Source organism: Streptomyces sp. NPDC058289 (assembly GCF_042880975.1).
Lineage (GTDB): Bacteria > Actinomycetota > Actinomycetes > Streptomycetales > Streptomycetaceae > Streptomyces > Streptomyces stoeckheimensis.
On sequence record NZ_JBHVYI010000009.1, the window covers coordinates 1 to 57,096 of the forward strand.

Sequence of the window (57,096 nt, forward strand, 5' to 3'; positions counted from 1 at the left end):
CCACCTCGCAGCCGAGGACGGCGGCGGTGCGCCCGCCACTGTGCCGGGCCGCTGCCCGTAGCGCCCGGTCGGCGGCGCGGGCGACGTCGGCAACGTCCTGCGGCTGCGCGGTGTCGGCCGCCGTGTCGGGGGCTCTCATCGGCGGATGCCTCCAGGGGTGTGGTGCGGGCCCGGGCGGCGAACCGCCCGGGCCCGAGGTGACCTGTTAGTTACAGGTCGTGATGCTCAGGCTGCTGTCGCCGCAGAGCAGCAGGCTGGCCCGGCTGCCGCCGCCACCGCCGCCGGTCAGCTCGGTGGCCTCTTCCTTCGGGGTCTCCATCGACTGCAGGTCAAGAAGCGTCATGTCAGGTCCTCTTCTTCTGTCGAGTGGTGCCATGGGTCACGGCCCCGGTCGGGGCCGGCTCTGGGGCCGCCGCGCGCTCGCGCAGCGGCGGGAGGAACGGCAGGTGCGCGCGCCCGCCGGGCGCTGCGCTGCCGAGGGCGAGGAGAGCGCCGGCCGTGCCCGTGGAGAGGTCCATGGACAGCCGCATCATCTGCTCGCCGGGGAAGGCCAGATGCCCCTGGTACGGCACGGCGTGCCGAGCCAGTGCGTCGATCTGGCGGGCTACGGCCTCGGGGCCGGTGCCCGGGCCCGGCGTCGTGGTCCGGGCCAGGTGGAGGATCATTCCGGCGGCGCCGCGCATCAGCCCGGGCTGGGCGTAGAAGGTCGCCTGCGCCGCCCGTACGATCTCGCGCCGAGCCTGTTCGAAGCGCTCGTCCGGGCCGTGCTCCAGCCAGTCGTCGATCACCATGCCGATGCCGACGCTGCCCTCGCCGAGGTACGGCATCGTGCGCCAGCCCTCGTTCACTTGGAGGGTGCCGAACGCACTGGTGACGCAGCGGTCGAGGTCACGGTGGAGCGCCCGGGCGGCCTGGGTCAGGAGCTCCTTGTCGCCGGTGCGTTCGTAGAGCCGCAGGAAGAGCAGGGCGGGGCCGGAGTGGCCGTACAGCAGTCCCGCGCGGGCGGGGCGGCGCTCGGGGCGGGCGAGCAGCTCGGCGCAGCGCAGGGCCGCCGTGTGCAGCTCGCCCTCGCCGCCGGCGGTGCCGAGCGCGTCCAGGGCCAGGCCGATGCCGGCGAGTCCGCCGTGCAGGTCGGGGCCGGAGCTCTCCCAGGGCTGGTGGAGCAGCTGTTCGGCGAGGTCGAGGGCCCGGCCCGGGTGTCCGAGCCGGTGCAGGGTCCAGGCCGTGCCGGCCAGGCCGTCGTAGAAGCCGAGCGGGGTGCCGGACAGCGGTTGCCCGGTCCGGGCGAGCAGCCATTGCTCCGCCTCGGGCCAGGGCCCGGCGCCGGTCTCGGCGAGGGCGTGGAGCACTCCGGCGATCCCGTAGCCGAAGCCGATTCCTCCACCGGCGGTCGCGAACTGGGCGATGTCGCCCGGGACGAACCGGTCCTCGCGCTCCGGGGTGGCGCTCGCGTGCAGCGCGGCGGTCATCGACGTACGGGCGGCGGGCCAGTCCTGCGGTTCGACGGGCAGGTACGGTGCGGGCGGGTGGCCGGCCGGTGCGCGCTGCGGGACTCCGGCCGTGATCTCCTCGACGGCTTCGTCGAGGAACTGCCGCGGTACGGGGAACTGTTCGGCGATGACCGCGGCCAGGTGGGCGGCCTTGGCCCGGTCGAGGACGAGCAGGCTGGTCAACGGGAGGAAGAGGGCGAGCCGCAGGCAGGCGAGGGCGTAGCGGTCGCCGGAGAAGCCGCGCCGATCGGCCGGGGCGACGAAGGCGGGGTTGGCGACGGTCTGCCGCAGCCCCTCGTCGACGTGGGCGGCGGCTTCGAAGTCCAGCAGCGAGACGGAGGGGTCGCCGGTCTCGTCGTCGGCCACCATGATGTTGAACAGGTGGAGGTCGTTGAAGACCACGCCGCGGGCGTGCACGGCGTCGAGGGCCTCGGTGACCTTCCGGTGGATGGTGAGGGCCCACTCGGTGTACGAGGCGAGCTCCGCCGGGTCCGGGTCCGCTTCGATCAGCGGGTGGCGGCGGGCGAAGTAGGTGTTGAGCGGTTGGCCCGCGAGGTGTTCCAGCACCAGGAAGTGGTGGTCGCCGACCGTGAATTTGCCGCGCACCGCGGGGACGCAGTCCAGCCCCGTCAGCCTGTCCAGCGCGTCGTGCTCGCGGTGCAGCCGGGTCACGGCGTCGGCTCCGTCCGCGGCGAGGCCCGCGTACGGCCGCGCCTCCTTCAGGACGACCGACTCGCCGGAACGGGTGTCCTTGGCCACGTAGACGCCCCCGCCGTTGGAGAAGTGCAGCGCCCTCTCCACCGTGAAGGGGAGGCCGGCCAAGGTGAGCGCGGAGCGCGCTTCGAGGTGCGGCTTCAGGAACCCGGGCAGTTCGAGCCACTCGGGCGGCTGGAAGACCGGTCCCCGGCGGTCCGGTACGAGCCGCCCGTCGGGGGCCTCGATCGCCGGGACCAGTTCGCCGCGCTCGTCGTAGCAGTGCCGCAGGGTGAAGCTGCCGTAGCGGAGGTGGACCGGTCCGGCGCCCCAGCGCAGGTCGCTGAGGACGTACGGGCCGGCCGCGCCGGCCAGGGCGGCGTCGAGGTCCTCCGCGATCCGCCGGCACTGCTGTTCGTCGGCCGGGTAGACGGTGATGAACTTCCCGCTCGCCGCGCGGTCGGCGTACTTGGCGTTGCGCAGGTGTAGCAGGTACCGGCTCGGGACGAACTTGAAGGCGATGCGTCGGGCGGTGCAGTACTCGTACACCGTCGTCAGCAGCGATTCGGCGTTGTCCAGCGTGGCCGAGACGTGGATCTTCCAGCCCTGTGAGGGCAGTTCGGCGTCTTCGGGACGCAGCGCGAGCCAGTCGCCGCTCCGGTGGGAGCGCCATCCCGGCGGGACGGGGGCGAGTGCGGTCGGGTAGTCCTCACCGGCCCGCCGGTACGGCGCGTCGTAGAACCACCGGTCGGCGTCGCAGAAGGCGGCGTACCCCTTGTTCACACCTGCTCCCTCGGTCGGTTGCAGTCCCGACCGTGTCACGCCCGGCGGATGCGGCGACAGTCACCGTTGTCACCGACGGGGTGTGCAGTACGCACGAGTCACTTGTCACCACGCTCCGCTGTCCGCCACGGCCGGCCCGGCTTCGGCCTCGTCCCGCCCGGGCCCGTCCCGTCGGACGCACGACACCGGAACCGGGCCGGTTGCCTTCCCTCCTGCCGTGGCATGCGGACCCTCCGGACACCCGCGGCATCCGCGCGGCACCCGCTTGGCCTGCTTGTCGCAGAGGGGACGGCTTGGCCGTTCGGCGTACGGCCGGCTACCCGTCGGTGACGGCAACCCGCGTCAGCTCGGCGAGGTCTTCGACCAGCGAGATGCCGGCCTTCTGCGAGGCCTGGCCGTCGCAGAGCACGGCGAGCAGCAGGGTACGGCCGTCCACCTCCACCCGGCCGATGCTGTTGACCACCCACAGGCCGGTCTCGCTGCGCGCCAGCCAGCCGTTCTTCAGGTACACGGATTCGGACTCGTCCAGGCCCGCCGATATCCCCCAGTTCTGGTCGGGGGCGACCGAGCCCATGAGTCCGCGCAGGTACGCCCGGGCATCGGCGGAGAGTGCCGACTCCTCGCCGAACACTGCTTGGAGCAGACGAAGTTGATCGGCGGCCGTGGTCTGCGTCAATCCCCAGTACGCGCCGTGGCCCGGCGTGGTCTCGGTGAGGCCGAGCCGCAGATTGGCCTTGGCCATCCCCTCCGTGCCACCGATGGCATCCCACAGTGCGCTTGCCGCCGCGTTGTCACTGTTCTCGATCATCACGGTGGCCCAGCGCTGCTCCTGGGCGGTCAGCAAGCGGCCGGCGTCCGATGCTTGCAGGAGCAAGGCGGCAAGAATGTCCACCTTGACGATGCTGGCGGTGACGAAATCACGTTCGACACCGACCCGGACGCTCTCACCGGTGGACAGGTCCAGGACCGCGACGGCGGCGTTCCCCTCCGCGCCCGCCAACACCTCACGGACGGCCGTCTCGACTCTCACCTGCACAGATGCAGTGGGTGATGCGGTCGGCGCCGGAGTGGCCGCGGTCGAGACCGCCGTGGCCAACGTGCCGTCCCGGGGCTCCGAGCGCGCATGCGCGAAGGTGACTCCGCCGGCCAGCGCGGCCAGGGTTGCGAACGCCGCGAGCCGACTGCGCGTTCGCGAAGGGGATCTGTGCAATGCCATGAGGCCGAAGCTAGAAGGGCGGCATGGGGATCACATGGGAGCCACCTCTCGATCTCCTGTGAGAATCCGGGCCGGGCCTCACGGGGCGTTGTCTTTCGCCGTAGACCATGTCGGCGGCCAGCTTGGTGGGGGTGCCCGTGTGCTGCGCGTACGGGGACCACGGCTGTGGACTCACCCGGCCGCTACCGCGAACCTGAGTACGCCCACTGATGCCGATCCGCACCGGCGCCTCCTTCGGCCGGCTCCGACGGCGCCTGGGCACCCTCCTGAGGGACGTCACGTACCCGCGGGACGACGTCGTCGAACTGCACAAGCGGCTGAATCGCGGGCCCTGGAGGAGAAAGCGGAGGCTTGCGTGACGGTACCGGCCGGGAGCGTCAGCTCCCGGTTGCGGGGTGCGGGCACCCCTGCAGCGTCGGGCGGTCCTTCGTGCGGACGGCGGGGAGCCACGCCGTGGGGGGTGTGGAGCCGGGTGGGAGGCGGACGTGGTACCAGCGGGTGGACTGCAGGTCCGCCTCGTCGATGATGGCCCGGCCTTCGGGCAACTGGCAGTCGACGGCGAGGACGTCGCCGTGCCACACCCGGGTCGGTACGACGTTGTCCGCGGCGTACGGGCGCATCGGGTCGATCGCCAGGCCCAGACTGCACTGCGGGTCCCGGTCGGACCGCTCCTGGCAGCCCTTCTCCGCGTTGAACACCCGGATCGTGCCGGCCGCCGCGCCCTCCGGGCCGTCCTGTGCGGAGGAGCTCGACCGTGCCGCGTCCGACCACAGGGTCGTACCGGCGAGCCCGCAGAGCGCGGTGGTGAGGATCGCGGCGCGGGCCCGGCCCCACAGCCGTCCCGCGCCCCTCCCGCGCGTCTCCTGTGCGGCGGTGATGCGGGCGAGCAGGCTCTCGGCGGTGTGCGGGGCACGCGCCGCGTGGGTCGGGGCGAGGCAGTCGGCGGCGAGCTCGCGCCAGAACGGCGGCACGGCCTGGTCCATGCGCAGCGGCGCGCGCCCTTCGCCGTACTCCTGGACGGCGGCGCCGCGCGCCATGGGCGTGGCGCCGGAGAACGGGGAGGCGCCGGAGCCGAACACCTCGTGGATGATGATGCCCAGGGCCCAGATGTCGGCACTCGGCCGGACCTTCACGCCCAGCTCCCCGAGGGGCGCCCGCCAGCGCTCGGGCGGAAGGTAGTCCAAGGTGCCCATGGGGGGCGCGTACCCGTACGTTCCCGTCATCTGGGTGGCGAGCCCGAAGTCCGAGAGCTTCACACAACGGCTGCCGTCCAGCAGGACGTTCTCCGGCTTGAGGTCGGCGTGGACCCAACCCGACCGGTGGAGGTGGGCGAGTCCCTCGCAGATCCCCGCGATCAGCCGGGCGCGGTCGGCCTCGGCCACCCCGGCGTCGAGGAGTTCCCGCAGGCTGCCCGCGGCCCGCTCCATGACCAGCACGATCGCGCCGTCCAGGGCGGGGCGGTCCGGTGCCTCGAGGACGAAGGAGTCCAGGAGGCGGATCAGCCGGGCGTGCCCGGCCCTGCGTCCCAGTTCGACCTCCCGGCGGGCGGACTCCACGATCCTGCGCGTCTGGCGCGGGGCGTACCCGGCGGTCGGCATGATTTTGAGAGCGATGTCGGCGGGTGCCGCGGAGGGGTGCGCAGGAGCCCGGCCGGTCCGGTCCGGATAGCTGTCGGCGGGCCGTGCGGCGTAGACCGTGGACCAGCCTCCGGCCCCGATCAGGTCGGTGATCGTCCAGCCCCGCACCCGGTGGCCGGGCGGGAGCAGGTCCGTTCCGTCGCATTCCGTGATGTCGCGCAGGGTGTGGGGCGTCGTCATCGCGCGGCCTGCCGCTCCCGCCCGCCGGCTCCCGTAAGCGGTGGCAGCAGCGTCAGGTGCTCCTCGCGCACGAGCCCGAACCGCAGGGCGAGCCCGACGATCTCCTCCCGCTTGCCGTTGCGGCGGTCGCCCTTGCCCGGTTCGCGCGGGTCCGAGGCGCCGAGGCGCAGCTTCTCCTCGGCGAGGTAGTCGATGTGCGAGCTGACCGCTCGCGCGGTCAGGGTGGCGCAGGCGACGTGACCCCTGAGCCGTTCGACGATCTGGGGCGTGGTGGGTACCGCGACGCGGGACTGGTCGCGCAGGCGCGGTTCGCAGAGCGCGAGGAGGACGAGGAAGTAGGTGGCCGTCTCGTCCAGCGAGTAGGCGGTGATCGTGAGGCGGCCCCAGGGGGCGCCCATGGCCTCCGGGTCCAGGTAGACGTGATCGGGAGCGAACACCTGGAAGGAGACGGGGACGTCGCTGCGGGTGGGCAGCACGACGCGCGAGAACTCGAACGGGACGGGTGCCCCGACCCGGCGGGGCGGGACCCGCAGGTACTCACCGGCGCCTTCCGGGTTCTCCACGAGGTAGCTGTGGGTGGTGCTGTGGTTCGTCAACTGCCAGTGGTCGTCGGTCACGCGGATCTCCCCGGCGAGCCGGGAGATCGCCGCGTCGGCGAGGCGGAGCTCCACGGGGATCTTCGCGGATCCGCGTCCGAAGCGGGCCACTTCGCCCGGTCCGAGCCGTAACGTCACCGCATCGCCGTACGGTTCGCCGCCGTCGGCGCCACTGCACCCCTGCGGCAGATGGACGACTACCCCGCTCACCGCTCCCCCCGTTCCACGCGTCGTGCCGGACCGACGAGTGGAACAATACTCATCTCTCAAGGGAGTTCATCGGCGCAGTTCAGCCACTTCGGCCGGGACCACCCGTCGGGTCGGACAGCCCGCAACAGCTGCCCCGGGAGGCTCGCCGAGCCCCTTGCCGGGAGGCTCGCCGGCCCTCTCCTCGCGGGCGGCTATCCCTGTGTCCCCGGTCACTCCGGCCCTCTTGCGGCGATGGCGGTTTGGGGTCGTTTTCGACTCTCTGGCGAGCGGTTCGGGGGAAGTTGTCGTGCCGCGGCGAGCGAGCGCGGCATACCGCGACCGCGGGCGGCCGTGCGGGATCGGCCCCTGGCGCCCCCGGTCGCGGACGTCGCGTACGAGACCTGCCGGGGTGGGGAAGGTCACCGTGCCCGGGGGATCACGGCCCCGCGGAACCGCCGTTTCGTCCCTTTCACTTGGCGCGATCCGCACTCCGCGTTCAGAGTGCGGGACGGCCCGATACGACGGGTGCGACCGTCCGGTCGCCGAAAGCCGTCCACGGCCGCCACCCGCCGCTCGGCCGATCCTGGACGCGGGTGCGCATCCTGCCTTCGGTGGTGACGGCGAAGACGTGCGTGCGCCCGGTGGGATCGGACGCGACGGCGGGCGTGGCGGCGAGCCTGATACCGGGCTCCCCGAACTCCCCGCCGGAATCCCAGCTTCCACCGGGGGTGGTCTGCCAGCGGTGGCCGAGCCGGGCGCCACCGGGCGTGAGCGAGAACGCCTCGAGGCGGCCGTCGGCGTTGGCGGCGAACGCCGGGGCGGCGGCGCTCCAGCCGAACATGGGCAGCCATGCGTCCCAGCCTCCGTTCGGAACGGACTGCCGCCGGCTGAAGGTTCCCACGCCCGACGGTCCGATCGCGGCGACGGTGAGCCGGCCGCTGCCGTCCCGGGCCACCCGCGGCGCGGCGCCGGACGCGGTGCCGAAACGCTGCCACGCGGGGGTCCAGGCACCGCCCGGGGTCTCCTGCCACCGGTGGAAGATCCCGGCGCCGCCGGGAGCGAGGGCGAAGACCTCGAGCCGGCCGTCGGCGTTGGCCGCGACCACCGGTGGCGCGCCCGTGGCGCCGCCGAAGCCCGCCTCCCACGGGTCCCAGGCCCGGGATCCCGGTGCCGCTTGCCGCCGCCGGGCGACGGACGCCCCGCCGGGGCTCAGGGCGAACGCCTCCAGCCTGCCGTCGGCGTCGCGGGCGACGGCGGGGGCGGCGCCGGCCGGCCCGCCGAACTCCTCCCAGTCGTACCAGCCGCCGTCCGGCCGCTGGGCCCGGTGGTGCAGCTTGGCTCCCTCCGGGGCGAGCGAGAACACCTCGAGCGCGCCGCCGGCGTTGCGGCCGAGCGTGGGCACCGCACCGGCCGGCCCGCCGAACGTCTCCCACGGAGACCAGGTGTCGGTGTCCGGGTCTAGCTGGACGCGCCGGAGCATCGAGCGGTCCGAGGCGTCGAGCGCGAACACCGTGAGGCGGCCGGCGGCATCGAGCCCGGCCACCGGGTTGTCCGCGCTCTGCCACGGCGGTGGCGTGTCCCGCCACTGGAGGGGCGCCACGTGCAGCCCGTGGCGGAACCAGCCCGCGGCGCCGGCGTACCAGGCGTCCCCGTCGGCGATCACCTCCACGGCGTGACCGGCCACGTGGCCCGCGTACCCGGCGAGGTCGAAGTGGAAGGGATCCCGGGACGCCAGCACGTCCGTACCCTCGTAGCCGCCCCTCGGGCCGATGAACAGGTAGTACCAGCCGTCCCGTTCGACGACGTACGGCGACTCGGTGACCGAGACGGTCGCGTCCGTGGTCGCGTCGGCGAACGCGACGCCCGGCTCGCTCCAGTGCACCAGGTCGGCGGAGCGCCTGTGGGCCACGACGTGCCGGCCGCCCGGGCCGGAGAGTTCCGTGTAGTACATGACCCACTCGCCGCCGGCCCGCAGCACCATCGGGTCGCGGGCCGCGATCCCGCGGAACAGCGGCCCGGACGGCTCGCGCGTCCAGGTGAACAGGTCGTCCGACGTGGCGAGGCTGATCGCGGCGCCGCTCGCGCCGCCGCCCGCGTAGAACATCCAGAACCTGCCGCCGGCCTCGATGACGTGCGGGGCCCACAGGTGCTTCTCGCCGTGGTAGCCCGTGTCGACGGTCAGCGCGTCGGGGTGGGTGGTCCAGGGGCCGTACGGGGCGGGCGCCGAGGCGTGCGCGAAGGAGACCTCCGCGGCACTGTCCGGTGCCTCGCCGGGCGCCGCGCTGTTACCGACGATGCTGAACAGGTGCCACCGGCCGTTCGCCCGGATCAGGGTGTGGTCGTTGAGGTAGCGGCGCCGGCCTGGCGTGGAGGGGTCGTAGACGTGGGTGAAGGAACCGGCGCCCACCCACTGGGGCGCCGTAGCCGGAACGGAGGTCGCTGCTGCCGCACGGCCCGAGAGCGGGAGCACGAGGGCTCCCGCTCCGGCCGCGCGCAGCAGGTGGCGCCTGCTGAACGGATGCACGAGAAGGCTCCAGAGGAACGTTTGCCGTCAGTTGATCGCGGGTCCGGCGGTGTCCTTGAGCCAGCCCCACTGGGACCAGTCGGAGTGGCCGGTCTGCCAGCGGTGGTAGACCCCGGTGGGATTGGTCCCGAAGACCTCGATCCGACCGTCGGCGTTGGCCACGGCAGTGATCTCCGTGCCACCACCACCGAAGGACTCCCACGCGTGGTACGGGCTGTTCACCCCGGTCTGCCACATGTGCTGGGCATCGCTTCCGTTGATCGCGAACACCTCGACCCGGCCGTCCACCGTGCGCTGACTCGTCAACTGCGCGTTCGCAAGTCCACCGGTCTCCTCCCAGCCCGACCAACTCGTGGGACCGGTCTGGTACCGGTGGAAGACACCGACCGGCCCGGAAGCGAACACCTCGAGCCGACCGTCAAGGTTGTGGTCGACGGTCAGGTCATGACCACCGATACCGAAGTCCTCCCAGGGGGACCAACCACCGTTCACGGACGTCTGGTAGAGGTGCCGGAAGACCTCACCGTTGAGGGCGAACACCTCGAGCCGGCCATCCGCCGCCTTCGCCAGCTCGATACGGCTCGCCCCCGGACCGTCGCCAGTCCCCTCCCAGCCCGACCAGCCCCCGTTGGGCGCGGTCTGGAACCGGTGGAACACGTTCTGCGGACCGGAGGCGAAGACCTCGAGCCGTCCATCGCCATTGGAGCCCACGGCGATGTCACTGCCACCCTCGCCGAAGTTCTCCCAGCCCGACCAACCGCCGGAAGGCTGGTTCTGGTAACGGTGCTGAAGGATCTGGCCGTTGATCGCGAACACCTCGAGCCGACCATCGGCGTTCGGCCCGATCGCCAGCTCCGCCCCCTTGGGCCCCGCGATGAACTCCCACGCCGACCATGCGCCGTTGATGTTCTCCTGCCAGGCATGGTGCACACCATCAGCCCCGGCCGCGAACACCTCGAGACGCCCGTCCACCGACCGCGCCGACACCACACGACCCGACTCCGCCGGATACACCAACGGCCCAGGACCAGGCCCGGGGTGGCCAAGACGGTCCACCGCGGCGCGCGCCGTGTCCATGTGCCGCAGATGGTGGTTCTGGTTGTAGGTGGACCAAGGGTTCCAGTCCGTGCCCCCGGAGGATATCCGGAAGGTCTCGTTCGCATTGCACTGCGCGTCGTAGGCACAGGCATCGCTGACTTCGGCGTGCCAGTAGTCGTTGATCTGCCACAGACCACGGTCGGTGGACGGGGGCTTGTTGTTCGTGACGTTGTACGCCTGCGGATTGCAGCTGGACTCCGCCAGGGCGACGGCGACGGCGGTTACGAGGCCCTCGCCCCGGAAGCCCGCGTTGTACCCGACCTCCGCACACAGGTCACTCCCGGCGGCGGCGGAGGCCGGCTGTGCGACGCCGGCCATGATTCCCGCCGCCACGCACAGGAAGGCGAACGCGGCCAGAATGACGCGGTGGGGCGCTCTTCGAGCGCGCTGTGTGGCTCTCATCTGCCTTCTCCTCAGTTGATCGCCGGTCCGGCGGTGTCTTTGAGCCAGCTCCACTGGGACCAGGTGGAGTAGCCGGTCTGCCAGCGGTGGTAGACCCCGGTGGGATTGGTCCCGAAGACCTCGATCCGACCGTCGGCGTTGGCCACGGCAGTGATCTCCGTCCCACCACCACCGAAGGACTCCCACGCGTGGTACGGGCTGTTCACCCCGGTCTGCCACATGTGCTGGGCATCACTGCCGTTGATCGCGAACACCTCGACCCGGCCGTCCACAGCGCGCTGACTCGTCAACTGCGCGTTCGCAAGACCACCGGTCTCCTCCCAGCCCGACCAACCCGTCGGGCTGGTCTGGTACCGATGGAAGACACCGACCGGCCCCGAAGCGAACACCTCAAGCCGACCGTCAAGGTTGTGGTCGACGGTCAGGTCATGACCACCGATACCGAAGTCCTCCCAGGAGGACCAAGCACCATTCACGGACTCCTGGTAGAGATGCCGGAAGACCTCACTGTTCAGGGCGAACACCTCGAGCCGGCCGTCCGGCGCCTTCGCCATCTCGATACGGCTCTCCCCCGGGCCAACGCCAGTCCCCTCCCAGCCCGACCAGCCACCATTGGGGGCCGTCTGGAACCGGTGGAACACGTTTTCCGGGCCGGAAGCGAAAACCTCGAGCCGTCCATCGCCATTGGACCCAACAGCTACGTCACGGCCACCCTCACCGAAGTTCTCCCCACCCGACCAACCGCCCGACGGCTGGTTCTGGTAACGGTGCTGAAGGATCTGGCCGTTGATCGCGAACACCTCGAGCCGACCATCGGCGTTCGGCCCGATCGCCAGCTCCGCCCCCTTGGGCCCCGCGATGAACTCCCACGCCGACCATGCACCGTTGGCGCTCTCCTGCCAGGCATGGTGCACACCATCAGCCCCGGCCGCGAACACCTCGAGACGCCCGTCCACCGACCGCGCCGACACCACACGACCCGACTCCGCCGGATACACCAACGGCCCGGGACCAGGATGACTGCCGGGTACGCAGGGCATGTTGATGCCACGTTCCGCCAGGTAGGGAATCGGGTCGACACGCACGGACGCGCCGGCGTTCCCCCAGACCCGAAGGTGGAGATGAGGCCCGCTGGACTGGCCCTCGCTGCCCATCAGGGCGATCTGCTGCCCGGCGCTCACACGGTCGCCCTCCTGGACGTCCCGCTGGTACATGTGGCCGTACTCGGTGATGGTGCCGTCGGGGTGCAGAATGCGGATCCACTGCCCGTAGCCGGGTTCGTATCCCGAGATGGTCACCTCGCCGTCGCCGACCGCGTAGATCGGGGTGCCGCGGTCGTTGGCGATGTCGATGCCGTTGTGCTCCCAGCTGTAGTACTGGGTGATGTCGCCGGCGGCCGGGCAGGCGGCGGCGAAGCCGGCGGCCCTGGCCGGGACCGGGGAGGAAGCGGTCTGCGCCCCGGCCGGTGAGGCGACGGCGAGCCCCGGTGCAAGGATCACGGTCAGCGCGAGAAGAATCCCGAGCACCCGTCCGGGCAGCTGCCCGGACATGCCTCGGGAAGCGACGGACATCATGCGAGGTCTCCCCGTCACGCCTTGCGCAGGCGGTCGATGATGCCGTTGATGTCGTCCTGCAGCAGATTCCGGCGGACGTAGTGGCCGCCGCCCACCTCATGCTGCTCGTAGGGGATTCCCGCGCGGTCGAGGTTCCACTTGAACTCCCGCTGGGTGGCGAGCACCAGTGTCTCGTTGGCGTAACCCTGGATGTCCTCGGGGCTGGTGCCGGCGACCAGGAAGACCCGCTTGTGCCGGTAGCTCTCGATGCGCTCGCACGGGTTGTCCGCGCTGACCCGGGCCTGGTCCCAGAAGGGCACGCCGTAGATGCTGCCGCCGTTCAGTTCCACGGCGGCGGAGGAGGCGTTGGCCCAGTGGGTCACCAGGTCGCCATTGCCCCCGCGCAGGTTGGCCGGGCCGGAGTGGGCGCTGACCGAGGCGAAGTGGCCGTAGTACTTGGCCGCGTACTTCAGGGCGCCGAAGCCGCCCATGGAGAACCCGGAGACGGCACGGCCGTCGTACTCGGCGTAGGTGCGGAAGTTCGCGTCGATCCACGGAATCAGCTGCCCGATGTGGAAGTGCTCCCAGTTCCGGGCGCCGATGTTGGAGCTCACCGCGTTGGAGTACCAGCCGGCGCGCCCGCCGTCGGGCATCACGACGATGAGGTCCTTCCAGGCCGTCAGACCCCGGATGTCGTGGAACCGGTCGAAGGTGATGAAGTCCTCCAGGCCGCCGTGGAGCAGGTAGAGGACGGGGTAGCGGCGCCCGCTGGTGTGGTAGCCGTCGGGGAGCAGCACGTTGACGGCCGGGGTCCAGCCGCCGATGGCGGAGGTCTGGAACCGGTAGTACCACATCCGGTGATCCTGCTCGTTGCGTTCCGTGATGTGCAGGTCGGGACCGTCGCCGACCGCCGAGGCCGCCGACGCCGCCGCGAGAACGCCGCCGGCTCCCAGGGCCACCGCGGCGGTGAGCCCGCCGGCGGACTTGAGGATGCTCCTGCGGGTGGGTTCCTGCGTGGTCAAGGTGACCTCCTGTGGGCGAGCTGGCTGGGTATCCGGCTGCCGCCCCAGCGGCACCGGCGGTTTGGAAGCTAGCGATCCCCGCCCGGGAGGAGTATCCGGAACCTTACGGACTGACAGAACCGGCTCGCGTCCTCTAGGGCCCGCGTGATGCCGTGACGGCAACTCGCCTGCTGGAAGGCCGGATCACCGAGGGTGCCCGCACACGAAGAACGGGTCTGAGGGGCAGAACGTCGCGAGCCTTAGCTGGAGGGGTCGCGGGTGACCATCCGTAATTCTCCGGATCCCCCGGGCCGTGTCCCTCTCGGTAGTTTTCGGCGCCATCACACCGTGACCCGGCGCGACCGCGGCGGGTCCCCCTTTTCCGTAAGTGCCTCGTACCGCTACCGACCAGGAGCCCGTTGTGAGCGCACACCATCCCTCCCGCAGGGCGCTTCTCAGAGCCGCCGGTGGACTTTCGGCTGCGATGTCCCTCGCCGGCGCCGGCGTCCTCGCGTCGGGATCCGGGGCCAGTGCCGCCGGAAACGGCACCGGTCTCCGCTCCGCCCGGTCCATCCAGTCGGACGTGGGCGGCCCGATCACCCGCGACGAGATCCTTGTCCGTGCCCAGCACTGGGTGGATCTGAACGTCTACTACAACCAGGACGACTCCCACCCGGACCTGGACGGCAGGCGCTACCGCACCGACTGCTCGGGCTTCGTCTCCATGGCGCTGCACTTGCCCTCGTCTCCCAGTACGGTCACCCTGTCCGAGTTCCTGGACCCGATCGCCTGGGAGGATCTGAAGCCCGGTGACGCCGTCGGCACCCTCGGGCCGGGAACCGGCGGCGACGCGGGACACGTCGTGCTGTTCGCCGGCTGGGCCAACCAAGCGCACACCCGCTTCTTCACCATGGAGGAGATGGGCGGGGCGGGGTCCGTCAGATATGAGCGGCCGATCAACTACACCACGAGTGGCGGCCAGTTCACCGCCAAGCCGTACCGCTACAAGAGGGTTGTCGAGGCTCCTTCCCACCACGCCGTCAGCCCGGCCGAGACGGGCCGTGTGGTCTCGGCACGGTCGGCCGACGGACGGCTGGAAACCTTCGCGGCCGGAGCAGACGGGGTGTACCACGCCTGGCAGACCGAGGTGAACGGCGGCTGGTCGGCCTGGCGGCCGCTCGGCGGTCCGCGCAACGCGCAGATGGCGATCGTGCCCAACGCCGACGGCCGGCTGGAGTTGCTGGCGATCAACGGCGATGTGGCCGAGCACATCTATCAGACCGGCCCGTCCGGGGACTGGTCCGGCTGGCAGGGATTCGGCACCGGCGGTCGGTACATCGCCGCCGGAACGAACGCCGACGGCCGTATCGAGGTCTTCGCTTCCGGACCGAAGGGCATTTACCACAGATACCAGACCGCGCCGAACGCCGGCTGGTCGGGCTGGGAATTCACCGGTGGCGGTCCGGTCGACGCCCGTCTGGAAATGGGAAAGTCCCCCGACGGGCGCCTTGAGGCATTCGCTCTCAACGGCACGGTTTTCGAGCACCAGTACCAACTCGCCCCCAACGGTGGTTGGTCCGCATGGGAACATTTCGGAGGCGGCGGCCACGATCTGACGGTGGACCACAATGCCGACGGGCGCCTCGAGGTGTTCGCCTCCGGACCGGAGGCCATTTTCCACCGATACCAGGAAAGCCCGACCGCCTGGTCGGGCTGGGTAAGAACCGGCGGCCCGGGCAACTCGAAGCTCACCAGCGAGCGCACCGCCGACGGCCGGGTGGAGGTCTTCGCGATCAGCAATGAGATCGCCGTCCACGCCTGGCAGACCGGGATCAACGCCCCCTTCAGCGACTGGGTCACCATCGGCACCGGCGGTACGGACATCACCGCCGCCACCAACGCCGACGGCCGCATGGAGGTCTTCGGGACCAGCCATGCGGGCGTCTACCACACCTGGCAGACCGGCTTCACCGACTGGGCCCAGTGGGCGTGGCTCAACGGCTCCGGCCCCGCGATCAGCTGACGGTGGTGGGCGGCGGGGCCGGGGCAAGCCCCCGCTGTCACTCCGGATGGTTCCGGGTGCCCTGTCCCCTCCCCCGACTCCTAGCTTGTGGCCCAGCCAGTCCCACGGACACGAAGGAGACAACGGATCACATGCGCGTCACGAAAACGCTTCTGCTCGGCGGGGCCCTTGCCCTCACCTCCCTCACCCAGGCGGCCGGCGCCCTGGCCGCCACCTCCGGCTCTGCCGGCCGGGCGGGGACGTACGACGTCGTCCAGTCCTTCCAGAACCAGGCCACGGGCCAGTGCATGGACGACACCGGCAACGGCTTCCGCCCCTGGAGCTGCAACGGCTCGAACGCGCAGCGGTGGAGCGTGAAGGTCTGGGGTGACGGGACGCGCCAGTTGATGAACATCAACACCGGCCGCTGCATCGAGAACACCAACAGCACCTTCCACACCGCGAACTGCAACTCCAGCCCGGAGCAGAGCTGGTGGGTCCAGGCCTGGGCCGACGGCACCGTCCGCTTCCAGAACCAGAGCACCTCGCGCTGCATCGACGACAGCTCCCAGGGCTTCCGCACCTGGACGTGCAACGACCTTGCCTACCAGAGCTGGTCCTGAGCCCGTTGGTGAGGCACGGCGAAGCCACCCCCCTCCCGTCAATTCCGGCAGACGATTCCCTCCACGAGGAGCAGGTTCGATGAAGTTGAAGCTGACCGCGTTACGGCTCTCGCTCGTCCTCGGTGTGGCCGGTTCGCTCCTGGCGGTGCCCACGGCCGCACAGGCGCAGACCCAGGCGCAGACCCCGGCCCAGGCAGCCGCGGACCACTCCGCCACACTCGCGGCCCTGAACGAGCTGAAGGCGGGCGGCGGTCCCGGGGCGGGCGTGTACGCGGGAACACGCGACGCCTCGTGGAACCTCTCCACCGGCACGGCCACCATCAACACCAACGATCCGATCGGCCCGGACGAGTACTACCGCGTCGGGAGCCAGTCGAAGACCTTCACCGCCGTCGCCGTACTGAAGCTCGCGGAGGCCAACGGGATCGGCCTCGACGACCCCATCGAGCAGCACCTGCCCGGTGTGGTCTCCATGAACGGCCACGACGGGAACCGGATCACCATCCGGCACCTCCTCCAGCACACCAGCGGCATACCGGTGAACGGCCTCCCGCTCGCGCAGGCCCGCCCGGACGGCTCGTACACGCTCGCGGCCCTGGTGAAGGACGGGCTGCGCTTCGCCCCGGCCTCCCAGCCGGGCGCCGCCTTCCAGTACTCGAACACCAACTACGAGATCCTCGGCATGCTGATCGAGAAGATCACCGGTCTGCCGATACACCAAGCCGTCACGCAGCAGGTGATCCAGCCGCTCGGCCTGGCCCACACCCGCTTCCCCGCGCCCACGGACCGCGCCGTGCCGAGCCCGGCGATCCACGGCTACCGGGGTACCCGGATCGGCTCGTTCTTCTTCTGGTTGGACGGGACGGCGTTCGAACCGTCCACCTTCCACGCCTCCGGCGCCGTCATCTCCACGCTGCAGGACATGACCGCCTTCTACCAGGCCATCGTCGACGGCACGGCGCTCTCGCCCGCGAACCTCGCGGAGATGGAGAAGACCTTCGAGCTCGGGCAGCCCGGCTCGGGGAACGGCTACGGCCTCGGGATGCTGAAGATCGCCCTGCCCTGCGGCGGCACGGCCTGGGGACACGATGGAGCCGTCCCCGGCTACTACTCGCAGACTCTCGTGACCGAGGACGGGCGGCACGCCTCCGTCATGACCAACGCCCATCTCGCCACGAACATCCCGGGCGCGCAGATGTACAAGACCCTCACCAGCGCCCTGTGCGAGACGGCGTCCTGACCCTGCCCCTGCCCCTGCCCCGCCACAAGACCAGCCTCACAGAAGGGGAGAACCACCGTGCGATCCCTACGCACCGGCGCGGCCGGTTTCCGTGCCACCATACGGGCCACCGCGCTGACCGCCGCCGCCCTGGCGACGGTCGCGGCGACCGCCCTCACCGGCTCCGCGGCCCACGCCGCCGGTGTCGCCGACGCCCCCACGATCCCGGCCTTCACCGACGGGCAGGGTCTGACCCAGGTCGCCGGAGCCACCGAGGTGCGCTCCGAGACCGACTTCACCCTCACCGTCACCACGCCGCAGCTCTCCGGCCGGCACAAGGTGCGCGTCTTCCTGCCGAGCGGCTACTACGCCGAGCCGGGCAAGCGCTGGCCTGTGACGTACTTCCTGCACGGCGGTGGCGGCAACGTGAACGACGCCGCCGCGGCCCCGGCCCTGCGGGACGACCGGATGATCACCGTCGTACCGGACGGCGGCCTGAAGGGCTGGTACGCGAACTGGCACATGCAGAACACCGCCGAGGGCGCCGCCAATTGGGAGACCTTCCACCTCCTGCAGGTGGTCCCCTTCATCGACGCCAACCTGCGGACCCTGCCCGACCGCGGCCACCGCGCGGTCGTCGGCCTGTCCATGGGCGGCTTCGGGGCCCTGCACTACGCCCAGGCCCGCCCCGACCTGTTCGGGCGCGTCGCCTCCCTGTCCGGGGGCATCGACTTCGGCCTGTGGGAGGTCCGTGCCGCGGTGCTGGCCACGGAGCTCAACGTGACCGGCGCCTGGTGCGCCTCCACCACCTCGGGTACCGGCGACTGCACCGGCTACGGACCGGTGGTGGACAGCGACGCGATCTTCGGCTCGCCGTACGCGATCTTCAACGACCGGATCTGGAACGAGGTCAACCCCGCCTCGCTCGCCAATCTGGGCAAGCTCGCCAACACCGGGGTCACCCTCTACACCGGAAACCAGGGTCTGATCGACGGCAAGACGGCGGTCGCCTCCACCAACGTCGCGAACCGCCTGAACCAACTGGGCATCCCGAACCGCTTCGTCAACTACGGCAACGGCTCGGCCCTGTCGCCCACTTGCAAGGGCGACCACACCTACGGCTGCTGGGCCCCGGCCCTCGCCGACTACATCCCCCGCCTCGCGAACGAGTTCGCCCAGGCCGGCTGAAGCGCCCCGCTCAGCCAACCCGCTCATCCCCCACCCCACCGGGCCCGCACCAGCGGGTCCGGTGGGGTGCCATCGGACCGGAGCGCCAGTTGCTCTTGGTCGACAACCCGCCACCAGGGCTTTCTTCCTTCCTGACCCGGCGTCTACGCAAACTCGCAACAACGCCACTTTGGCTGCATATTGATCATTTCATTTACCAGCACCCATGCCCCTCATTGACAGCCCGCCGAAACCTGCTGAGACTGTCGTCATGGAAGAAATGAAGATCGAGATTGTCCAGGCGTCCAAATCTGCGAATGAAGCCGCTCTCCACGTCGAATCCGCGGAGACTTCCGGGGGCATCGACGCGCTCTTCGAAGAGGTCGACCTGTTCTCGACCGCTCTGATCCAAGGTGGCTGCACCGACGGAGTAACGCTCTGACCTCCCACTCCTCCTCAACAGACCACGCTGCTGCGCCAGTTGCAGCATGTCGGTTGGTGGCGCACCCACTCGTGCGCCTCGAACCGATAGGTCCGGGGCGCTGGCTGCTGAGCCGCGAAGATCGATTGCACGGGCACCGGGTCTCCGCGGTCGCGGCGGCCGCTCTGGTCAGCGCATTCGCAAAAACCGGCCGGAACGAGTTGACGTCCACTATTTCGACTTGGACATCATCAAAGGACTCCGCCGAGAAAATCCTCGATTGGCTCATATTCGAGGCATACCTCGTCGATTGCTCCGACAATGAGGCGGCAGACACCGCAGCCTCGCTCAACCAGTGGAATGCGAACGGATGGCGGGCGGCTGCCCGCTACCACGCCCGCACTTTCGGGTACCCCTTCGAGTTCTACGCATCGGATGGGAGCAGCGCGGAAGACTTCCGCCGGATGGTCGCGTACAACCAGCAGCAACCCGATACCGACCGGGCCCGAGGGCGAATCGTCGATGCGGACGTCAGCCATCCTCTGCCTGACCCGGCTGCCGAGTTGAACGAGGCCCGTTTCGGCACCGTCGTCGGAGGGGCGGCCCTCGGGCGGAAGTTGAACCGCGATGCCGTCCTGGACCTGCTGTCCCTGCTCTCGCGGCCGATCCGCGCCGATGGCATGCCGTACGCCCAAGCCGCGCCACTGCTTCGAAAGACCAGTCCGTCCGGCGGAAGCCGGCACCCCACGGAGTTGTCCCTCATCACCAGCGGGTTGCCCGATGTGCACGACGGTGTGTACCAGGTGGCGTCGGTCGACGGCGTGCTCGACTCGGTCGACAGCGTGTGGACGCCGCCTGCGGACTGGCTGAGCCTCTTGGGCCTGGCTGCCACGACCGGTCCCTGGGCGCTCGTTCTCTACAGCTCGTTCTTCGAACGCAACCGCTACCGGTACCGCGAACCGCGGACGTTCCGCACCGTACACATGGACGTCGGGCACTTGATGACCACGTGCGAGTTCCTCGGGCGTGCCAACGGCTGGCGGGTGCGGCAGGTCCAACACCTGAACGGTCCGGAGATCGCGGCGCACCTCGGGGTGGACCCATACGTCGAGTGCCCCATGTCGGCCACCCTGTTGACGAGCCTTGAGAGGCCGAATTGACCAAGCAGTGGTCCCCGATGCTGGTGATCCGTCCCGAATCCGGCTCGGCTCGCTTGGAAGACTCGGAATCCCGCCTGACCGAGACGGTGAACCCGGCGGCCCTGGCCGAACAGATGATCGGCGGGTCGGCCGCCATCGGGAGCATGGCTCCGAGCGAACCCCACCTGTCGGATCCCGTCCGTGCTGACTGGGTGGCCGGAGGCTGGCGGCCCAGCCTCGAATACTTCGACTGGTCGGAAGAGGGCCGGGTCGGGGCCATCCGCGAAGAACCCGTGGAGGAACCGGCGGAGGAAGCGGTGGAGGAACCGCTGGCCAACACCACGGCCGCGGACTGGCGGTGGGGGGAACTGGCCGGTCGCGCTCCTGCTTCCGAGCGCACCGTCGGGGAGGTGCTCGTTCACCGCCGTACGGCACGTTCATACGACCCGAAGGGGCTCGACCAATTGGCCTTCGCGGGCATTCTTCACGACTTCGCGGCCTTGTTGGACGGCACCGTCGACACGGGCGGATTTCGGCTCGGACTCCGGTTCACGGCCATCGTGTACGGCGTCGACGGCCTGACGCCGGGCGTGTGGAGCCTCGGCCTGAAGAACGAGGTGGCGACCCTGGTCCGCCCGGCGGAACTGCGCCGGGTCATGTCCGACCTGATGTGCGGGATGCAGGCGGCGGAAACAGCCGGCGCCACCGTGGTCCTGGTCGCGGACTTCCAGGAACGACAACAGCGGTTTCCATACGAGCGGGCTCTGCGCGAACTGTACGTCGAGGTCGGGCGGATCGCGCAGTGGTTGATACTCGCGAGCGAAGCGCGCGGTGCCGGCTGTTTGATCACCCCCGCAACCAACGACAAGGTGCTGTGCGACGTGCTCGGTCTACCACCTGGGCAAGCACCCGTCTACACCATCACCTTCGGGCCGCGGAAGCCCGTCCGGACCGTCGCGGGACAAGCATGAGCCTGTTCGAGAGTGCCCACCGGGAAGCCTGGGATTACCAACGCTTCTCCAGCCCGTTCCACGGGTTGTACGGCTCGGTGGTCATAGCCGATGACGACGTACTCGGGGTGGCCTGGGACGTCGATCCGCACTCGGCCGGGGTACGGGCACTGGGTGAAGCGGTCGAACGGTCCGCGCTGTACGAGACCCCCCTCGAGCAGATTCGCGGCCGAGCGGCCGGCCTCGGTCCTGCAGCGATCAGGCTTGACGACCGAGTGACGTTCAGCCCGCAACAGCGGGCCGAAAGCCCCCGGCTCACGGTCTTCGACTGGGACGAGGACACCGAAACCACCTGGACCCCGATGCGCGCGCCTCGTGGCGAGCGGCTGGTGCCGTACGACGTCGCGCGCCGACGGATCGGCGACGCCGACCCGCTGCGGCCCAAACCCATGACGTCGATCGGCACCGCCTGCGCTGCCGATGCAGAGACGGCGCTGGGGCGGGCGTTGCTCGAGGTGGTCGAGCGCCATGCCGTCGCCTCGGCCGTGTACCGAGGCACCCCGGCCTCCCTCGTGGATGCGGCACGGTACGGTGCGGGCGACATCGTCTCGGTCTTGGGCACCGACGCGCCTTTGCGCGTCGGCCTGATCGACTCGGGTGTGCCGGGAGTTCGCGTGGCCATCGCCGCGATCTCCGGTGTTCGGGGAGACCTCCCGCAAGCCGGATTCGGGTCCGGTGCGGGTCTGTGCGTCGAGGACGCGGTGCGGGCGGCCGCGCTCGAAGCCGTACACGTCTTCCACCTCGGCTGGCGGCTGATGCGGCGCGGCACGCCGGCGGATCCGGTCCCCACGTCGGTCAACCAGCGGACTTTGTGGTGGGCCCACTACGGTCTGCCGCACATTGACGACTACTTCACCGCCGAAGAAGTCGAGGTGCCCGCCGGAGCGGACGCTCGGCACGGGTCGCCGGTCGCGCGCGTGGGAGACTTCCTCGATGACCACGGGTACGACTGGGGCTACGCGGACATCACTCCGCCGTGGGCCTCCGGAGTAGTGGTTGCCCGCGCCGTCGTGCCGAGTTTTCTACACCTTCAAATCAACGAATTTCCATTCTTCGTGGCGCCGCGCTTCCAGACCGTGGTGAACGCGTTCATGGAGCGGACGTCCGCCGGCATGGTCGTCCCGCACCCGTTCGTCTGACACTGCGCATCAACCGCCCAGCGCTCTCCGGGTATTCGCCTCACGACTCGCCGCGTGGCCTGCCGACCACCGCCTCGCCCACCACGGCGGCCGAGCGGATGCCGTTCCCCAGTCCGGTGGTGGTACCGAACCCACCGCCCATCGGGCAGAACGAGAGTCCCCGATCGACACTCACCAATGCCATGGCTTCGAGCGCCGCGCCGACTTCCTTGAGCGCAGTCGCGTAGACGATCGAGTCGTAGGAATGGGCGGGGCGGTCGTAGTCCAGGGTGAAGAGGATCATCGCCTGGATCGTGTCGCCGGAGATTCCGGTCAACCGCTCGGCCAGTCCGAACCATCGGGCCAACGCCGGGGCGGGTCCATGGGCCGGGGCGAGGTCGTGGCCCAGGGCATCGTACTCATACGCGCCCCGGGCAAGGTCGCTGACCTCACCGGCGAGGACGACCGCCGAGAGTCCGGAGAGCGCCCCGCCGTTCGGGATCGCACGCCATGCCCGCTGGCTCGTGGCGGTGCATTCCAGCTTGCGGATCCGGAGCGACGAGTCGAGGAGGGCGCTCAGTTCGGCTCGCCCGATCGGGGCGCCGCCGTGGTCGCGCACCGTCGACCGGGCCGAGACCGCCTCGCGCAAGGTCAGGCCCTTCGAGGCGTGCACGTCGTGGTGGAGCCGCAGGCGGTGCTCCCCCGCGGGCCGCGGCACGGCGACACCGGGGTGGAACGGTCGGGGTTCCCTCTTGGCACCGTAGTCCCCGAAGCTGGTATCCATCCGTGTCGCCGTGTGAAAGACCGAGTCGTGGAACTCCCACGTGGCGGTGACATCGGCCGGCTCCGCGGTGACCAGGAGCCGAGCACGGCTCATCAAACCGAGCAGTTCGTTCTCCACCTCGCCGACGTCGCCGAGGTCCACCTGCGCGATCAGGCGGGCGGCGAATTCGGCGGCCCGTACCGAGGCGAGGACGATCCGATCACCGGAACCGTTGCCGCTCAGCTCGGGCCCGTCGGGGCCGAGCCGGAGATGTGTTGCCGGCCGGGGACGCACCGGATGCACCCAACCGCTTTCGGGTCCGCGGCGGACACTGCGGGCACCCGGCTCGTGCCGGGCCATCACCTGCTCGTCGTGGACGACCTCGGCGGCGAGGACGCCATGCTGATCGAGGTTGGTCAACACCGTACGGCCGACGGGAGACAGGGAGTCCGTGTCCCCGTTGATGTGTGCGAGTACCTCGCTCGCGGCGTCCCGGGGCACGCTGATCACCGCTTCGAACGTTCGGCGCGACAGCGCGAGCCCTCTGTCGTCGAGGACGATGCTCCACCCCGGAGCCGTGCTCCAGCGTCTCATCACGACCTCGGCGTGAGCACCGTGCCCGGGGCCGGGTGCATCTCAAGCCCCTGCGCACGCCATGGGGAGTCGAGCCGAACCAGGCGACCGCGCTGGATCACTGCCTCCACCTCGGCGCAAGCGGAGACGTCAGTGAGCGGGTCGGACCTCAGCAGGACGATGTCAGCCGGAGTGCCGATCCGCAGCGTTCCCAGTTCGGGGCGCCGGAGCGCCTCGGCGGCCGCGCTGGTGGCTGCCGCGAGTGCCTGCCGAGCGGTGGCACCCCATTCGACCATCGTCCTCAGCTCGCGGGGCAGCGCGTCGAACGCCACACCGGCGGCGCCTGCATCGGTACCGGCGATGAGAGTGACGTCGGCCGCCAAGGCACGCTCGAAACTGCGGCGGGCCTCGGGGAACTGCCGTACCGCCCGGTCCACCAGTTCTTTCCCTCCCGGTCGGTTCCATCTCTGCGGCTGCTCGACGATCGACCGAAGCGCCGTCGTCGTGGGGCAAAGGGCCGTGCCCTGCTTCGACATGACGTCCGCGGTGGTGTCGGAAATCGCGAAACCGTGTTCGAGGGTGTCGCAGCCGGCCTCTACGGCCGCATCGATCGACCGTTCCGAGAAGTTGGCGTGCACGGCCACGGGAACATCCAGCCAGTGCGCCTCCGCGACCGCGTTCCTGAGCTCTTCCGGACGCAGTTCCACTCGGTGCGCCGCGCTGCGCATGATCAGTTTGATCACGTCCGAGCCGTTGGCCACGTTTCGGCGGACCAGGGCGCCGATGGCGGCCGGCCCTTCAGACTCGACACCCATCCAATGGCCGTGCCCGCCCACGGCTGTGATGACCGGTCCGGCCGTGAGAGGGCGCGCGCCGACGAACAGATCCCTCGACCATGCCGCGCGAACGGCGTACCCGACGTCCCGTGGAGCGCCGAGGTCCCGGACCGTCGTGATGCCGTTGGCGAGCGCGGTCGCGAGGTTGTCGACGGCGGAAAGGGTCATGGTCGTCGTGGTGATCTCCGACCATTTCGACGCGGTCCGTCCGTGAGGATCGCTCGTCGCATGGACATGCATGTCGATCAGGCCCGGAATGGCAAACAGGCCAGTCCCGTCGACAGTGGCCTGCATCGTGTCGGGTGTTGCGGCTATCAGTCCGTCGCTCACAGACAAATCGCCGGGGATGGCATGACCGGAGGCCGGGTCCACGATCGTGCAACCCGTGACGGTGAACGTGGTGGTGGACACGACTATCCTTCTCTGCGGCGGTGGATGCGCAAGGCTTCGCCCGACCACCCGCGCGCCCGGGCCAATTCCAGCGAGCGTGTGACGAGTTGATCTGCCTCGTCTCGCCTGCCTGTGGTGTCACACCAGCGGGCCAGTTCCACGAGGGCGAGCAGATGGGCACCGAGGTACGCGTGCCGCCCGGTGCCTGTTTCGACGTGTGACGTCATGCTTTCGTCGGCTTTGCGCAAGGCCGCTCGCAACCAGGTCTCCGCATCGGGTCTGATGCCCGTCAGCGCCTCGAGCGTCCGCACTTCTTTCAGGGGGACGTCTACCCCTTCTGCCGCTGCCGCTGCCGCGAATGCGATTCCGGGGGCGAGGTACGCGTACACCGGTTCCCTGTGCGAGCCCGTCTGCTCGACGTGCTCGAAGTATTTCGTCGTCGCCCGCAGCGCTTCGGCAACCCGCCCGCACCGCGCGGCAGCGTACGACTGATGCGAGTACACGAAGCCGAGTTGGCGAAAGGCGCTGTGTTCCTCGGAACTCCCCCGCACCCGGTGCAGGAGGTCGGCCGCGTTCTCATACGAAGCTGCGGCGGCGACCGGGAAACCAGCGACGAGTTGGATGAAACCGAGATTGTGCCACGAACGGGCGGCCTTCATGAGGTTCGGGATCGCCATCCAGACCTCGATCGCCTGGCGGAAGTCTTCTAGCGGCGGATCTTCAGCGAAGTGGTGAAACCGCCACACGCCCATCGAGTGGCAACACTCGCCGAAGGAGTCGAGATCACCGGTGTCGCGCAGGAGTAATCGCGCCTTCTCTGCGCACTCGAGTGCCTCGGGCCCACGGCCCTGCTTCTCGACCGCCCAGGCCACGGCCAGCAGCGACTTCCCTTCGCCGGCGCGATCTCCGCCCGCTCGGCACTGCGAAGCAGTATGCGCATGGCGACGTTCGACGTTGGCGTATGTGGCGGGATCGTCCAAGCCGAGCTGGTCCGGGGTGAACAATGCAGCCCCTTTCGCGAGGACCGCATCCTATCTGTCCGGTCGCCGATCGATCCAGCCCGCATCGGCGACGTACGGCGTTGGTGACGACTTCCGTCGTGACTGTCAGGGGAGTTCACACTGCCCTGCCACCACTCGATGAGGGCCGCAGGTGCGCGGCCCTCATCGAGTGCGTGCCCATTCCCGGCGGGGTGGGTTAGGCCGGGGTGATGTTCTCGGCCTGGGGGCCCTTCTGGCCCTGGGTGACGTCGAACGTGACGACCTGGCCCTCCTGGAGCTCGCGGAAGCCCGAGGCATTGATCGCAGAGTAGTGGGCGAAGACGTCCGGGCCGCCGCCGTCCTGGGCGATGAAGCCGAAGCCCTTCTCAGCGTTGAACCACTTCACAGTTCCCGTAGCCATATCCATGCCTTCCAGTCGAAGAACGCCTCCCGCACGATGCGGAAAGACGGAGGTGATCGCCCTGGTTCCTGCGGCACAGCACAGCAAAACACCCACGCCAAAGGCGTGGGCAAAGGGAACTTCCGAACCACGACAGCTGACCCAAACGCTACACGCCCGCACACCCAGTCACCAGGGGAAACGAGCCATACTCCCAGCCTGACGTGGTCCCGGAGCCCGCCGATGTCCGGCGGGCGCCGGCCACGGTCTCAGGCCGCGGCTGCCGGGCCGACCGAACCGCAGGATCCGAACCAGTACCCGGACTCAGGCCGCGACGAGCTCCTGCTCGCGGTCCGGCGTCTTGACCTTGGGCTTCTTGTTCGGCAGCGAGAGCCGGAAGACCTTGTGCCACGCGGAGAACACCTGCTTGGGCAGCGGCCCGGTGACGTACTCCAGCTCGTACTTCTCGAACAGCGCGCGCACCTTCACCGCGACCTCGGCGTAGCGGTTGCTCGGCAGGTCCGGGAACAGGTGGTGTTCGATCTGGTGCGACAGGTTGCCGGTCATGAAGTGCATGGCCTTGCTGCCGCTGATGTTCGCCGAGCCCATCATCTGGCGCAGGTACCACTGGCCGCGCGTCTCGCCCTTGATCGAGCGGCGCTCGAAGACCTGCACGCCCTCGGGGAAGTGCCCGCACATGATCACCGAGTGGGTCCAGATGTTGCGGACCAGGTTCGCGGTGAACGTGGCGGCGAGCGTGGTGAGGAACGACGGGCCCGACAGCAGCGGGTGGATCACGTAGTCCTTGAGCACCTGCTTGCGGATCTTGCGGCCCACGGCCTTGGCCCGTGCGCGGAACTCCGGGTTGTTGCGGCGGCGCTTGTGGAGGTTCTTGCCGAGCTCCAGGTCGTACGCTGCGATGCCGTACTCGAAGAAGCAGGCGTTGAGGAAGTTCCACAGCGGCTGGCCGAGGTGGAACGGGTGCCACCTCTGGTCCTCGTCGACGCGCATGATGCCGTAGCCGAGGTCGTTGTCCTTGCCGATCACGTTGGTGTACGTGTGGTGCAGCTCGTTGTGCGAGTGCTTCCACTGCTCGGACGGCGAAACGTGATCCCACTCCCAGGTGGTGGAGTGGATCTTCGGGTCGCGCATCCAGTCCCACTGGCCGTGCAGGATGTTGTGGCCGATCTCCATGTTGTCCATGATCTTCGCCACGGACAGACCGGCGGTGCCGATCAGCCACGCGGGCGGGAAGATCGAGAACAGCAGCACGCCCCTGCTGACCAGCTCGAGCTTGCGCTGCGCCGAGATGACCTTGCGGATGTAGGCGGCGTCCTTCTCGCCTCGGTCGGCGATCACCTCGTCGCGGATCGCGTCCAGCTCGCGGCCGAGCTCCTCGATCTGCTCCGCGGTCAGGTGGGCGGTGGGGTCGATGGCGGTCAAGGTGCTCCTACCGTTCGATGTCGCAAGGGCCCGCCGCGGCGGACACGCAGGTCTGGATGAGGACGCCCGGCTCGGCCTCGGTGATCTCGCCGGTACGCAGGTCGCGGACGGCGCCCGACTTGAGCGGTGTGACGCAGCCGAAGCAGATGCCCATGCGACACCCGGAGGGCATGAGCACGTCGGCCTGCTCCCCGATGTCCAGCAACGGCGTGGCACCGTCCGCGTCGACGGTCTTGCCGGTGGCGCTGAACGTGACCTCGCCGCCGTCGCCGGCGACGACGATGCCGGGGCGGAAGCGTTCGGTGTGCAGGCGCTCTCGTACGCCGTGTTCGGTCCAGTGCTCTTCGGCGGCGTCGAGCAGGCCCGCGGGCCCGCAAGCCCAGGTCTCGCGCTCGGCCCAGTCGGGCACGAGTTCGTCGAGACGGGCGATGTCGAGCAGGCCGTCCGTGTCGGTGTGCACCTCGGTGAGCCGCAGCTTGTTGTCCGCGACCAGGTCGTGCAGTTCGCTGCGGAAGATCACGTCGTGCGGCCGTGGCGCGGAGTGGACCATGACGACATCGTCGAACTCGGTGTCGCGCAGCATTCCCATCACGGGCGTGATGCCGCTGCCGGCCGTCAGGTAGAGCACCTTGGCGGGCTTGGCCTGCGGCAGCACGAAGTCACCGGTCGGCTGGTCGAGCTGGATCAGCGTGCCCGGTTTCGCCTTGCGGACCAGGTGATTGCTGACCTTGCCGTCCGGGATCGCCTTCACGGTGATCGTGACGCGGCCGTCCTGGCGGTTCGTCGGCGAGGTGATGGAGTAGGCACGCCACAGGCGCACCCCGTCGACGTCGACCCCGATCCGCGCGTACTGACCGGCCGTGTGGCCGCGCCAGCCCCGTCCCGGCCTGATCACGATGGTCGCGGCGTCCCCCGTCTCGGGGTGCACGGCCTCGATGCGCCCACGCAGGTCGGCGCCCGCACGCAGCGGGCTGACCAGGTCGAGGTAGTCCGACGGCAGCAGCGGCGTCGTGACCATCTCCAGCAGTTTCCACGCCCTACTGCGGAGGGCTGCACTCGTCATGACTCCAGCTTGCTGCGCCTCAAGGCGTAAAGTCCTGACCGCAAGACGTAAATCTGGTCGGCTGAATTGTTCGCAGGGAACAAAACATGAGTCATGCACTCCGGAGGGCCAGCGAGCTGGCCCTGGACGAGACGACGGTCACCGCGCTGCGGGCCGCGCTGAAGAACACCGCCGACGAGGTCGTCCAGGCGATCATCGACGAGGTCCCTCCCTACGCCAACGCCCTTTCGGGCCGCATGGGCGCCACCATCCGCCGATCCGTCCGCACCGCCCTGGGGCACTACCTGGACCTCGCGAGCGGTAACGCCACAGGCGGCGACGGCGGTGACGCAGCCTACGAGCTGGGCCGCGGCGAGGTGCGCGACGGCCGTTCGATGGACGCCCTGCTCAGCGCCTACCGCGTCGGCGCCCGCGTGGCCTGGCGAGGCCTGGCAGCGGGTGCCGTACCCGCAGGTCTGCCCGCCGCCGAGGTCGCCAAGTTCGCCGAGCTGACCTTCGCCTACATCGACGAGCTCTCCGCCGCGAGCGCCGCGGGCCACGCCGACGAACTGGCCGCCCGGGGCAGGGCTCACGAGCGCCACCTGGAACACCTGGCCCGCGATCTCCTCGCCGGCGCGAGCACGGACGTGCTGCTCGCCTCTGTTCAACGGGCCGGGTGGCAGCCTCCGGTTTCGCTGACCGCGGTCCTGCTGCCCGCCGACCAGGCCCGGCCCGCCTATCGCGCGCTCGACCCGAGCACCCTCGTCCTCGATGATCTGCCGGACGACACCGGTGTGCTGCTCGTCCCCGATGCCGACCGATCACATCTCTTGCGGCAGCTGACCGGCCGCACCACCGTGGTCGGCCCGGCCCGGCCATGGACTCGCGCGTCCGCCTCGTACGCACGAGCCGTACGCGCACGCTCCCTCTCCTCTGACATTCGCGACACCGAGGACCACCTGCCCGAGCTGGTGCTGAGCGCTGACGCGGACGCGTTCGCAGACCTGCGCGCTCGAGCCCTCGCACCGTTGCGGACCTTGCCTGTCGCGACCGCACGGCGGCTGGAGGAGACGTTGCGGGCGTGGCTGCTGCACCAGGGCAGGCGGGACGAGGTGGCGGCGGCGTTGTTCGTCCATCCCCAGACGGTCCGGTACCGGATGTCGCAGCTGCGGGAGCTGTTTCCCGATCTCGCAACGCCACAGCGAGTCCTTGAACTGACGCTGGCGGTCGGTCTTCGAGTCGGCTGACGCGTACTCCAGCCTGGCCGGGAACCCGTGAGGTGCACCGCGGCGGCGGCTTTCCCCTTGCGGCAGCCCTTACGACAGCCCTTACGACAGCCCTTACGACAGCCTCAGTACGAAGCCGTCGCGGGGCGCGGTGGGCACGCGGGACAACGGGATGGTGAGGTCCTGGTCCGGGACGTCGTAGTCGAGGCGGGCGAGTTCCGCAGCGATCGTCGACAGGACGCTCACGGTGATGTCCTCGCCGGGGCAGCGGTGACCGTGAGCGGCATCGCCGCCGCCCTGCGGGATCAGGTCGGCGAGCGGATCAGCCGCGCTCCGCGGGCCGGTGAAACGGTGCGGGTCGAAGCGGTAGGGGTGTTCCCACAGGGCCGGGTCGTGGTTCTGTCCGTAGAGGTCGAGGAGGACCAGGGTGTTCTCGCGGATGGCTTCGCCCCGCCACGTCGCGCCGCGGGCGGCGAGGCCGCCGACGAAGGGTGCGAAGGGATAGAAGCGCCGCACCTCGTGCGCGAACGCTTCGGCGTGCACCCCGTGGGGATCCGAGCGCAGGAGTTCACGGTGGTGGGGCCGGCGGTGCAGCGCGTGGGCGGCGAAGACGGCGAACCAGGCGATGGCGACCGTGGGCCGGATGATGTTCAGCAGCTCGACCGCGGCGGTGTGCGGGTCCAGGAGGTCGCCGTCCAGGTCACGGTGCCAGGCCACCACCTCCAGGGCCGAACCCTTGGCACCGGCTTCCCCGGCGCTGCGGACCTGGGCGATCAGGGCGGACAGAGCCCGCTCCTGACGGGCACGGGCACGGCGGGCGCGCAGGTGCCGGGGCCCCGCGGTGGCGAAGCCGTCGACCATCGCGACGCAGTCGCGGGCCAGCTCGGTGACCTCCGCGTCGGACAGCGCGACACCGGCCCAGTCGCACACGGCCGAGGCCAGCACCCTGGCGGTCTCGTCGAAGAGCACCACACGGTCCCGTCCCCATCCGGACACCGCCTCGCTCCACCGCCGGACGAGGTTGCCGCCGAGCGTGGCGACGCCCTTGTCGTCCTTGAGGAGGGCGATGAACATCGCCTTGCGGACCCTGTGCGCCTCACCGTCCAGCGTGTGGACGGCACCCTGGCCGAACAGGGTGTCGAGCACGGGACCGGGCAGCGCGGCCGCCCTTCGGACGTGGTCTTCGTCGTAGAAGAACCGGACGGCTTCCGGCCCGCGCAGGGCGATCGCGGGCCTGCCCAGCAGGCGGGTCCGGAACGTGCCGTCCGTCGTGGTGCGCATCTTGTCGGGCAGCCAGGAGTAGCCGCGGGCCAGGAGACCGAGCGTGCTGTCGCTGAAGGGGAACATGGCACGCGCGTACCCGGTTCGCTGTCCCGCACACGCCGACCGGCCGGTGGCCACCCGGCTCCCCGGGCCCTTCGCCCCCCCGCACCGCAGCGACCCCGCTCGGCCGCCTGCTGCGAGAGGGGACGCCCGCGGACCGGCAGCGACGGGTCCTGGCGGAGGGGGGCGTGCCCGCCCTCGGGAAACTCCTGTTTGCGGTACCGGCCGTCGCCTGAGGCGGTCGGTGGCCCTCCACGGGGACGTTTCGACGGCGCCGGACGGGTTACCCGCTCTTCTGCAAGTGGGTGCGCCGATCAGATCGTGAGGCAGACCATGACCAGTACGAGCGTCCATCCCCACGAGGGAGCCTCCCCTCCGCAGTCCCCCGGCGGCGCCGCTCCGGACGACGGCCGACTGCCGAAGGACCACACGCAGGCGATCCTGGAGACCACCAAGCACGTGGCGGCCCTGCTGAAGCGCTCGGGGCAGCCCTTCGCGCTCGCCGGCAGCGTCGCCGCCTTCGCCCACGGACTGCCGGCCCGCTTCCAGCACGACACGGACTTCTGTGTGCGGCCCGAGGACGCCGACGCCGCGATCAAGGCCTTGGAGGACGGCGGCATCGCGATCCGCCACGCTCCGGAGGACTGGCTGGTCAAGGGCCGCTCGGGCGGGGAGGAGATCGACCTGATCTTCGAACTGGCCCGGCGCCCGGTGAGTGCGGAACTCCTGGAGCGGGCGAGCGTCAAAGCCGTGGACTCGGTGTGCATGCCCGTCCTGGCTCCCACCGACCTGATGGACGGCCGCCTCGCCGCGCTCTGCGAGCACTATTGCGACTTCGGCGACCTGCTGCCCATGGCCCGAATGCTCCGGGAACAGATCGACTGGGAGCGCCTCGACCAAGACCACCGGGACGACCCGCTGCCGGACGCCTTCCTGTACCTGCTCGAACGGCTCCGCGTCATCGACCGCCGGGAACGAACGGAGGGCGGGGCATGACATCCGCCGACGGCATTGAGTACCGCATCGAACACTTGCGTGACCGGCTGGCCCGCGAGGACGTCGCCGAGATCGGCGTACGGGTCGAAACCCGCGACGGCCGGGCGTTCGTCCGGGGCAGGGTCACCGACGAGGAGTCGCGCGCGGCCGTCCTGCGGATCGCCGCGGAGGAACTGGCGGGCACGGACTGGTACGCGGACCTCGACGTGAGCCACCACGGCGCGCCCGACCACCCCGAGGACCTGTCGTGATCCGGGTGGCGGCGGTGGGCGACATCCATCTCGGCCCGGACAGCGCCGGGCTGCTGCGCCCGGCCTTCGACACCCTCGGCGCATGCGCGGACATGCTGCTCCTGGCCGGCGACCTGACCCGGCACGGCACCGTACGGGAGGCCCGGGTGGTGGCCGCCGAGCTGGCCGGTCTGCCGGTGCCCGTGGTCGCGGTGCTGGGGAACCACGACTACCAGAGCGATGAGGAAGAAGCCGTCGCCCGAGAACTCACCGCAGCGGGTGTGCGCGTCCTCGAGGGCGACAGCGTGGTCATGGACGTCAACGGCACACGGGTCGGCGTCGCGGGGACCAAGGGCTTCTGCGGGGGCTTCGCCGGCCGCAGCGGCAGCGAGTTCGGCGAACCGGAGATGAAGGCCTTCATCCGCCACAGCCGCGGCTGCGCAGAAGGCCTCGCGAAGGCATTGCGCGATCTCGACGGGGACTGCGCGCTGCGCATCGCGCTCACGCACTACGCCCCCGTGCCCGACACCCTTGCCGGCGAGCCTCGGGAGATCCACCCCTTCCTCGGCAGCTACCACCTCGCGGAGGCCATCGACTCGGCCGGAGCCGACTTCGCCGTGCACGGCCACGCCCACCTCGGCACCGAGCACGGGATGACGGCAGGCGGTGTGCGCGTCCGCAACGTCGCGATGGCCGTCATCGACCGCGCCTTCGCCGTGTACCACCTTTCCCCGAAGGGGACGGAGGAAGACCCGCCGGAGTGAAGGGGGGCTACCTGCCCGACACGGCACCAGCCCGGCTGCAGCACCTCGGCGATCCCGAACACCGGTCCAGGGGGCCGGGCCCGGCGGGCTCCGTTCGTCCCCTGCCCGGAGGTGTGACCTTCATGCGGCCGCGTGGTCCCGTACGACAGGCCGGCCGGGTTGCTCAGGAGAGGCCGGCCCGGACGAGGGCGGCCGCGAAACGCGGCAGGTCCTCGGCAGCGACGAGGCGGGAGAGGCCGGCAGGTGTCTTCGGAAGCCCGAGCTCACCGGCGGCGGCGCGGGCGCGGCTGTCGAAGGCAGGGCGCAATTCGGGCCAGGTTCCTTGGGCCTCGCGGCAGAAGATGTCGGCTCCGACCGGTCCGATCCGCGGGAACTCCTGGAGGAGTTCCCGGATCCGGCCGGGGTCCCCGTCGGCGGCGTCGCGCAGGCGGCGCAGGTCTCCGCGGTAGCGGGCGAGGATCAGTTCCGCCCCCTCTCCCAGTGCGGTGGCGGTGGTCTCGTCGTAGCGGCGGTAGTGGGCGCGTCCGAGGGCGTTGACCCGGTCCTGCCAGGAGGCGGCCGCCATCGCGCGGGGTGTGCGCATTCCGGCCGCGAAGAGCTCACGGGCCGCGGCGACCGCCATGTCGGCCTTGATCCGTACCGAGCAGAGCACGCAGAGCGTCAGGAGCTGGTAGAGCGGGGCGGGCGTGTTCCGCAGCCGGATGCCGGCCTCCTCGGCGTGGGTCCGTCCGTGCTCGTCCAGGAGGTCCCGGACCGTGGTACTACGGGTCACGGCGTCTTCTCCCCGTTCGGGACCATTGCGCTCAGAAGCCGTCGGGCCTTGGTGAGCGAGCGGGGCCGGGGAGGGGCGTGCCAGGGGTTCTCGGCCAGGAGCAACTCGGCGTCGGCGAGGGTGCGGTGGCGTGCGGTGAGTCCGGGGTCGTCGAGGTCGGCCCAGGCCAACGGCGCGGCGACCGGGGCTCCGGGCAGGGCGCGTACGGCGTAGGGGGCGACCGCGGTCTGGGCGTAGGCATTGCGCTGGACGTCGAGGTAAAGGCGGCCCCGGCGATCCTTCTTCCTCGGCTCGGTGGTGAGCCGGCCGGGGTCGCGGGCCGCGAGGACGTCGGCTGCGGCGTGGGCGAAGGAGCGTACGTCGTCGAAGGGCGCCCGGCGGTCCAGGGGTATGACCACGTGCAGGCCCCGTGATCCGGTGGTCATGAGCAGGGACGGCAGCTCCAGCTCGTCCAGCAGCTCGCGGAGGCCGTGTGCGGCTTCCCGTACGACCGTAAAATCGTCTCCGGACGGGTCGAGGTCGAACACCAGCCGGTCGGGGTGGTCGGGGCGGTCGGCTCTGGAGAGGAAACGGTGCGGGGTGATGCACGCCTGGTCGGCGAGGTAGAGCAAGGTCGCGGTGTCGTCGCAGACGGCGTAGGTGACGGTGCCGCCGTGTTTGGGGAGCTGGGCTCGGTGGATCCAGTCCGGAAAGTGGTCCGGCACGTCCTTCTGCATGAAGGCGGGGCCCCGCGTCCCGTCCGGGTGCCGTTCCAGCATCAGGGGGCGTCCGCGCAGGTGGGGCAGCATCACGCCGGCGACGGTGCGGTAGTAGGCCGCGAGGTCCGCCTTGGTGATGCCGTCCCCGGGAAAGAGGACCTTGTCCGGGTGGCCGATCTCGACGGTCCGGCGGCCCGCTCGTATGCGCCTCGTCCCGGTCGATGCCTTCGTCGCCGTCATCTGGCTTTCCCTTCCGGTCGTTCGCGGACCACCTCGCGGGCGGGCTTGTCGTCGCGGAGCCCCAGGAAGCGGGGATGGCGCAGCAGCCCGGCGGTCGTCCGGGCGGACCCGGCGCGGCGAGCTGTGAGGGTGGCGAGCATCGGTGTGCCGGGCGACGGCGGTGCCGGGCTCAGTAGTCGTCGGTGCTCCTCCTTCAACCGGTCCAGGGGCGACGTCTTCACCCTGGCTCACCCGCCCGATGCCGCGGCCGCCGCGACCTGCCCGAGCGTGCGGCCGCTGCGGGCCGACCTCGCCCGCCGAGGGTCGGGCGTACCGGTGGCGGCGGCCCGCTCGTCCGCTTCTTTCACCAGGAGCCACGCCTCGCGCTCCCCGTCCCCGGTGCCGCGGATCCGGGTGAGCGCGTAGCCGCCGTGCAGCTTGCGGCCGTCGAGGCGGAACGACGCGTGCCCCCGCTCCAGAGCCTCGGCGAGAGGAATCTCGTGGCCGTCGCGGTCCGACGTGGCGTTGCGGAAGGTGCCTTCGTCCCACACGATCACCGTGCCGCCGCCGTACTCGCCCTGCGGGATCACGCCCTCGAACTCGCGGTACTCCAGCGGATGGTCCTCCGTGGGCGTGGCGAACCGCTTGTCGTGCGGGTCCCTGGAGGGCCCCTTGGGCACGGCGAAGGACTTCAGTACGCCATCGGCTTCGAGCCGGAAGTCGAAGTGCATGCTGCGCGCGTCGTGGATCTGCACGACGTACGACGGCGCACCGGCCCGACTCCCCGCAGACCTTCCCCGCGGCTCCGCCGTCTTCGCGAAGTCCCGCCGCCGGTGGTATTTCGCCAGCCTCTTGGCGTCGGCCATGGTCTCCTCCTCACGTGCTCGCGCCGTTGTCCGAGACGCCGTTCCACGAGACGTGCTCACGCCGTTGTACGAGCGACCCTGATCGGGCGACCACCCCGGTACGGCGGCTCCAGTCGCGGGGCCCGGCCCGACGCCGCTCGCGTGTGGGCGACCCCGCAACGATCAGACCCCGAGGGCCTCTTCGAGCTGGTGCTTGTTCATGTGGGAGCGGCCCTCGATTCCGCGTTCCGCAGCCCGGTGTCGCAGCTCTTGCAGCGTGGCGTGCGAGGATGCGGGGCGTCGGCCGGAGCGGTGGGTGCCGTCGGGGTGGAGGACGACCTTGGTCCAGCCCTCGTCGCGGTTGTCGAAGTGCTCGTACGCCGAGGGAGCCTCGTCCAGGTCGAGTTCGTGGGAGACGAGGAAGCTCGGGTTCGCCCGGCCGCCGGCGATCAGGTCGCGCAGGGCGCGGTTGTACCGCTTGACCGGGGCCTGGCCCGTGCCGAGCGTCTGTCCCTTGAACCAGAGCTTGCCGAAATCGATCGGGATCTTGCCCTGGGCGGCGAGCTCCCCCTGCACCTCGGCCGCTCCGGGATCCTCGGGGACGAAGACCCCGACGACTCCGAGGCTGCCGGTGAAGCGGACGGCGTCGATGAGGCCGTTCATGGTGAGGGTGGCGTCCTCCTGTCCCTGGGGATCGTGCGCCTGGTAGCCGACGCATTCGCAGCCGTTGTCCGCGCCGAGACCGAGAGTGGCTTCCTTGACGACCTCGGCCGGGTCTTGCGCGGCCGTGTTGATGGGGATGGCGCCGATCTGCTCGGCGAGCCGGAGCCGGTCGGGCTGGTGGTCGGCCACCCAGACCCGTCCGGCGCCCTTGATGAGCGCCGAGTAGGCGGCCATGAGCCCGACCGGGCCGGCGCCGTAGACGACGGTCTGGTCACCGGGCTTCACCCCGGCCATCTCGGTGGCGTGGTAGCCGGTCGGGAAGATGTCGGCCAGCATCACGTAGTCGAGCTGACGCTCGGCCGCGTCCTCGCCCAGACGCAAAGCGTTGAAGTCGCCGTACGGAACGCGCAGGAGCTCGGCCTGCCCGCCCTGGTACGGGCCCATCTCCGCGAAACCGTACGCGGCACCGGCCATGTCGGGCTTCGGCTGCATGGTGAGGCAGTAGTTCGTCAGGCCCTGCTCACACTGCTTGCAGAAGCCGCACGCGATGTTGAACGGCAACACCACCCAGTCCCCGACCTTCACCTTGCTGACGGCCGCACCCACCTCGACGACCTGGCCGAGGTTCTCGTGGCCCATGGCCCGGCCCGTCTCGAAGGAGGTCCGGCCTTCGTACATGTGGAGGTCGGACCCGCAGATGTTCGTGGTCGTGATCTTCACGAGGATGTCGCCGGGGTGCTCGATCCTCGCGTCGGGAACGTCCTTGACCTTCACCGTCCGCGGCCCTTCGTACACTGCAGCTTTCATGATCGTTCCTTGGTGTCCGGTAGTGGCTGGGCTCCCCCTGAATCGCCTACCCCACGATCCACCGCCAAACGGCCGGACCGTCGAGACGTTTGCCCGGGCTGGGTCCGGGACGTCCTTCCTCACCGTGTACCTGAACGATCACCTCACCGGCTCGGGTGCGGGCGTACGCCTCGCCCAGAGGATCTCCGCGCAGCACCACGGCAGAGACGGGGGTCCGGAGCTGGCACGGCTCGCGAAGCAGATCGAAGAGGCGCCGCCGCCGCGCAGCCCAGGTCTTCACGAGCGAACTCCCCGGGCCTGCCGCGCCCCGTACCCTCGACAGCCACCTACGACCGGCGGCCGGGCCCCGGCCGGGTTCGTGAACCGCGCGTCGTCCCGCCCTTTGCTGCGGCACGGGCCCGGCGCAGTGCGTCCGGGCCGGGAGCTCCTGAGCGGGTGATCACCAATCGGGTGAATCCGACGCCCCGGCCGACAAGCAGCGCGCGTGGTCCCTGACGTAAGGGGCAGTCGCCGATACGGTCCGGTGCGTTTCCGCCTTGCCTTGCGCGACCGGCCGGCTCTACCGGGTCAAGGCACCGATCTACCAGGTCAAGGCACCGAGGAAGAGGAGGTCCACCCATGCCCATCGCGACGGTCAACCCTGCCAGCGGCGAGACGTTGAGGACATACGACGAGCTGGGAACCGGGGAGATCGACGAACGCCTCGCGAAGGCCGCCTCCACGTTTCGCAGCTACCGCCTCACCACCTTCCCGGAGCGGGCCCGCCTGATGGAACGCGCCGCGGACCTGCTGGATCAGGACCAGGAGGCGGTGGCCCGCACGATGACGACCGAGATGGGCAAACCACTCGCGGCCGCTCGCGCGGAAGCCGCCAAATGCGCGAAGGCCATGCGCTGGTACGCGCGCAACGCCGAGGGGCTGCTCGGCGACGAACAGCCTGCCGGTTCGGACGTGGCGGACTCCGGAGCCGCGTGGGCCCGGGTCCGCTACCGCCCCCTGGGCGTGATCCTGGCGGTGATGCCGTGGAACTTCCCGCTCTGGCAGGTCATCCGCTTCGCCGCCCCCGCCCTCATGGCGGGTAACGTCGGCCTGCTCAAGCACGCCTCGAACGTGCCGCAGACCGCGCTGTACCAGGGCGACCTCTTCCGGCGCGCAGGGTTTCCCGAAGGGGTCTTCCAGACACTGCTCATTTCCTCGACCGCGGTTGAGGGCGTTCTCCGGGATCGCAGGGTCGCCGCCGCGACACTCACCGGCAGTGAGCCGGCGGGCCGCTCGGTCGCCGCGATCGCGGGCGACGAGGTGAAGAGGACCGTCCTCGAACTGGGCGGAAGCGACCCGTTCGTGGTGATGCCGTCGGCCGAGGTCGAACGGGCCGCACGGGTCGCCGTGACGGCCCGCGTCCAGAACAACGGCCAGTCCTGCATCGCGGCCAAGCGCTTCATCGTGCACACGGACGTCCACGACGAGTTCACCCGCCTCTTCACGGCCCGGATGGCCGGCCTGACCGTCGGCGACCCGATGGCCGAGTCCACCGACGTGGGCCCCCTCGCCACGGAGCAGGGACGCACCGACGTCGAGGAACTCGTGGACGACGCCGTACAGCGCGGGGCCACGGTCCTGTGCGGCGGCCGACGGCCGAGGGACCTCCGGCAGGGGTGGTTCTACGAGCCGACCGTACTCACTGGGATCACCCCCGACATGCGCATCCACCATGAGGAAGCCTTCGGCCCCGTGGCGACCGTGTACCGGGTACAGAGCCTTGACGAGGCCGTGGAAGCGGCCAACGACACACCCTTCGGCCTGAGTTCAAGCATCTGGACCAGTGACGAGGCGGAACAGGAGCGCTTCGTACGGGACGTCGAGGCCGGCGGTGTCTTCTTCAACGGAATGACCGCCTCCCACCCGGCCCTGCCCTTCGGCGGGGTCAAGCGGTCCGGCTACGGCCGCGAGCTCTCGGGCCACGGCATCCGCGAGTTCTGCAATGCCACCACCGTGTGGCACGCCGCCGAACCGGCATCGGATACGTAACGCGCCCCCTGGACACCGAACGGGCCGAACACCGGCGGGCCCGCACACCACGCCGGACGGTCGCGAGCGGTGCGGGCGGGACGCTGTCGCCCTGATCCGCCCTCACCGCCGATCGCCCCCCGACGCAGTAGCGTCGGGGGGCGAAGACGGCTCGGCGATCGTCACACCTCGTCGTTGCGACCCTTCAAAGAGTCCTTGGCGCCGCGGGCGCGGTCCTTTGCCTCGGCCATGGCTTCCTTTGCCTTGCCCTTGGTCTCGTCCACCTTGCCTTCGGCCTGCATGCGCTCGTTACCGGTGACCTTGCCGGCCGCTTCCTTGGCCTTGCCCTTGGCCTGTTCCATCTTGCCCTTGGCCTTCTCAGTCATGGGAAAATTCCTTTCAGAGGGCTCCTCAACGCAACGCGTGGGCCTCATGCCGGCCTGCGGCGCGCCGACCGGCTCAGTGGGGAACCCACGTGCCGGACCGGCCCGCCCGGTGTGCGCAGCGATGGCAGTCGACTGCCTGCCTCGCCAACCGCCTGCCCACGTTCTCCCGGACAAACCCACTGGAGCCCGCCCACATCCCCCGCGGCGCCGGAAACCCTCGGGCAGCACCCGCACCCGGCTTTCGCCCCACTGCTGCCGTTCGTCGTACGCCGCCGTGCGATCGCGCCGACCCGTGTTCGCGTCCCTGACCGACCGCCCCCGGCCGTGCGATGTGGCATGCGGAGCGGCATGCGGAGCGCAGAAACCGCGGCCCGCATGCCGCTGACTCCCGAGCGGGGCCGCCTCAGCTGCGGCCCTGCTCCTGCTTACGACTCGACTTCCCTTCCTTCGCCGCCTTCGCCGTTCGGCGCTGCGCCCCGGTGTTGGGCGTCAGGACGTCGCCTGCCTCACCACCCTGACCTGTGGGAATGATGGCTTCCTCAGCCTGCTGCCGAGCTTCCGGGTCCCACTTTCGCCTGGAGCCTGCGACGGGGTGGTGGTGCGAGGGTGCTTGTTCTTGCTCACGGTGCGCTCCGTAGTGGTGCCGTGTCAGTGTCAGCCAGAGCGGTTGCGCAGGACCGTGCGGGGCCGGACGACTCGGACGGCTCGGACGGCTCGGAGGGCGGGAGCAGGTGGGTGGCCACCAGGTGCTCGGCGGCGGTGAGCGCGCCGTGTGCGCTGCGCTGCCCCATGAGCACGCACAGGGTGTACACGGCATCCTCAAGTGCGGCGCGCTGGGTGGGATCGTCGGGCGCGGTCATAGTGCGTCGCCGCACGGCCCTCAGGTGACTCAGGTGGCCGCGGAGTACGAACGGGGTGGGCAGGAGTGCGGCGGTTCCCGCCGACAACGGCGTCGGAGGCACCTGGGCGTAGCCGATCACGGTGCGCAGCGCCTGTTCGAGGGCCGGGTCGACCTCTCCGTCCGGGCTGTGCATCGCGGCGGCGGTGGACGCCATCACCTCAAGGGTGACGCCCGCCGCCTGGGCTGCGCCCAGGATGATGCGACGAGCGGTCTCCGCGGTACAGGGCACGAGGGCCATGACCACTCCGGTCGCACGCCCGAGCACGGCCCGGGTCGTCGCGGCCGCTGCGGGGCCGCCGTCTGCCGCCGCGGGGTGGGGTGCCGGGGTCTGATTCATCCGTCCGCTCCTCGGGCCGCTGTGGGTGGTGCCGCTGTTTAACACCCAGGTCGACGGCTGCCGTGCGTACACGCCAGCGCCGACATGACGATCCCCCCGAACCAGGGGCTGCGGGCACGCTCCGTTGACCCTCGCGGGTGACGCTGGACCTGCGGGTGCGCATCGGGCCTCAAGGGCGCCGCCAGCCGTGGTCCGCCAGGTGGGAGCCCGCCATCGGCCCCATGCGCAGCATTCCGCCGTCGACCGCCCAGGAGGCGCCGGTGACGTACGAGGCCCCTTCCCCGGCGAGGAAAGCGATGACGGCGGCCACCTCCCGGGCGTCCCCGGGCCGGCCCAGCGGGACGCCGGGGCGCGACGTACGGCGGACGTCCTCGTCCTCCTGGCCGGTCATCGGCGTGGCGATCTCTCCGGGGGCCACCGAATTGACGGTGATGCCGTACTCGGCCAGCTCCAGAGCCATGACCTGGGTGAGCAGACCGAGTCCTCCCTTGGCCGCGCAGTAGGGGGCGGCGCCGACCCGGGGCTGGTGTTCGTGCACGGAGGTGACGTTCACGATCCGGCCTCCGTTCCCCTGGGTGATCATCCGGCGCGCCGCGTGCTGGGAGCAGAGGAACGGTCCCACCAGGTCGACGTCGAGCACCTGCCGGACGGTGGCGAGGTCGATGTCAAGGAACGGCGTGGCCGTCCCGGTGCCCGCGTTGTTGACCAGCACGTCGATCCGGCCCAGTTCGTCGGCGAGGTGGTCGATCACGCCCGCGGCCTCCGGCAGCTCCGTCAGATCGAGCCGTGCCACCGGCGCCTGCCGTCCGTGTGCCCGGACCTCTGCCGCCGTGTCCTGGGCGCCCTTCTCGTCGGTGTGCCAGGTGATGCCGACATCCATCCCCGCCGCGGCCAGCCACACGGCGGTGGCCCGGCCGATCCCGGAGGCCGCCCCGGTGACGACCGCGGCCGTGGGCCGTCGCCCTTCGACGTGGAAATCCGTCATGACGGCGGGCCCTTCTTTCACGAGTCGGTCGACGCCATGGGTGTGGCGGAGGCGACACTGAGGTCGAACGGGCTGTGGTCGAGGTGTTCGAGGAGGTCTGCGGGGTGCCGGTAGACGGCGCGGGCCCCGGACTCCTCGAGGTCGGCGCGTGGGATCCCGCCGCACAGCAACCCCACGCAGGAGACGCCGGCACGGACGCCCGCCCTCATGTCCCAAACGGTGTCGCCCACGAATACGGCGCCGTCCGCGGGTGCGTCGACGAGGTCGAGGGCGTGGTGCACCGGGTCGGGTGCGGGCTTCCCCTCGTCGACGTCGTCGGAGGTAGCCGTCGCCGCGACGACGTCGTCGGCCTCGATGGCCCGGCGGAGCGCGTCCAGCTCCGCGTCCTTCGCGGAGGTGACGAGGACGATGCGCCAGCCGCGGCGGTCCAGCTCGCGCAGCAGCTCTGCTGCGGAATTCATTGGGGGAAGCCGGTCGAAGTACGTGCCGTACAGGGTGTCGTGAGCCGCCCCGAGCACCTCGTCCTGGCTCGTGTCGCGGTCTTCGCCCAGCAGGTGCGCAAGCAAGTCCTCGCCGGGAAGGCCTATCGCCCGGTGAATGGCGTGCATCTCGACGTCGTGGCCGGCTTGCCGAAGCGCTTCCCACCAGCACGTGACGTGCAGGTGATTGGTGTCCGTGAGCGTTCCGTCCACGTCGAACAGCGCGGCTCGGTTCATGGGTGCGCTCCTCTCGCAGTGGTGTGGGCGGCACCGGGGCGCCCCGGGGCACCAACCTGCCCCGGGGCGTGGACGTCAGCCGCGCGGCGTCGGGTCCGGCGGGATGCCCCCGGACCTACGTGCGTCGGCGTCCGTGGGGGCGACCCGCCCACGCCAGCCGCCGCTCTCCTGGCCGCGTTCCTCGATGAAGCCCTTGAACTGCTTCCACGCCTTCCATGAAGCGGGGGAACTCCTCGAACTGGGTCCATTGGTTGTAGACGCTGCCCACGGGCACGTCGATGTCGATGGATTCCTTCACCATGCTCACGAGGTCTCTCCTCCCTGGGCGACCAGGCCGGCCACATGCCGGCTACGCGGCGCCTGCCCGGCACACGACGCTTCAATCCCGGCGGCCGCCGCACGAGGTGATCCATGTCCCGCGTGCCCAGGAGGTGGGCGAGCGGTGTCTCGTAGGACAGTGGCGGGGCGGTGCGCTCTCCCCCGCGGCGGCGGTGCCTGTTGTCGCACCACGGGTACGTCCGGCTGCGGCGGCAGGTGCACACCGCGACCATGAACGAACGCAACAGGGCCGGGGCGCTCGCGCAGATCCGGTCGCAGGCCCCGCGCCCGTCGGGGCCTGCGACCCAGGCCTGCTCGGGCCCGTGCGTGGGCAGCCTGGTCTCCCGGGAGGGGACGTACGGCGGGTTCGCGATGACCAGGTCGTACCGGCGCCCCGCCCTGCACGCCGCGTAGTCGCCGTGCTGCACGCGCAGGGGCAGCCGCCGGCGCAGGGCGTTCAGCCGCGCCCACAGGATCTACAGCCGTGCTGCGTGGCGCCTCACGGGTAGCTCACCAGGTTGGCCACGTTGGTGGACGCGTTGGAGGGTCCGCCCCGGTCGTTGATGACGTGCCGGATGGTCCCGGTGCCGCCGAGCGAGACGGTCACCATGTTCTGGAAGCGCACGTTGGGGTTGTTGGGGGCCTCGAAGGCGCGCTCGGCGGTCACGCCCGGGTTGACGTTGAAGTAGCAGTAGCTGCCCAGCCCGTACGCCTGGTGGCTGGTGACCGAGTTCGCGACCTTGTACGCCGAGTAGCCCTGGGTGGAGCCGTTCATCCAGGCGGCCTGGTTCGGCGGGTCGTACGGCATCTCGTTCTGGTAGAAGTACGTCCGCCCGCCGTTGCCGTTCCAGATGGTCTGGTGCTTCTGGTAGTGCTCGACGAACAGGCCGTACATGGTGACGTCGTCGCCGTTGACGACGAGCCCCGTGTCCGCCGTGTTGCTGTTCCAGCCGATGCCGCTGCCGTGGTCGCCGCGCCAGATCCACATGTGGTCGCCGATGACGTGGTCGCTGTTGACGACCAGGCTCGTCGTCGCCTTGCCGACGGCGGCGCCACCGACCCGGAAGTAGACGTCGTGCAGAGAGGTGGGGTTCGCGGCGTGGTTCGCGGCAGCGCCGGCCGGGCCGACCTCCATCAGGGTCTGCGAGTTGGTGGTTCCGGCGTCGAAGAGGACACCCGCGACCTTCACGCCGTCGACATCGGCGACCGTCATGGCGGTGACACCGTTGTCAGGAATGAAGGTGGCGAGGCCGAGTCCGAGGACGACGGTGTCGGGGCGGGTCACCTTCAAGGTCTGGTCGAGGTGGTAGACACCGGGAGTGACCAGCAGGTTCTTGCCCTCGGCCAGTGCGGCGTTGATCTGTGCGGCCGTTGCTCCGGCCTTGACGACGTAGAACTGGTCCATGCCGAGCGAGCTGCCCGCCGCGCTCCCGTTCGCCCAGCTGGTGGCCGTGGAGTTGGTGCGCAGGGACGGTACGAACACCTTGTACGCGCCCGCACCGTCCACGTACAGGAAGGGCTTCTCGCGGACCGTCGGCGTCTGGTTCACCGTGGTGTACGGCGGATTGGGAAAGGTGTTGCCCGGCACGCCCTGGCTGCCGACGAACACCATGTTCCAGTTGGAACCGGTCCAGCTGCCGAGCTGGGAGTTGCGGGTCAGCCACTGCTGCTGGGTGCCGGACCGGACCTGTCCGTCGATCTTGCTGTCGGCCATGAAGCCGCCGCTGGCCCAGCCGCCGTCGCTCAGTTCGAGGTTGCCGCGGACGTGCATGCGCCGGTACCCGGACGCCTGCGAGACCGCCCACCGGTCGGTGCCACCGGTCGGATTCACCGACAGGTTCTCTGCGCCGCGCCAGAAGTTCTGGGTGGCGTTCTGCGGCGGGAACCAGTCCGCCTCCACGTGCACGGCGCCGTTGATCGTCACCGAGTCGGGCGACTGGCCGAGGCCGAGGACCTGGGTGTAGAAGCCGACGTTGACGTCGTTGCTGTACGTACCCGGCTTGAACATCACGGCGTAGCGCTGGGAGCCGAACTGGTTGGTCTCCTGCTGCTGGAAGACGGAGTTCAGCCGGCTCTGGATGGTGGACGACGGCATCGACGGGTCGAAGACGACCACGTTCGGGCCGAGGTCGACATCCCCGGGCGCGGTGTTCACGGGCGCAGCCTGGAAGCGCTGGGCCGCCGTGCCGTTGCAGGTGTACTGCACCAGCTGGACACTGTCGGCCGTCGATGCGGCCGGGACGTCCAGGCATTTGCCGCTGTGGCGGTTGACGAAGTGGTAAGCGCCGCCGCCCTCGTCGACGGCTTGCCACTGCTGGTTGTTGCCGCCGCCGTACGCCCAGAGGTGCACTGCCGCGTTGTCGGCCGAGGAGGTGTCGCTCACGTCGACGACCTGGGTGCTCGCATTGCGGTTGCCGATTCGCACGAAGCCGTCGCTGGTCGGCGTGAAGCTCCACTGCTGCGCGGTGCTGTTGTTGCAGGAGTACTGCTGCACCGCCGTGCCGTTCGCGGTCGCGGCCGACCGTGCGTCCAGGCACTTGCCGCTGCCGGCATTGACGACGGTGGACCAGCCCGTGGGGAGGTCGGCGGCCGCCTCCGCGGAAGCGTTCGGGGTGGCGGCCAGTGGGGTGGCGGCCTGGCTGGGATGAAGGGTGGTGAGGACCGAAGCGGCCGAGGCGGCGACCACGAGGGCCGCGACCCAGGGCCGTGTGACGCGGGCCCGGATTGCGCCATGGCGAACCGCTCCGGGCGTGCGTGGGGAGCTGAGCACGTTTTCTCCTGTGCCGGCTGTACGGCATGAGTGGGGGTGGGGGGAGGTTGGGGGGCGGGGACGGGAGGGGTCAGCCGTTGTACTGGGCGAGGACGCGGGTGAACTCCCACGGCTGCTGGGAAACGCCCGAGCAGGTGTCGGCTCCGCCGCCGGTGCAGGGCCGGTCACGATTGACCGACCAGAAGGTCAGCCGTGCGAGGTGACGCTGTTGGGCGTAGCCGAGAATGGTGCGGAAGTCGTCGACGGTGACCGTCTCGCCGTTGTCGGTGATGCCGTTCATCGAGGAGATGCCGGTGTGGCGGTAGGCAAGGTCGTCCGAGTACCCGTAGGCGTTCTTGACCGCGTTCTTGAGACCCTCGGCCGCACGGACGGTGAGCTGGCCCATGTTCTGGCCGGCGCCGCCGAAGTTGAACGGCATGATCGTCCAGCTGTCCACGGTCAGTCCGGACGCGGCTGCCTTGTTGATCAGGCTGCTGTCGGGGCCGTTCTGCCCGGTGCCGAAGGTGACGTACACCTTGATGCCGGGGTTGTTGGCCTTGACCGTCTTCAGCGCGTCGACCGTGCGCTGCTGGACGGTCGGGCTGTCGTACGCCGCCGCCTCGATGTCGATGTCGATGGCCTTCAGCCCGTACGCGTTGATGACCTTCTGGTACGCCGCAGCAAGCTCGCCCGCGCTGCCGCAGGAGCTCTCCAGCTTGTTGCCGCTCCAACCGCCGAAGGACGGGATGACGTCGCCGCCGTTCGTCCGCACGGTGCTGACCGTCTGCTGGTCGACACCTCCGGTCAGCGGCCGGCTGCCGTCCCACTGCGGATTGCAGTAGCCGTTGCTGAGGACGAACGCGAGGGTGAACCACTTGACGCCGGTCGCGTTCGTCACGGTGGTGGGGCTCGGCGGACTCCCCCAGCCGTTGTAGAGGTACGGTGCCACGGCCATGGCCCCCGGTCCGGGTGCCGGGGTACCGCCCCCGCCCGGCGCCGTCCACTTCTGGTTGGCGGCGCCGGTGCAGCTCCATATCTGCAGCCGGGTGCCGTTGGCCGAGCTGTTGCCCGTCGCGTCCAGGCACTTGTCCGCCTGCGGGTTGACGATGTCGCGGGCCGCGGTGGCCGACCACTGCTGGGCGGCGCTGCCGTTGCAGTCCCACAGCTGGATCCGGCTTCCGTTGGCGGTGCCGCCCGAGGCCACGTCCAGGCATTTGCCGAGCGCGCGGATCGTGCCGTCGCCGACGACGTTCCACTGCTGTGCGCTGGTGCCGTTGCAGTCGTAGAGCTGCACGGCGGTGCCGTTGGCGCTGCTCGCCCCAGCGACGTCGACGCACGTGCCGCCGAGGCCGGTGATCTGGCCGGTCGCCGCTGCCGCGCCGGTCGCGGGACTGCCGCTCAGACCGGCGACGAGGGCGGCTGCCGCCACTGTGCCCAGCGCACCGCGCGCCGTGGGCCTGGGCAGGAGTCTCGTGGTCATCGGGTCACCGTCCACTTCTGCTGGGCGGCTCCGGTGCAGGTCCATATCTGCAGTCGGGTGCCGTTGGCCGAGCTGCCGCCCGAGGCGTCCAGGCACTTGTTCGCCTGCGGATTGACGACGTCCTGAGCGGCGGGGACGGCCCACCGCTGGGCGGCGGAACCGTTGCAGTCCCACAACTGGACCGGCGTACCGTCGGCCGTACCTCCCGAGGCCACGTCCAGGCACTTGCCGAGCGCGCGGATGGTGCCGTCGGTGCCCACGCTCCAGCGCTGGGCGGCGGTCCCGTTGCAGTCGTAGAGCTGTACGGGGGTGCCGTTGGCGGTACCCGCCCCCGCGACGTCCACGCACTTGCCGCCGAGGCCCGTGATGGGGCCGCCGCCACCCGGCTGACCGCTGTCGGTGCTGACCCGTACGTAGTCGACCAGGAGCTGCTGGGGGAAGACCGTGCTGCCGTTGGGGTCTCCGGGCCAGTAGCCGCCGACCGCCAGGTTGAGGATGAGGAAGAAGGGCTTGTTGAAGGCCCATTGCTTTCCGCCGAGGTCGGCGGGGGTGCGGCGCTGGTAGACGGTGCCGTCGACGGACCAGGTGATCGCGTTGGGGCTCCAGTCGACGGCGAAGGTGTGGAAGGCGTCGGCGAACACCTGACCACCGGGTAGGGCGTACCCGGCGCCGATTCCGCCGGAGCCGGAGTACCCGGGTCCGTGCAGGGTGCCGTGGACGGTGGATGGCTCGAAGCCCACGTTCTCCATGACGTCGATCTCACCGGAGTTGGGCCAGCCGACCTGGCCGATGTCGCTGCCCAGCATCCAGAACGCGGGCCACATGCCCTGTCCGCGCGGGATCTTCATCCGGGCCTCGACCCGGCCGTACGTCGTGGTGAACTTGCCGGCTGTGTTCAGCCGTGCGGAGGTGTACTCACATCTGCCGTACCAACACTGATAGTCGGCCGGGTTCTCACCGCGGGCGGTGATGGCCAGGTGGCCCTGGCCGTCGAGGGCGGCATTGCGGTTCCCCGCCGTGTAGTACTGCCGCTCGTGGTTGCTGACGTTGTCGCCCGTCTCGATCTGCCACTTCCCGCCGTCCACGGCGGAGCCCGCCGGGCCGTCGAACTCGTCGGCAAAGGTGACTGCGGCCGCCGCTGCGGCCGCAGTCGCGGGTGGCCGCGCCGCCGGTGCGGGCGCACCTTGCGCAAGTCCGGTGGACAGCGACGCGAGGGTGAGGGCCGAGACGAGAGACAGCAGCAGTCGTCGGGATAAGTGCGGAGGGTGCATGACTCTCCCTTCCAGGGAGCATGAAGGACGTGGCGCCCCGTGGCATGCATATGACAAATACCGAGGGCGCGCGAACCCTCGCGGCTGGTGCGCCGACAGGGATTGACGGTGAGAAGTCGAGCCCGGGGGCCCTTTCATCACAAAGTGATTTAAGTAGTGAACGAAAAACCTGTCAAGGGCTTGGTCTGGACCACATTCATGAACGCAGCCACATCAGGCGATCCGTCGCGCTCGGTGGTGGGCGGCCAACGCATCGAGTACCGGCGCCTTCGACTGGTCCATGCCTCGCGCCTGCCCCGGGACCGTCGGCGAAAGAGGACACCGTCACGGGGTCGGACCGAGATGCCGCTCCAGCCAGTCCGCGGCGGCGCGCCGGTAGAGACGCCGGTTGTCCGCCCGCAGGAATTCGTGGCCCTCATTGCGCAGCGTCAGCACCCGTGCAGGCACGCCGCGGTCGCGCGCCGCGCGGACGAATTGCTCCGACTCCGTCGGCGGCACGTTCGTGTCGTGCTCCCCGTGAACGGCCAGCACTGGGGCGCGCAGCTGATCGATGCGGCTCATCGGGGACAGGGAGCGCAGCAGTTCCCGGTCGCGTTCGGGGTGCCCGTACTTGGCGGCTGCGGACTGCGCGATCCACGGTTCCGTACCGGCGAAGAAGGTGGCGAAGTCTGACATTCCGCAGACCGCGACGCCGGCCCGGAAGAGGTCTGGGTGCCACACGAGGGAGGCCATGGTGAGGTAGCCGCCGTACGAGCGGCCCATCACCCCGAGCCTCAGGGGGTCGGCGTACCCGAGCGAGACCACGTGTGCGGCGCAGTCGGCGACGTCGTCGATCGCCGCGAACCGGCCGGCGCCGAGGTCGGCGTCCACGAAGGACCGGCCCCAGCCGGACGAGCCGCGGACGTCGGGGGCGAACACGTCCAGGCCCCTGCCGAGGAGTTCGTGGTAGAGCGGATTGAAGACGGGTCGTTCCTGTTCCTCCGGCCCGCCGTGGAGGTGGATGACGCAAGGGGCCGGCCGGCCCGGGTCCTGCTCCGGCGCACGGTAGTACCAGCCGCCGAGTACGAGCCCGTCCCGGGCCTCGCAGCGCAGGGGCACCGGGCGTACGGGAGGCCGCCCCGGCGGGACCGCGTCCTCGTCCCGCGCCGACCAGCCGGTGCGCGCGGGGACGAGTGCCTCGTCCAGTTCCCAGATGCCGGGCCTGCGCCCGGATCCCGAGAGGGCGGCGAACAGCGCGCCGCGCTCCACGGGCGCGATCCGGGTCACCACCTCGTGGGGCAGGACGGGACGGTGGCGCGGTCCGATGTCGCCGACCGTACGGTCGAGGGTGAGCCCCACGGTTTCCAGCTCGGTCGCGCCGTGCGCGTTCCAGGCGAGCGCGGCCCACCGGCCGTGGTCGGGCACGCTGAGCAGATCGAGGGCAGACTGCTCCCGCTCGGCGGCGACGGACAGCCCCCGGGACCTGCCCTCCTCGTTCAGCCGTACCTTCAGCAGGGCCGCGAACTCCCGTTCCGCGTCACTCCGCAGCCAGAGCGTCCGCGCGTCGGCGGAGAACCGGCCGATCCAGGGGTCCCCGTCGGCGACGTGCAGGGCGAAGGTGGTGCGGCCCGCAGCCGTGTCGAGTACGAGGGCCTCCCGTCGGCCGCGCGGGCCTCGGCGGACGAGCGCGAGGCGGCCGTCCGCGCTCATGTCGCACACCCGGAGAGAGGCAGCTCCCTCCTCGCCGAACAGCAGGACCGGTGCGGTTGCCGAGTCCGGGTCGACGAGATAGGCCGCCAGCCCGCCACTCCGGGCCGGCCCGAGGGCGGGACCGTCGCGTTCGGACGACGCCGCGCCCGGTGTCCCTCCGCCGGTCGGCGACGCCCCCTCCCCTTCTGACAGCAGGTGCCCCGGTCCGGCGTGCTGCGAGTGCACCCGGGAGGGCTGGGCGACCGTGACGGCGAGGGCGGTGCCGTCACGCGTCCAGCACCCGAGGTGGGCCGAGCTCCCCGGCTCCGCGCCCGCGAGCACCTGACGTCCGGTGCCGTCCGGGCGCACCACCAGCACCCGGGTGTGCTCCCCGCCCCCCGGCGCCGAGGTGTAGGCGATCCAGCGCCCGTCCGGCGACCAGGACACCTCGGTCACCGGGTCGGGATCGCCGTCCAGCACGTGCACCTCCGTCCCCCGGGCGGGCCCGCTCCACAGCTGGGGGACCCCGGCCCGATCGCAGATGAACGCCACGTGCTCGCCCGTCGGGTCGGCGGACGGGTACCAGCATCCGTGGGCGGCCAGGAGGGTCGGCGGGTCGACGCCGCGATCGGCCATCCGAACCGGCGCCGGGGCGGACGCCGGGGCCGACGCCGGGGCCGGACCGGGCAGAGGGTCTTCTGCCGGGAGCCCTCCGGCACCGGGGGGACCGGCCGCCCCGCGGGGCGGTCGGTGCGCGCGCCTCGGACGCTTCGTGTGGTCCAGGGGCATGGGCCGCCTCTCCCAGGCTTCCGCTTCAGGCCGACCGCTCACGTGATTCCGTGTGTCTGCAGCCAGATTTCCAACGACGCTACCTGCCACAGGGTGTTGGCCCCGCGTTTCGTGCGGTGGCGGTTGGGTGCCTCCAGCAGCTCGTGGACCAGGCGCTGGTCGAAGATGCCGCGTCGGCGTGCTTCCGGGGCCGTGAGCGCATGGCGTACGCGAGCGAGCACGGGTTCGGCCATGTGCCGGACCGCGGGAACGGGGAAGTAGCCCTTCGGTCGGTCAACGACTTCGAGGGGCAGGATCTTGCGTCCGATGTCCTTGAGCACGGCCTTGCCGCCCTGTGCGAGCTTGAGCTGGGGCGGGCAGGCCGCGGCCAGTTCGACGAGCTCGTGGTCCAGGAAGGGCACCCTCGCCTCCAGGCCCCAGGCCATCGTCATGTTGTCGACCCGCTTGACCGGGTCGTCGGGCATGAGCGCGTGGATGTCCATGCGGAGGGTCGCATCGAGGGCGGTCGTGGCCCCCGGTGCGGCCATGTGCGCCCGGACGAACTCCATCGAAGCGTCGTGGCCGGCGGTGAGGCCGGGGTGCAGCATGGCGGTGAGTTCGGCGTGCGTCCGGTCGAAGTAGGCGTCCGCGTACGCCTCGTCGACATCCCGCCGGGCGGCCGTGGCGATCTGCGGGTACCAGTGGTAGCCGGCGAACACCTCGTCCGCGCCTTGGCCGCAGAGCACGACCTTGACCTCCTTGGAAACCTGCTCCGACAGCATGTGGAACGCCACGGCGTCGTGGCTCACCATCGGCTCGCTCATGGCCCCGATCGCGGCTTCCAGCGCGGACGGCAGCCGGTCGGACGGGATCATGTGCTGGTGGTGGTCGGTCGAGAACCGTCGCGCGATCAGGTCCGAATACCGGAACTCGTCTCCGTCCTCCCCGTTCTCCGCCTCGAAGCCCATCGCGAAGGTCGCGATGCCCTCCTGTCCCGCCTCTGCGAGCAGCGCCACGATCAGGCTGGAATCCAGCCCGCCCGACAGGAGCACGCCCACGGGGACGTCCGCGACCGTGCGCCGCCGGACCGCCGTGCGCAGCGCGTCGTGCACCGCCTCCTGCCAGAGCGCCGGGTCCTCGCCGAACTCGGAGTGCCGGGTGTACGACGGCTGCCAGTAGCAATGATCGCGGTGCGTACCGTCTCGCTCGACGACGCGGACGGTGGCCGGCGGAAGCTTGCGTACGCCGTTCAGGACGGTGCGGGGCGCCGGGACCGTGCCGTGCCAGCTCAGGTACTGGTGCAGCGCCACCGGATCGAGAGAGGTGTCGACGCCTCCGCCCGCCAGTAGTGCGGGCAGCGAGGAGGCGAAGCGAAGCCGGCCGCTGTCCTGCGCGGTGTACAGGGGCTTGATCCCCAACCGGTCACGGCCCAGTACGACCCGCCCGGTGTGGTGTTCGACGACGGCGAAGGCGAACATGCCGATGAGGGACTCGACGCACTCCCAACCCCACTCGGCGTACGCCTTGACGACCACCTCGGTGTCGGAGCGGGAGAAGAAGCGATGACCGAGCCGTTCCAGGCGGTCACGCAGCTCACGGTAGTTGTAGACGCAACCGTTGAAGACCGCGGTCAGTCCCAGCTGCGCATCGGTCATGGGCTGGGAGCCCCACTCGGAAAGATCGATGATCTTCAGGCGCCGATGCCCGAGCGCCACCGCGCCCTGCGACCACGCCCCTCTGCCGTCCGGTCCCCGCGACTCCAAGGTGTCGGTCATGCGTTCGACAGCGGCGAGGTCCGGTCGCCGGCCGTCGAAACGCACCTCCCCGCTCAAGCCGCACACGGGGAACCTCCCACGTGCACGGCGCCTCGGGGGCGCCGTCGGCCCCCCAGGGCCTCGCTCATCGTGGAGCACCTGGTCACGTACGCCATCAGTACACTCCCGTGCCCTTTCGGCCGACGATGGGCAAGCCGGCCCGAACAGGCGATCGACATGTGAGGCGCCTGCCCACCCGAGCGTCCCTTAAGCGGTCGCTCTTCCTGCCGCCCCCAGGACCGCGCTGCCGATGCCGGGGCCGATGCGGTACCGCGCCGGAAGCCCGGGCCTGGGCCCGCCACCGGGAGAAGGCGGCGGCAGGCACCTGACGCCTGAGCCGCAGGGCGTGAGCGCTCCCGAGCCGGGGCCCGACCCCTCCCCACAGGGGGCCCCGCGCTCACGGCACTGCGTCCGCACCCCGGTCGGACCGGGGCCATACGTACGGCAGGTCGTCAGGTACGCCCGGGAAGCGCTCCCGGTAGAAGGCCGGATCCTTGCGCACCAGCGCGGACTGATGGCTTCGATGGAAGTCCGGTGCGCCCAACCACGGCGGCACGTCCCCGTCGGCGGCCAACTCCTCCTGCGTCCGTGGCGCTCCCCCCGGCCGCCACGCCGCGAAGTCCTGGACCAGAGTGACTGCACAGGTATCGGCACGTCCCTCGGCGGTCCACACCCCGCAGATCTCCAACCCGTACCGGACGAGAGCCTCCTCGTACCCGGCCCACATCCGCACCGCGGGGTGCCTGCGCCATCCGTAACCCGGAACGACCAGGCCACGCAGCACCTGCACGGCCTCGACCCGCTGCTTGCCGAGCCTTCGTACATCCAGCACGGCCGCCGAGGCGTCGAACGCCGGAAACGGAAGGAACGTCTGCACGGAGTCTCCCTCCGATACGGCGGTACAACCCGCGGCCCACTGCCGTGAGGGCACAGTGCGAGCCTGGCAGAAGTCCCGGAGTAACGCGCCCGCACCCATCCCGTCGGACGATCGGATCCCGGTCTGCCCAGGCGCCCCAACGAACGGCACGGCCCGACCTCGCGACGAGAGCTCCGGGTCCGAATTGCGTGAGATGCGCCGCGATCGGGGTACGCGCACCATGACCGTGACATCACACCGTCGAAGAAGGGTTCCGTCATGCCCCGAGGTTCCAGCCCCAAGCGCGAGCGTCAGTACGAACACATCAAGGAGTCGGGCGAGAAGCGCGGTATGTCGGAAGGCCGTGCGAAGGAGATGGCCTCCCGAACAGTGAACAAGGAACGCGCCCGATCGGGGGAGAGCAAGACGGCGAGCCGCAGCTCCACCCAGGGCAAGTCCGCCTCGCAACGCGGCGGCGAGAAGTCCCGTGGCGGCGGCAGCTCCTCCGGCGGCAGCTCCTCCGAACGTACCAAGGACGACCTCTACGAGGAGGCGAAGAAGCGCGGCATCGAGGGCCGTTCCACGATGACCAAGCAGCAGCTCAAGAACGCCCTCGGCCACTGACTGCGTGACGCGTCCTCGGGTGGCAGGGCCCGTCTTGCCCTCTCCTGGCCCGGGTCCTGGTCGCGCTATGCGCCCCGTCCAAGCCGTTCCGGTAGCAGCAGGAGTCCCCGTGGCCGTCCGTCATCAGCTCATCCGGCGCCCCCCTCGAAGTGTGTGGGCCGTACTCGCAGACCCGACCCTGTACGGGGAATGGGTGGTGGGCCCGTCCGAGTCCACACCGCTCGATCAGCTCTGGCCGGACGTCGGATCCCGGCTCCGCTACACCGTGCGGCTGGGCCCCTGGTCAACCGAAGGGGTGACGACCGTACGCCACAGGGAACTCGGCAAGGAACTGGAGTTGGAGGCGTCCTTCAAGGTCCTGGGCACCGCGAGGATCTTCCTCCAGCTCCGGCCGTGGGGCGAGGAGACTCTCGTCGTCTGCGACGAGCACCCGTTGCGCGGTCTGGGAGGGGCCCTGCACAACTCCGTCATCGAAACGGCCCTCCAGCTCAGGCACCGGGGCATGCTGGCCCGCCTGGCCAGAGTCGTGGAGCAGCAGTCGGGCGAGGTGCTCCGTGCCTGACGCGGTGGTGATCGGCGCCGGCCCCAACGGATTGGCGGCCGCGAACCTGCTGCTCGACGCCGGGTGGAGCGTGGAGGTCCTGGAGGCGCAGGAGGAGCCCGGCGGAGCCGTACGCAGTGACCGCCAGGTGCACCCGGACTACGTCTCGGACGTCTTCAGCGCCTTCTATCCGCTGGCCGCCGCCTCCCCGGTCCTCGCGCGTCTCGACCTCGCCGCGGAGGGCCTGCGGTGGAGCCACGCCCCGTCCGTACTGGCCCACCCGCTGCTGGACGGCAGGTGCGCGGTGCTGGAGCGCCGGGTGCAGGACACCTGCGCCGGCCTGGCCGGCTTTGCCGCTGCCGACGCCGACGCCTGGGAGAACTTGTACCGAACGTGGGCCCGGGTGGGGCCGGACCTCGTGCAAGCCCTGTTCACGCCCTTCCCCCCGGTCCGCTCCGGAATCCGCCTGGCCGCGAAACTCCGCGCCTCCGGCGGCCTGCGGCTGGCCCGCAAGCTGGCCCTGCCGGTGCGCCGACTGGGCGAGGAGGAGTTCGCCGGGGCCGGTGGCCGACTGCTGCTGGCCGGCAACGCGCTGCACGCCGACCTGGCCCCCGAGGCGGCCGGCAGCGGCGGATTCGGCTGGCTGATGTCGATGCTCGGACAGAGCCACGGCTTCCCGGTCCCCGTCGGCGGAGCCGGCGCCCTGACCGGAGCCCTCGTGAGTCGCCTACGCCGCCGCGGAGGCGTCCTGCGCTGCGGGGAGCGCGTCGCGTCCGTCGTCGTACGCGGTGGCAGGGCGGTCGGGGTCAGGACCGCGGGCGGGGAATCCGTCAGCGCGCGGCGGGCCGTGCTCGCGGACACGTCGGCGCTGGCCCTGTACCGGGACCTCGTCGGCGAAGAGCACCTTCCGTCCCGCCTCCTGCGGGACCTGGAACGCTTCCAGTGGGATTTCGCGACGTTCAAGGTCGACTGGGCACTGACCGCCCCGGTGCCGTGGACGGCGCCGCAGGCAGCCGGAGCGGGCACGGTCCACGTGGCCGACGGCGTCGACGGCCTGACCCGGTTCGCCGCACAGATCGCCATGGGGCAGGTCCCCGACGAGCCTTTCGCCCTGTTCGGCCAGATGACCACCGCGGACCCCACCCGCTCCCCCGCCGGGACGGAGTCGGCCTGGGCCTACACCCACCTCCCGCAGCACATCGCCTCCGACGCCGGCCCCGACCACATCACCGGGCTCTGGGACGCCCGCGAAGAGGAAGCCATGGCCGACCGCATCGAAGCACAGGTGGAACGCTTCGCGCCCGGCTTCCGCGGGCTCATCGGCGCCCGCCGCATCCTGGCCCCCACCACGCTGCAGGCCATGAACGAGAACCTGCACAACGGAGCCATCAACAACGGCACGACGGCCCTGCACCAGCAGGCCATCTTCCGCCCCACCCCCGGCACCGGCCGCCCCGAGACCCCCGTCAAGGGCCTCTACCTCGCCTCTTCCGCCGCCCACCCCGGCGGCGGCGTCCACGGCGCCCCGGGCGCGAACGCCGCACGGGCCGCTCTGCGCGCGCACGGCCTTCGCTCCCTCCTCCACCGCGCCCAACGCGTTTGACGCATACGGCCGTGTACGACGACGCGTGTGTCCCGCATGCCCACGCTCCCCCGAAGCGGCTTCGAAATCCGCTGCAGATGATCGGGGTCATCGGTCAGGGCCCTCGGCCACAGCCAAAGTCCTGCCCGAGCCGCCGCGCGCCTCACGGCCGGAGCGTGATCTCCGCACACCGAGTGACGACGGATGCGAGTTCCAGCCCCTCGGCGTGCAGCCGGCGCTGCGTGCGGGCGCCGTTCCCCCGTTCGTAGAGGTGCGCGACGCCCTCCCGGACCCGCTCGTCATCACCATGGTCCTTCAACGCCTCGCGCACGTGCCGGTACAGGACCTCGACCGCGTTCTCGGCAGACGTCTCCCGCATGGTTTCGGGGTGCAGCAGGGGACCGTCCAGGCCGGACCGGCCGGCCCGCCAGGACGCCAGCCGCAGCAGACTCGTACCGATCCTGGCCGGAGGCCGTCCGTCCTGCCAGGCGCTCGCCCCGGTCTCGACGAGGCCCCGGATGAGGGCGGCGAGCAGGACCGGCGTGGAGGCGTCCAGGCAGACGTCGGCGACCCGGACCTCGACGGTGGGGTAGGTGGCCGACAGGCGCGCGTCGAAGTAGATCATGCCCTCGTCGCGCAGCACTCCGGTGTCGATCATCGCGCGGACCTGCTCGTGATAGCGGTCGGCGGAGCCGAAGATGTCGACCGGGCCGGCGGACGGCCACCGGTTCCACACCCGGCTCCGGTAGCTTCCGTACCCGCTGTCCCCGCCCTGCCAGAAGGGCGAGTTCGCGCTCATCGCCGTCAGGACGGCCAGCCAGGGCCTGATGTGGTCCAGGACCGCCACACCCTCCTCGTCGGACGCGACCGACACGTGGACGTGGCACCCGCACGTCAGCTGCTCCTGCGCGGTCAGTCCGAACTGCTCGCCCAGCCATCGATACCGTCGTCCGACGTTCAACGACGGCGTGACGGGCAGCGGGGATGTCGCGACCGCCGCCACCACGGCTCCGGCACTCACCGCGTGGTGCGCCGCCTCACGGCGGATGCGGACGATCTCCT

Annotated in this window: 49 protein-coding genes (1 of these 49 only partly in view); 17 read left to right on the forward strand and 32 right to left on the reverse strand. The window is 70.5% G+C overall.

The genetic code is table 11. The features are described from left to right. Positions 1–205: 205 nt before the first annotated feature. From ACFVX6_RS06340 to ACFVX6_RS06380, 9 genes are all read right to left on the reverse strand, one after another. Entirely contained in the window at positions 206–343 is a 138-nt protein-coding gene (locus ACFVX6_RS06340) for a SapB/AmfS family lanthipeptide (RefSeq protein WP_389688497.1), read from the reverse strand. Position 344: 1 nt separating this feature from the next. Continuing rightward, entirely contained in the window at positions 345–2,966 is a 2,622-nt protein-coding gene (gene lanKC, locus ACFVX6_RS06345) for a class III lanthionine synthetase LanKC (RefSeq protein ID WP_389688499.1), read from the reverse strand. Between the two features lie 316 nt (positions 2,967–3,282). Further along, entirely contained in the window at positions 3,283–3,996 is a 714-nt protein-coding gene (locus ACFVX6_RS06350) for a serine hydrolase (protein ID WP_389688501.1), read from the reverse strand. Positions 3,997–4,559: 563 nt separating this feature from the next. Beyond that, on the reverse strand, positions 4,560–5,999 hold the full coding sequence (locus ACFVX6_RS06355; protein WP_389688503.1) for a serine/threonine-protein kinase: 1,440 nt from the start codon (positions 5,997–5,999) through the stop codon (positions 4,560–4,562). After that, positions 5,996–6,805 (reverse strand): serine/threonine protein kinase, encoded by an 810-nt coding sequence (locus ACFVX6_RS06360; RefSeq protein WP_389688505.1) that lies wholly within the window; start codon positions 6,803–6,805, stop codon positions 5,996–5,998. The genes ACFVX6_RS06355 and ACFVX6_RS06360 overlap by 4 nt, the downstream gene beginning before the upstream one ends. Before the next feature lie 475 nt (positions 6,806–7,280). Next, a complete protein-coding gene (locus tag ACFVX6_RS06365; RefSeq protein WP_389688507.1) occupies positions 7,281–9,308 on the reverse strand; it encodes a family 43 glycosylhydrolase in 2,028 nt (675 codons plus the stop codon). A gap of 27 nt (positions 9,309–9,335) precedes the next feature. Beyond that, positions 9,336–10,808 (reverse strand): hypothetical protein, encoded by a 1,473-nt coding sequence (locus ACFVX6_RS06370; RefSeq protein ID WP_389688509.1) that lies wholly within the window; start codon positions 10,806–10,808, stop codon positions 9,336–9,338. A gap of 11 nt (positions 10,809–10,819) precedes the next feature. Then, positions 10,820–12,358 carry a peptidoglycan DD-metalloendopeptidase family protein gene (locus ACFVX6_RS06375; protein ID WP_389688511.1) on the reverse strand — a complete coding sequence of 513 codons (1,539 nt, stop codon included), beginning with the start codon at positions 12,356–12,358 and terminating at the stop codon, positions 10,820–10,822. Positions 12,359–12,396: 38 nt separating this feature from the next. Continuing rightward, entirely contained in the window at positions 12,397–13,383 is a 987-nt protein-coding gene (locus ACFVX6_RS06380) for an alpha/beta hydrolase (RefSeq protein ID WP_389688513.1), read from the reverse strand. Positions 13,384–13,846: 463 nt separating this feature from the next. Between ACFVX6_RS06380 and ACFVX6_RS06385 the strand changes: the two genes are divergently transcribed. The 8 genes from ACFVX6_RS06385 (at position 13,847) to ACFVX6_RS06420 (ending at position 22,082) form a co-directional block, all read left to right on the forward strand. Then, positions 13,847–15,385, forward strand: coding sequence for a hypothetical protein (locus ACFVX6_RS06385; RefSeq protein WP_389688515.1), 1,539 nt, complete (start codon positions 13,847–13,849; stop codon positions 15,383–15,385). A gap of 131 nt (positions 15,386–15,516) precedes the next feature. Further along, positions 15,517–15,987 carry an RICIN domain-containing protein gene (locus ACFVX6_RS06390; protein WP_389688517.1) on the forward strand — a complete coding sequence of 157 codons (471 nt, stop codon included), beginning with the start codon at positions 15,517–15,519 and terminating at the stop codon, positions 15,985–15,987. A gap of 79 nt (positions 15,988–16,066) precedes the next feature. Beyond that, positions 16,067–17,227 (forward strand): serine hydrolase domain-containing protein, encoded by a 1,161-nt coding sequence (locus ACFVX6_RS06395; protein ID WP_389688519.1) that lies wholly within the window; start codon positions 16,067–16,069, stop codon positions 17,225–17,227. 57 nt (positions 17,228–17,284) lie between these two features. Next, positions 17,285–18,394 (forward strand): alpha/beta hydrolase, encoded by a 1,110-nt coding sequence (locus ACFVX6_RS06400; protein ID WP_389688521.1) that lies wholly within the window; start codon positions 17,285–17,287, stop codon positions 18,392–18,394. Between the two features lie 250 nt (positions 18,395–18,644). Further along, the gene (locus tag ACFVX6_RS06405) at positions 18,645–18,815 is read left to right on the forward strand and encodes a hypothetical protein (RefSeq protein ID WP_389688523.1); all 171 of its coding nucleotides are present in this window, start codon (positions 18,645–18,647) and stop codon (positions 18,813–18,815) included. A 56-nt stretch (positions 18,816–18,871) separates the two neighbouring features. Then, positions 18,872–19,954 carry a hypothetical protein gene (locus ACFVX6_RS06410; RefSeq protein ID WP_389688525.1) on the forward strand — a complete coding sequence of 361 codons (1,083 nt, stop codon included), beginning with the start codon at positions 18,872–18,874 and terminating at the stop codon, positions 19,952–19,954. Continuing rightward, entirely contained in the window at positions 19,951–20,904 is a 954-nt protein-coding gene (locus ACFVX6_RS06415) for a nitroreductase family protein (RefSeq protein ID WP_389688527.1), read from the forward strand. The genes ACFVX6_RS06410 and ACFVX6_RS06415 overlap by 4 nt, the downstream gene beginning before the upstream one ends. Then, positions 20,901–22,082 (forward strand): YcaO-like family protein, encoded by a 1,182-nt coding sequence (locus tag ACFVX6_RS06420; RefSeq protein ID WP_389688529.1) that lies wholly within the window; start codon positions 20,901–20,903, stop codon positions 22,080–22,082. The genes ACFVX6_RS06415 and ACFVX6_RS06420 overlap by 4 nt, the downstream gene beginning before the upstream one ends. 40 nt (positions 22,083–22,122) lie before the next feature. Here the strand turns inward: ACFVX6_RS06420 and ACFVX6_RS06425 are convergent, their stop codons facing one another. The 6 genes from ACFVX6_RS06425 to ACFVX6_RS06450 all read right to left on the reverse strand — a co-directional run bounded on the left by ACFVX6_RS06425 (position 22,123) and on the right by ACFVX6_RS06450 (position 28,509). Continuing rightward, positions 22,123–23,418, reverse strand: coding sequence for a hypothetical protein (locus tag ACFVX6_RS06425; protein WP_389688531.1), 1,296 nt, complete (start codon positions 23,416–23,418; stop codon positions 22,123–22,125). Next, positions 23,418–24,644 carry an amidohydrolase family protein gene (locus ACFVX6_RS06430; protein ID WP_389688533.1) on the reverse strand — a complete coding sequence of 409 codons (1,227 nt, stop codon included), beginning with the start codon at positions 24,642–24,644 and terminating at the stop codon, positions 23,418–23,420. The genes ACFVX6_RS06425 and ACFVX6_RS06430 overlap by 1 nt, the downstream gene beginning before the upstream one ends. Before the next feature lie 2 nt (positions 24,645–24,646). Next, entirely contained in the window at positions 24,647–25,627 is a 981-nt protein-coding gene (locus tag ACFVX6_RS06435) for a hypothetical protein (RefSeq protein ID WP_389688535.1), read from the reverse strand. A gap of 193 nt (positions 25,628–25,820) precedes the next feature. Further along, positions 25,821–26,024 (reverse strand): cold-shock protein, encoded by a 204-nt coding sequence (locus tag ACFVX6_RS06440; protein ID WP_031142743.1) that lies wholly within the window; start codon positions 26,022–26,024, stop codon positions 25,821–25,823. A gap of 303 nt (positions 26,025–26,327) precedes the next feature. Beyond that, positions 26,328–27,446 carry a fatty acid desaturase family protein gene (locus tag ACFVX6_RS06445; RefSeq protein WP_389688537.1) on the reverse strand — a complete coding sequence of 373 codons (1,119 nt, stop codon included), beginning with the start codon at positions 27,444–27,446 and terminating at the stop codon, positions 26,328–26,330. Positions 27,447–27,453: 7 nt separating this feature from the next. Beyond that, the gene (locus tag ACFVX6_RS06450) at positions 27,454–28,509 is read right to left on the reverse strand and encodes a ferredoxin reductase (protein ID WP_389688539.1); all 1,056 of its coding nucleotides are present in this window, start codon (positions 28,507–28,509) and stop codon (positions 27,454–27,456) included. A gap of 86 nt (positions 28,510–28,595) precedes the next feature. On the opposite strand from ACFVX6_RS06450, the gene ACFVX6_RS06455 reads away from it, so the two are divergent. Next, complete coding sequence (locus ACFVX6_RS06455; protein ID WP_389688541.1) at positions 28,596–29,735, forward strand: PucR family transcriptional regulator; 1,140 nt, start codon at positions 28,596–28,598, stop codon at positions 29,733–29,735. Between the two features lie 93 nt (positions 29,736–29,828). Here the strand turns inward: ACFVX6_RS06455 and ACFVX6_RS06460 are convergent, their stop codons facing one another. Then, positions 29,829–31,061 carry a cytochrome P450 gene (locus ACFVX6_RS06460; RefSeq protein WP_389688543.1) on the reverse strand — a complete coding sequence of 411 codons (1,233 nt, stop codon included), beginning with the start codon at positions 31,059–31,061 and terminating at the stop codon, positions 29,829–29,831. A 309-nt stretch (positions 31,062–31,370) separates the two neighbouring features. On the opposite strand from ACFVX6_RS06460, the gene ACFVX6_RS06465 reads away from it, so the two are divergent. From ACFVX6_RS06465 to ACFVX6_RS06475, 3 genes are read left to right on the forward strand one after another with little or no spacing between them, the layout of a single operon-like run. Continuing rightward, entirely contained in the window at positions 31,371–32,033 is a 663-nt protein-coding gene (locus ACFVX6_RS06465; RefSeq protein WP_389688545.1) for a nucleotidyltransferase family protein, read from the forward strand. Then, complete coding sequence (locus ACFVX6_RS06470) at positions 32,030–32,284, forward strand: BON domain-containing protein (RefSeq protein WP_389688577.1); 255 nt, start codon at positions 32,030–32,032, stop codon at positions 32,282–32,284. The genes ACFVX6_RS06465 and ACFVX6_RS06470 overlap by 4 nt, the downstream gene beginning before the upstream one ends. Next, the gene (locus ACFVX6_RS06475) at positions 32,281–33,027 is read left to right on the forward strand and encodes a metallophosphoesterase (protein ID WP_389688579.1); all 747 of its coding nucleotides are present in this window, start codon (positions 32,281–32,283) and stop codon (positions 33,025–33,027) included. Before ACFVX6_RS06470 ends, ACFVX6_RS06475 begins: the two co-directional genes overlap by 4 nt. 163 nt (positions 33,028–33,190) lie before the next feature. Here the strand turns inward: ACFVX6_RS06475 and ACFVX6_RS06480 are convergent, their stop codons facing one another. From ACFVX6_RS06480 to ACFVX6_RS06495, 4 genes are all read right to left on the reverse strand, one after another. Next, positions 33,191–33,799, reverse strand: coding sequence for an endonuclease (locus tag ACFVX6_RS06480; RefSeq protein WP_389688580.1), 609 nt, complete (start codon positions 33,797–33,799; stop codon positions 33,191–33,193). After that, entirely contained in the window at positions 33,796–34,737 is a 942-nt protein-coding gene (ligD, locus tag ACFVX6_RS06485) for a non-homologous end-joining DNA ligase (protein WP_389688582.1), read from the reverse strand. The genes ACFVX6_RS06480 and ligD overlap by 4 nt, the downstream gene beginning before the upstream one ends. A 227-nt stretch (positions 34,738–34,964) precedes the next feature. Then, entirely contained in the window at positions 34,965–35,582 is a 618-nt protein-coding gene (locus ACFVX6_RS06490) for a DNA polymerase ligase N-terminal domain-containing protein (protein ID WP_389688592.1), read from the reverse strand. 162 nt (positions 35,583–35,744) lie between these two features. Further along, entirely contained in the window at positions 35,745–37,031 is a 1,287-nt protein-coding gene (locus ACFVX6_RS06495; RefSeq protein WP_389688594.1) for a glutathione-independent formaldehyde dehydrogenase, read from the reverse strand. 618 nt (positions 37,032–37,649) lie between these two features. On the opposite strand from ACFVX6_RS06495, the gene ACFVX6_RS06500 reads away from it, so the two are divergent. After that, entirely contained in the window at positions 37,650–39,059 is a 1,410-nt protein-coding gene (locus tag ACFVX6_RS06500; protein WP_389688596.1) for an NADP-dependent succinic semialdehyde dehydrogenase, read from the forward strand. Positions 39,060–39,220: 161 nt separating this feature from the next. Here ACFVX6_RS06500 and ACFVX6_RS06505 read toward each other — a convergent pair whose 3' ends face one another. The 5 genes from ACFVX6_RS06505 to ACFVX6_RS06525 form a co-directional block, all read right to left on the reverse strand. Next, on the reverse strand, positions 39,221–39,424 hold the full coding sequence (locus ACFVX6_RS06505) for a CsbD family protein (RefSeq protein WP_389688598.1): 204 nt from the start codon (positions 39,422–39,424) through the stop codon (positions 39,221–39,223). A gap of 620 nt (positions 39,425–40,044) precedes the next feature. Then, entirely contained in the window at positions 40,045–40,662 is a 618-nt protein-coding gene (locus ACFVX6_RS06510) for a DUF5133 domain-containing protein (RefSeq protein WP_389688600.1), read from the reverse strand. Positions 40,663–40,831: 169 nt separating this feature from the next. Further along, the gene (locus ACFVX6_RS06515; protein ID WP_389688602.1) at positions 40,832–41,647 is read right to left on the reverse strand and encodes an SDR family oxidoreductase; all 816 of its coding nucleotides are present in this window, start codon (positions 41,645–41,647) and stop codon (positions 40,832–40,834) included. 17 nt (positions 41,648–41,664) lie between these two features. Beyond that, positions 41,665–42,363 carry an HAD family hydrolase gene (locus ACFVX6_RS06520; RefSeq protein ID WP_389688604.1) on the reverse strand — a complete coding sequence of 233 codons (699 nt, stop codon included), beginning with the start codon at positions 42,361–42,363 and terminating at the stop codon, positions 41,665–41,667. Between the two features lie 115 nt (positions 42,364–42,478). Continuing rightward, positions 42,479–42,664, reverse strand: a complete 186-nt coding sequence (locus ACFVX6_RS06525) for an SRPBCC family protein (protein ID WP_389688752.1) — start codon at positions 42,662–42,664, stop codon at positions 42,479–42,481. 248 nt (positions 42,665–42,912) lie between these two features. On the opposite strand from ACFVX6_RS06525, the gene ACFVX6_RS06530 reads away from it, so the two are divergent. Then, positions 42,913–43,095: a hypothetical protein gene (locus ACFVX6_RS06530; RefSeq protein WP_389688606.1), complete on the forward strand. Its 183-nt coding sequence runs from the start codon at positions 42,913–42,915 to the stop codon at positions 43,093–43,095. Positions 43,096–43,180: 85 nt separating this feature from the next. Here the strand turns inward: ACFVX6_RS06530 and ACFVX6_RS06535 are convergent, their stop codons facing one another. The 6 genes from ACFVX6_RS06535 to ACFVX6_RS06560 all read right to left on the reverse strand — a co-directional run bounded on the left by ACFVX6_RS06535 (position 43,181) and on the right by ACFVX6_RS06560 (position 53,308). Continuing rightward, a complete protein-coding gene (locus tag ACFVX6_RS06535; RefSeq protein WP_389688754.1) occupies positions 43,181–45,406 on the reverse strand; it encodes an RICIN domain-containing protein in 2,226 nt (741 codons plus the stop codon). A gap of 115 nt (positions 45,407–45,521) precedes the next feature. Further along, positions 45,522–46,910 carry a ricin-type beta-trefoil lectin domain protein gene (locus tag ACFVX6_RS06540; protein WP_389688608.1) on the reverse strand — a complete coding sequence of 463 codons (1,389 nt, stop codon included), beginning with the start codon at positions 46,908–46,910 and terminating at the stop codon, positions 45,522–45,524. Next, positions 46,907–48,181 (reverse strand): ricin-type beta-trefoil lectin domain protein, encoded by a 1,275-nt coding sequence (locus ACFVX6_RS06545; protein WP_389688610.1) that lies wholly within the window; start codon positions 48,179–48,181, stop codon positions 46,907–46,909. The genes ACFVX6_RS06540 and ACFVX6_RS06545 overlap by 4 nt, the downstream gene beginning before the upstream one ends. Positions 48,182–48,505: 324 nt before the next feature. Continuing rightward, positions 48,506–50,638 (reverse strand): S9 family peptidase, encoded by a 2,133-nt coding sequence (locus ACFVX6_RS06550; protein WP_389688612.1) that lies wholly within the window; start codon positions 50,636–50,638, stop codon positions 48,506–48,508. A gap of 38 nt (positions 50,639–50,676) precedes the next feature. After that, positions 50,677–52,458: an N-acetylglutaminylglutamine amidotransferase gene (locus ACFVX6_RS06555; protein WP_389688614.1), complete on the reverse strand. Its 1,782-nt coding sequence runs from the start codon at positions 52,456–52,458 to the stop codon at positions 50,677–50,679. A gap of 370 nt (positions 52,459–52,828) precedes the next feature. Continuing rightward, positions 52,829–53,308 carry an MSMEG_6728 family protein gene (locus ACFVX6_RS06560; RefSeq protein WP_389688616.1) on the reverse strand — a complete coding sequence of 160 codons (480 nt, stop codon included), beginning with the start codon at positions 53,306–53,308 and terminating at the stop codon, positions 52,829–52,831. Between the two features lie 258 nt (positions 53,309–53,566). On the opposite strand from ACFVX6_RS06560, the gene ACFVX6_RS06565 reads away from it, so the two are divergent. The 3 genes from ACFVX6_RS06565 (at position 53,567) to ACFVX6_RS06575 (ending at position 56,055) form a co-directional block, all read left to right on the forward strand. After that, entirely contained in the window at positions 53,567–53,911 is a 345-nt protein-coding gene (locus ACFVX6_RS06565; protein ID WP_389688618.1) for a plasmid stabilization protein, read from the forward strand. Between the two features lie 109 nt (positions 53,912–54,020). Then, entirely contained in the window at positions 54,021–54,473 is a 453-nt protein-coding gene (locus ACFVX6_RS06570) for an SRPBCC family protein (protein ID WP_389688620.1), read from the forward strand. Continuing rightward, complete coding sequence (locus tag ACFVX6_RS06575) at positions 54,466–56,055, forward strand: phytoene desaturase family protein (RefSeq protein WP_389688622.1); 1,590 nt, start codon at positions 54,466–54,468, stop codon at positions 56,053–56,055. The genes ACFVX6_RS06570 and ACFVX6_RS06575 overlap by 8 nt, the downstream gene beginning before the upstream one ends. 142 nt (positions 56,056–56,197) lie before the next feature. On the opposite strand, the gene ACFVX6_RS06580 is transcribed toward ACFVX6_RS06575, so the two are convergent. Next, positions 56,198–57,096, reverse strand: partial view of a glutamate--cysteine ligase gene (locus tag ACFVX6_RS06580; RefSeq protein ID WP_389688624.1) — the 3' portion only. Its footprint extends 217 nt past the window's final position; 899 of the gene's 1,116 nt are visible here — the last part of the coding sequence; its start codon lies off the right edge, out of view; it ends in the stop codon at positions 56,198–56,200.

What these genes read in the sequence shown, in the direction of transcription:
- ACFVX6_RS06340 (WP_389688497.1), bottom strand. Translation starts at nt 343, where the DNA reads ATGACGCTTCTTGACCTGCAGTCGATGGAGACCCCGAAGGAAGAGGCC.
- ACFVX6_RS06355 (WP_389688503.1), bottom strand. Translation starts at nt 5,999, where the DNA reads ATGACGACGCCCCACACCCTGCGCGACATCACGGAATGCGACGGAACG.
- ACFVX6_RS06370 (WP_389688509.1), bottom strand. Translation starts at nt 10,808, where the DNA reads ATGAGAGCCACACAGCGCGCTCGAAGAGCGCCCCACCGCGTCATTCTG.
- ACFVX6_RS06375 (WP_389688511.1), bottom strand. Translation starts at nt 12,358, where the DNA reads ATGTCCGGGCAGCTGCCCGGACGGGTGCTCGGGATTCTTCTCGCGCTG.
- ACFVX6_RS06385 (WP_389688515.1), top strand. Translation starts at nt 13,847, where the DNA reads ATGTCCCTCGCCGGCGCCGGCGTCCTCGCGTCGGGATCCGGGGCCAGT.
- ACFVX6_RS06390 (WP_389688517.1), top strand. Translation starts at nt 15,517, where the DNA reads ATGCGCGTCACGAAAACGCTTCTGCTCGGCGGGGCCCTTGCCCTCACC.
- ACFVX6_RS06395 (WP_389688519.1), top strand. Translation starts at nt 16,067, where the DNA reads ATGAAGTTGAAGCTGACCGCGTTACGGCTCTCGCTCGTCCTCGGTGTG.
- ACFVX6_RS06405 (WP_389688523.1), top strand. Translation starts at nt 18,645, where the DNA reads ATGGAAGAAATGAAGATCGAGATTGTCCAGGCGTCCAAATCTGCGAAT.
- ACFVX6_RS06420 (WP_389688529.1), top strand. Translation starts at nt 20,901, where the DNA reads ATGAGCCTGTTCGAGAGTGCCCACCGGGAAGCCTGGGATTACCAACGC.
- ACFVX6_RS06425 (WP_389688531.1), bottom strand. Translation starts at nt 23,418, where the DNA reads ATGAGACGCTGGAGCACGGCTCCGGGGTGGAGCATCGTCCTCGACGAC.
- ACFVX6_RS06440 (WP_031142743.1), bottom strand. Translation starts at nt 26,024, where the DNA reads ATGGCTACGGGAACTGTGAAGTGGTTCAACGCTGAGAAGGGCTTCGGC.
- ACFVX6_RS06450 (WP_389688539.1), bottom strand. Translation starts at nt 28,509, where the DNA reads ATGACGAGTGCAGCCCTCCGCAGTAGGGCGTGGAAACTGCTGGAGATG.
- ACFVX6_RS06455 (WP_389688541.1), top strand. Translation starts at nt 28,596, where the DNA reads ATGAGTCATGCACTCCGGAGGGCCAGCGAGCTGGCCCTGGACGAGACG.
- ACFVX6_RS06460 (WP_389688543.1), bottom strand. Translation starts at nt 31,061, where the DNA reads ATGTTCCCCTTCAGCGACAGCACGCTCGGTCTCCTGGCCCGCGGCTAC.
- ACFVX6_RS06465 (WP_389688545.1), top strand. Translation starts at nt 31,371, where the DNA reads ATGACCAGTACGAGCGTCCATCCCCACGAGGGAGCCTCCCCTCCGCAG.
- ACFVX6_RS06470 (WP_389688577.1), top strand. Translation starts at nt 32,030, where the DNA reads ATGACATCCGCCGACGGCATTGAGTACCGCATCGAACACTTGCGTGAC.
- ligD (WP_389688582.1), bottom strand. Translation starts at nt 34,737, where the DNA reads ATGACGGCGACGAAGGCATCGACCGGGACGAGGCGCATACGAGCGGGC.
- ACFVX6_RS06490 (WP_389688592.1), bottom strand. Translation starts at nt 35,582, where the DNA reads ATGGCCGACGCCAAGAGGCTGGCGAAATACCACCGGCGGCGGGACTTC.
- ACFVX6_RS06495 (WP_389688594.1), bottom strand. Translation starts at nt 37,031, where the DNA reads ATGAAAGCTGCAGTGTACGAAGGGCCGCGGACGGTGAAGGTCAAGGAC.
- ACFVX6_RS06500 (WP_389688596.1), top strand. Translation starts at nt 37,650, where the DNA reads ATGCCCATCGCGACGGTCAACCCTGCCAGCGGCGAGACGTTGAGGACA.
- ACFVX6_RS06505 (WP_389688598.1), bottom strand. Translation starts at nt 39,424, where the DNA reads ATGACTGAGAAGGCCAAGGGCAAGATGGAACAGGCCAAGGGCAAGGCC.
- ACFVX6_RS06510 (WP_389688600.1), bottom strand. Translation starts at nt 40,662, where the DNA reads ATGAATCAGACCCCGGCACCCCACCCCGCGGCGGCAGACGGCGGCCCC.
- ACFVX6_RS06515 (WP_389688602.1), bottom strand. Translation starts at nt 41,647, where the DNA reads ATGACGGATTTCCACGTCGAAGGGCGACGGCCCACGGCCGCGGTCGTC.
- ACFVX6_RS06520 (WP_389688604.1), bottom strand. Translation starts at nt 42,363, where the DNA reads ATGAACCGAGCCGCGCTGTTCGACGTGGACGGAACGCTCACGGACACC.
- ACFVX6_RS06525 (WP_389688752.1), bottom strand. Translation starts at nt 42,664, where the DNA reads ATGGTGAAGGAATCCATCGACATCGACGTGCCCGTGGGCAGCGTCTAC.
- ACFVX6_RS06530 (WP_389688606.1), top strand. Translation starts at nt 42,913, where the DNA reads ATGAACGAACGCAACAGGGCCGGGGCGCTCGCGCAGATCCGGTCGCAG.
- ACFVX6_RS06540 (WP_389688608.1), bottom strand. Translation starts at nt 46,910, where the DNA reads ATGACCACGAGACTCCTGCCCAGGCCCACGGCGCGCGGTGCGCTGGGC.
- ACFVX6_RS06545 (WP_389688610.1), bottom strand. Translation starts at nt 48,181, where the DNA reads ATGCACCCTCCGCACTTATCCCGACGACTGCTGCTGTCTCTCGTCTCG.
- ACFVX6_RS06550 (WP_389688612.1), bottom strand. Translation starts at nt 50,638, where the DNA reads ATGCCCCTGGACCACACGAAGCGTCCGAGGCGCGCGCACCGACCGCCC.
- ACFVX6_RS06565 (WP_389688618.1), top strand. Translation starts at nt 53,567, where the DNA reads ATGCCCCGAGGTTCCAGCCCCAAGCGCGAGCGTCAGTACGAACACATC.